53 protein-coding genes and 2 pseudogenes (1 of these 55 cut by a window edge) are annotated in these 55,675 nt (G+C 58.0%); 27 read left to right on the top strand and 28 right to left on the bottom strand.

Annotation, left to right across the window (positions count from 1 at the left end; all coding sequences use genetic code 11):
- The 6 genes in view from AC13DD_RS02545 to AC13DD_RS02520 are tightly spaced (at most 50 nt apart) and all read left to right on the top strand, a layout consistent with a single transcriptional unit that may run on beyond the window.
- Positions 1–1,454: the 3' portion of a heme lyase CcmF/NrfE family subunit gene (locus tag AC13DD_RS02545; RefSeq protein WP_058089887.1), read on the top strand. It extends 544 nt beyond the left edge of the window; 1,454 of the gene's 1,998 nt are visible here — the last part of the coding sequence; its start codon lies beyond the left edge, outside the window; the stop codon is at positions 1,452–1,454.
- The gene (locus tag AC13DD_RS02540; protein WP_011784902.1) at positions 1,451–1,975 is read left to right on the top strand and encodes a DsbE family thiol:disulfide interchange protein; all 525 of its coding nucleotides are present in this window, start codon (positions 1,451–1,453) and stop codon (positions 1,973–1,975) included. The genes AC13DD_RS02545 and AC13DD_RS02540 overlap by 4 nt, the downstream gene beginning before the upstream one ends.
- Positions 1,966–2,454, top strand: coding sequence for a cytochrome c-type biogenesis protein (locus AC13DD_RS02535; protein ID WP_011784903.1), 489 nt, complete (start codon positions 1,966–1,968; stop codon positions 2,452–2,454). Before AC13DD_RS02540 ends, AC13DD_RS02535 begins: the two co-directional genes overlap by 10 nt.
- A 2-nt stretch (positions 2,455–2,456) precedes the next feature.
- Entirely contained in the window at positions 2,457–3,341 is an 885-nt protein-coding gene (ccmI, locus tag AC13DD_RS02530) for a c-type cytochrome biogenesis protein CcmI (RefSeq protein ID WP_169054510.1), read from the top strand.
- A gap of 39 nt (positions 3,342–3,380) precedes the next feature.
- Complete coding sequence (lgt, locus tag AC13DD_RS02525) at positions 3,381–4,184, top strand: prolipoprotein diacylglyceryl transferase (protein ID WP_482930809.1); 804 nt, start codon at positions 3,381–3,383, stop codon at positions 4,182–4,184.
- Between the two features lie 50 nt (positions 4,185–4,234).
- Positions 4,235–4,696, top strand: coding sequence for a MerR family transcriptional regulator (locus AC13DD_RS02520; RefSeq protein WP_482930808.1), 462 nt, complete (start codon positions 4,235–4,237; stop codon positions 4,694–4,696).
- Positions 4,697–4,902: 206 nt separating this feature from the next.
- Here the strand turns inward: AC13DD_RS02520 and AC13DD_RS02515 are convergent.
- From AC13DD_RS02515 to AC13DD_RS02505, 3 genes and pseudogenes are all read right to left on the bottom strand, one after another.
- Positions 4,903–5,217 (bottom strand): annotated as a pseudogene (locus AC13DD_RS02515) (IS110 family transposase); the annotation flags it as partial.
- Between the two features lie 531 nt (positions 5,218–5,748).
- Entirely contained in the window at positions 5,749–6,150 is a 402-nt protein-coding gene (gene vapC, locus AC13DD_RS02510) for a type II toxin-antitoxin system VapC family toxin (protein ID WP_092033819.1), read from the bottom strand.
- Positions 6,147–6,341, bottom strand: a complete 195-nt coding sequence (locus AC13DD_RS02505; protein WP_008173767.1) for a type II toxin-antitoxin system VapB family antitoxin — start codon at positions 6,339–6,341, stop codon at positions 6,147–6,149. The genes vapC and AC13DD_RS02505 overlap by 4 nt, the downstream gene beginning before the upstream one ends.
- Positions 6,342–6,492: 151 nt before the next feature.
- On the opposite strand from AC13DD_RS02505, the gene AC13DD_RS02500 reads away from it, so the two are divergent.
- Together AC13DD_RS02500 and AC13DD_RS02495 are read left to right on the top strand one after the other, a co-directional pair.
- Positions 6,493–6,726, top strand: a complete 234-nt coding sequence (locus AC13DD_RS02500) for a hypothetical protein (RefSeq protein ID WP_008173769.1) — start codon at positions 6,493–6,495, stop codon at positions 6,724–6,726.
- 127 nt (positions 6,727–6,853) lie between these two features.
- Entirely contained in the window at positions 6,854–7,552 is a 699-nt protein-coding gene (locus AC13DD_RS02495; protein ID WP_008173771.1) for a crotonase/enoyl-CoA hydratase family protein, read from the top strand.
- Position 7,553: 1 nt separating this feature from the next.
- Here the strand turns inward: AC13DD_RS02495 and AC13DD_RS02490 are convergent, their stop codons facing one another.
- A complete protein-coding gene (locus AC13DD_RS02490; protein ID WP_227507810.1) occupies positions 7,554–9,191 on the bottom strand; it encodes a LemA family protein in 1,638 nt (545 codons plus the stop codon).
- Between the two features lie 196 nt (positions 9,192–9,387).
- On the opposite strand from AC13DD_RS02490, the gene AC13DD_RS02485 reads away from it, so the two are divergent.
- The 4 genes from AC13DD_RS02485 to AC13DD_RS02470 all read left to right on the top strand — a co-directional run bounded on the left by AC13DD_RS02485 (position 9,388) and on the right by AC13DD_RS02470 (position 12,882).
- Positions 9,388–10,473, top strand: coding sequence for a threonine aldolase family protein (locus tag AC13DD_RS02485; RefSeq protein WP_227507924.1), 1,086 nt, complete (start codon positions 9,388–9,390; stop codon positions 10,471–10,473).
- A 74-nt stretch (positions 10,474–10,547) separates the two neighbouring features.
- Positions 10,548–11,114, top strand: a complete 567-nt coding sequence (gene efpL, locus AC13DD_RS02480) for an elongation factor P-like protein EfpL (RefSeq protein ID WP_008173777.1) — start codon at positions 10,548–10,550, stop codon at positions 11,112–11,114.
- Between the two features lie 30 nt (positions 11,115–11,144).
- Complete coding sequence (locus AC13DD_RS02475) at positions 11,145–12,329, top strand: YbfB/YjiJ family MFS transporter (protein ID WP_053112795.1); 1,185 nt, start codon at positions 11,145–11,147, stop codon at positions 12,327–12,329.
- A gap of 43 nt (positions 12,330–12,372) precedes the next feature.
- On the top strand, positions 12,373–12,882 hold the full coding sequence (locus AC13DD_RS02470; protein WP_008173781.1) for an acyl-CoA thioesterase: 510 nt from the start codon (positions 12,373–12,375) through the stop codon (positions 12,880–12,882).
- Positions 12,883–12,890: 8 nt separating this feature from the next.
- Here the strand turns inward: AC13DD_RS02470 and paaX are convergent, their stop codons facing one another.
- Positions 12,891–13,859: a phenylacetic acid degradation operon negative regulatory protein PaaX gene (gene paaX / locus AC13DD_RS02465; protein ID WP_008173782.1), complete on the bottom strand. Its 969-nt coding sequence runs from the start codon at positions 13,857–13,859 to the stop codon at positions 12,891–12,893.
- A gap of 273 nt (positions 13,860–14,132) precedes the next feature.
- Here paaX and AC13DD_RS02460 point away from each other — a divergent pair, with 273 nt between their 5' ends.
- The 6 genes and pseudogenes from AC13DD_RS02460 (at position 14,133) to AC13DD_RS02435 (ending at position 19,392) form a co-directional block, all read left to right on the top strand.
- Complete coding sequence (locus AC13DD_RS02460; protein ID WP_053112794.1) at positions 14,133–15,290, top strand: ABC transporter substrate-binding protein; 1,158 nt, start codon at positions 14,133–14,135, stop codon at positions 15,288–15,290.
- An 82-nt stretch (positions 15,291–15,372) separates the two neighbouring features.
- Positions 15,373–16,248 carry a branched-chain amino acid ABC transporter permease gene (locus AC13DD_RS02455; protein ID WP_014577972.1) on the top strand — a complete coding sequence of 292 codons (876 nt, stop codon included), beginning with the start codon at positions 15,373–15,375 and terminating at the stop codon, positions 16,246–16,248.
- The gene (locus AC13DD_RS02450) at positions 16,248–17,255 is read left to right on the top strand and encodes a branched-chain amino acid ABC transporter permease (protein ID WP_008173786.1); all 1,008 of its coding nucleotides are present in this window, start codon (positions 16,248–16,250) and stop codon (positions 17,253–17,255) included. Before AC13DD_RS02455 ends, AC13DD_RS02450 begins: the two co-directional genes overlap by 1 nt.
- A complete protein-coding gene (locus AC13DD_RS02445) occupies positions 17,252–18,010 on the top strand; it encodes an ABC transporter ATP-binding protein (RefSeq protein ID WP_008173788.1) in 759 nt (252 codons plus the stop codon). The genes AC13DD_RS02450 and AC13DD_RS02445 overlap by 4 nt, the downstream gene beginning before the upstream one ends.
- 17 nt (positions 18,011–18,027) lie before the next feature.
- Positions 18,028–18,477, top strand: a pseudogene (locus tag AC13DD_RS02440) (hemerythrin domain-containing protein); the annotation flags it as partial.
- A gap of 210 nt (positions 18,478–18,687) precedes the next feature.
- Complete coding sequence (locus tag AC13DD_RS02435) at positions 18,688–19,392, top strand: ABC transporter ATP-binding protein (RefSeq protein WP_008173790.1); 705 nt, start codon at positions 18,688–18,690, stop codon at positions 19,390–19,392.
- Positions 19,393–19,513: 121 nt separating this feature from the next.
- On the opposite strand, the gene paaZ is transcribed toward AC13DD_RS02435, so the two are convergent.
- From paaZ to paaG, 11 genes are all read right to left on the bottom strand, one after another.
- Positions 19,514–21,559, bottom strand: coding sequence for a phenylacetic acid degradation bifunctional protein PaaZ (gene paaZ, locus AC13DD_RS02430; RefSeq protein ID WP_008173792.1), 2,046 nt, complete (start codon positions 21,557–21,559; stop codon positions 19,514–19,516).
- An 87-nt stretch (positions 21,560–21,646) separates the two neighbouring features.
- Positions 21,647–22,726, bottom strand: coding sequence for a 1,2-phenylacetyl-CoA epoxidase subunit PaaE (gene paaE / locus AC13DD_RS02425; protein ID WP_008173794.1), 1,080 nt, complete (start codon positions 22,724–22,726; stop codon positions 21,647–21,649).
- A 13-nt stretch (positions 22,727–22,739) separates the two neighbouring features.
- Positions 22,740–23,309, bottom strand: a complete 570-nt coding sequence (gene paaD, locus AC13DD_RS02420; RefSeq protein ID WP_008173796.1) for a 1,2-phenylacetyl-CoA epoxidase subunit PaaD — start codon at positions 23,307–23,309, stop codon at positions 22,740–22,742.
- Complete coding sequence (gene paaC / locus AC13DD_RS02415) at positions 23,293–24,057, bottom strand: 1,2-phenylacetyl-CoA epoxidase subunit PaaC (protein ID WP_008173798.1); 765 nt, start codon at positions 24,055–24,057, stop codon at positions 23,293–23,295. Before paaC ends, paaD begins: the two co-directional genes overlap by 17 nt.
- 12 nt (positions 24,058–24,069) lie before the next feature.
- The gene (paaB, locus tag AC13DD_RS02410) at positions 24,070–24,351 is read right to left on the bottom strand and encodes a 1,2-phenylacetyl-CoA epoxidase subunit PaaB (RefSeq protein ID WP_014577967.1); all 282 of its coding nucleotides are present in this window, start codon (positions 24,349–24,351) and stop codon (positions 24,070–24,072) included.
- A gap of 17 nt (positions 24,352–24,368) precedes the next feature.
- Entirely contained in the window at positions 24,369–25,361 is a 993-nt protein-coding gene (gene paaA, locus AC13DD_RS02405) for a 1,2-phenylacetyl-CoA epoxidase subunit PaaA (RefSeq protein ID WP_008173802.1), read from the bottom strand.
- A gap of 327 nt (positions 25,362–25,688) precedes the next feature.
- Entirely contained in the window at positions 25,689–26,999 is a 1,311-nt protein-coding gene (paaK, locus tag AC13DD_RS02400) for a phenylacetate--CoA ligase PaaK (protein ID WP_482930807.1), read from the bottom strand.
- Between the two features lie 60 nt (positions 27,000–27,059).
- Complete coding sequence (gene pcaF / locus AC13DD_RS02395) at positions 27,060–28,307, bottom strand: 3-oxoadipyl-CoA thiolase (RefSeq protein ID WP_482930806.1); 1,248 nt, start codon at positions 28,305–28,307, stop codon at positions 27,060–27,062.
- A complete protein-coding gene (paaI, locus tag AC13DD_RS02390) occupies positions 28,304–28,750 on the bottom strand; it encodes a hydroxyphenylacetyl-CoA thioesterase PaaI (RefSeq protein ID WP_482902610.1) in 447 nt (148 codons plus the stop codon). The genes pcaF and paaI overlap by 4 nt, the downstream gene beginning before the upstream one ends.
- On the bottom strand, positions 28,747–30,267 hold the full coding sequence (paaH, locus tag AC13DD_RS02385; protein WP_092033845.1) for a 3-hydroxyacyl-CoA dehydrogenase PaaH: 1,521 nt from the start codon (positions 30,265–30,267) through the stop codon (positions 28,747–28,749). The genes paaI and paaH overlap by 4 nt, the downstream gene beginning before the upstream one ends.
- 3 nt (positions 30,268–30,270) lie before the next feature.
- On the bottom strand, positions 30,271–31,062 hold the full coding sequence (gene paaG, locus AC13DD_RS02380; RefSeq protein WP_482930805.1) for a 2-(1,2-epoxy-1,2-dihydrophenyl)acetyl-CoA isomerase PaaG: 792 nt from the start codon (positions 31,060–31,062) through the stop codon (positions 30,271–30,273).
- Positions 31,063–31,446: 384 nt separating this feature from the next.
- Here paaG and paaY point away from each other — a divergent pair, with 384 nt between their 5' ends.
- Positions 31,447–32,046: a phenylacetic acid degradation protein PaaY gene (gene paaY, locus AC13DD_RS02375; RefSeq protein ID WP_092033866.1), complete on the top strand. Its 600-nt coding sequence runs from the start codon at positions 31,447–31,449 to the stop codon at positions 32,044–32,046.
- Between the two features lie 32 nt (positions 32,047–32,078).
- On the opposite strand, the gene AC13DD_RS02370 is transcribed toward paaY, so the two are convergent.
- Positions 32,079–32,531, bottom strand: coding sequence for an Lrp/AsnC ligand binding domain-containing protein (locus AC13DD_RS02370; protein ID WP_008173814.1), 453 nt, complete (start codon positions 32,529–32,531; stop codon positions 32,079–32,081).
- Between the two features lie 159 nt (positions 32,532–32,690).
- Here AC13DD_RS02370 and AC13DD_RS02365 point away from each other — a divergent pair, with 159 nt between their 5' ends.
- Entirely contained in the window at positions 32,691–36,185 is a 3,495-nt protein-coding gene (locus AC13DD_RS02365; protein ID WP_482930804.1) for an NAD-glutamate dehydrogenase, read from the top strand.
- A gap of 170 nt (positions 36,186–36,355) precedes the next feature.
- A complete protein-coding gene (putA, locus tag AC13DD_RS02360; RefSeq protein WP_482930803.1) occupies positions 36,356–39,985 on the top strand; it encodes a bifunctional proline dehydrogenase/L-glutamate gamma-semialdehyde dehydrogenase PutA in 3,630 nt (1,209 codons plus the stop codon).
- 32 nt (positions 39,986–40,017) lie between these two features.
- Here the strand turns inward: putA and AC13DD_RS02355 are convergent, their stop codons facing one another.
- The 9 genes from AC13DD_RS02355 to AC13DD_RS02315 all read right to left on the bottom strand — a co-directional run bounded on the left by AC13DD_RS02355 (position 40,018) and on the right by AC13DD_RS02315 (position 47,849).
- Entirely contained in the window at positions 40,018–40,962 is a 945-nt protein-coding gene (locus AC13DD_RS02355) for a 5-oxoprolinase subunit C family protein (protein WP_482930802.1), read from the bottom strand.
- On the bottom strand, positions 40,952–41,644 hold the full coding sequence (pxpB, locus tag AC13DD_RS02350) for a 5-oxoprolinase subunit PxpB (protein WP_008173822.1): 693 nt from the start codon (positions 41,642–41,644) through the stop codon (positions 40,952–40,954). Before pxpB ends, AC13DD_RS02355 begins: the two co-directional genes overlap by 11 nt.
- Positions 41,641–42,375 (bottom strand): 5-oxoprolinase subunit PxpA, encoded by a 735-nt coding sequence (locus AC13DD_RS02345; RefSeq protein ID WP_053112789.1) that lies wholly within the window; start codon positions 42,373–42,375, stop codon positions 41,641–41,643. Before AC13DD_RS02345 ends, pxpB begins: the two co-directional genes overlap by 4 nt.
- 31 nt (positions 42,376–42,406) lie before the next feature.
- On the bottom strand, positions 42,407–43,714 hold the full coding sequence (locus AC13DD_RS02340) for a TRAP transporter large permease (RefSeq protein WP_014577956.1): 1,308 nt from the start codon (positions 43,712–43,714) through the stop codon (positions 42,407–42,409).
- Positions 43,714–44,232 (bottom strand): TRAP transporter small permease, encoded by a 519-nt coding sequence (locus AC13DD_RS02335; RefSeq protein ID WP_014577955.1) that lies wholly within the window; start codon positions 44,230–44,232, stop codon positions 43,714–43,716. Before AC13DD_RS02335 ends, AC13DD_RS02340 begins: the two co-directional genes overlap by 1 nt.
- Before the next feature lie 58 nt (positions 44,233–44,290).
- The gene (locus tag AC13DD_RS02330) at positions 44,291–45,256 is read right to left on the bottom strand and encodes a TRAP transporter substrate-binding protein (protein WP_482930801.1); all 966 of its coding nucleotides are present in this window, start codon (positions 45,254–45,256) and stop codon (positions 44,291–44,293) included.
- A 51-nt stretch (positions 45,257–45,307) separates the two neighbouring features.
- Complete coding sequence (locus AC13DD_RS02325; protein WP_053112788.1) at positions 45,308–46,123, bottom strand: putative hydro-lyase; 816 nt, start codon at positions 46,121–46,123, stop codon at positions 45,308–45,310.
- A gap of 68 nt (positions 46,124–46,191) precedes the next feature.
- A complete protein-coding gene (locus tag AC13DD_RS02320; protein WP_062781561.1) occupies positions 46,192–47,124 on the bottom strand; it encodes a LysR family transcriptional regulator in 933 nt (310 codons plus the stop codon).
- Between the two features lie 23 nt (positions 47,125–47,147).
- Positions 47,148–47,849, bottom strand: coding sequence for a lytic transglycosylase domain-containing protein (locus AC13DD_RS02315; RefSeq protein ID WP_062781562.1), 702 nt, complete (start codon positions 47,847–47,849; stop codon positions 47,148–47,150).
- A gap of 179 nt (positions 47,850–48,028) precedes the next feature.
- Here AC13DD_RS02315 and AC13DD_RS02310 point away from each other — a divergent pair, with 179 nt between their 5' ends.
- Together AC13DD_RS02310 and AC13DD_RS02305 are read left to right on the top strand one after the other, a co-directional pair.
- Complete coding sequence (locus AC13DD_RS02310; RefSeq protein ID WP_482930800.1) at positions 48,029–48,550, top strand: shikimate kinase; 522 nt, start codon at positions 48,029–48,031, stop codon at positions 48,548–48,550.
- A gap of 81 nt (positions 48,551–48,631) precedes the next feature.
- Positions 48,632–49,108: a hypothetical protein gene (locus tag AC13DD_RS02305; protein ID WP_482930799.1), complete on the top strand. Its 477-nt coding sequence runs from the start codon at positions 48,632–48,634 to the stop codon at positions 49,106–49,108.
- Between the two features lie 35 nt (positions 49,109–49,143).
- Here the strand turns inward: AC13DD_RS02305 and AC13DD_RS02300 are convergent, their stop codons facing one another.
- Together AC13DD_RS02300 and AC13DD_RS02295 are read right to left on the bottom strand one after the other, a co-directional pair.
- Entirely contained in the window at positions 49,144–50,544 is a 1,401-nt protein-coding gene (locus tag AC13DD_RS02300; RefSeq protein ID WP_482930798.1) for a dicarboxylate/amino acid:cation symporter, read from the bottom strand.
- A 25-nt stretch (positions 50,545–50,569) separates the two neighbouring features.
- Positions 50,570–51,268, bottom strand: a complete 699-nt coding sequence (locus AC13DD_RS02295; protein ID WP_482930797.1) for a pseudouridine synthase — start codon at positions 51,266–51,268, stop codon at positions 50,570–50,572.
- A gap of 55 nt (positions 51,269–51,323) precedes the next feature.
- On the opposite strand from AC13DD_RS02295, the gene AC13DD_RS02290 reads away from it, so the two are divergent.
- The 4 genes from AC13DD_RS02290 to AC13DD_RS02275 all read left to right on the top strand — a co-directional run bounded on the left by AC13DD_RS02290 (position 51,324) and on the right by AC13DD_RS02275 (position 55,540).
- Complete coding sequence (locus tag AC13DD_RS02290) at positions 51,324–51,563, top strand: TIGR02647 family protein (protein WP_008173849.1); 240 nt, start codon at positions 51,324–51,326, stop codon at positions 51,561–51,563.
- Between the two features lie 59 nt (positions 51,564–51,622).
- The gene (locus AC13DD_RS02285) at positions 51,623–52,357 is read left to right on the top strand and encodes a TVP38/TMEM64 family protein (protein WP_008173851.1); all 735 of its coding nucleotides are present in this window, start codon (positions 51,623–51,625) and stop codon (positions 52,355–52,357) included.
- Positions 52,354–54,549 carry a hypothetical protein gene (locus tag AC13DD_RS02280; protein WP_482930796.1) on the top strand — a complete coding sequence of 732 codons (2,196 nt, stop codon included), beginning with the start codon at positions 52,354–52,356 and terminating at the stop codon, positions 54,547–54,549. Before AC13DD_RS02285 ends, AC13DD_RS02280 begins: the two co-directional genes overlap by 4 nt.
- 103 nt (positions 54,550–54,652) lie before the next feature.
- Complete coding sequence (locus AC13DD_RS02275) at positions 54,653–55,540, top strand: DMT family transporter (RefSeq protein WP_014577944.1); 888 nt, start codon at positions 54,653–54,655, stop codon at positions 55,538–55,540.
- Positions 55,541–55,675 lie beyond the last annotated feature (135 nt).

The following is a 55,675-nucleotide window of genomic DNA, read 5'->3' as shown; positions in this document are numbered from 1 at the left end:
ACATGGGCTATGTGGGTTTTTCAGTGGTCTTTGCTTTTGCCATCGCTGCGCTGATCGAAGGGCGTCTCGATGCGGCCTGGACGCGCTGGGTTCGGCCGTGGACCAACATTGCCTGGGCCTTTCTGACCCTCGGCATCGCTCTGGGTAGCTGGTGGGCCTACTATGAGCTGGGTTGGGGCGGCTGGTGGTTCTGGGATCCGGTGGAAAATGCATCGCTCCTGCCCTGGCTGAGCGGGACAGCGCTGATACATTCACTGGCGGTCACGGAAAAACGCGGCACGTTCAAGAGCTGGACGGCACTGCTGGCGATTTTCACGTTCTCACTCTCGTTACTGGGCACCTTCTTGGTGCGCTCAGGGGTACTGACCTCGGTTCATGCCTTTGCCAATGATCCATCTCGGGGGCTCTTCATTCTGGCGTTGCTGGGAATAACGGTCGGCGTCTCGCTTTTGATCTTTGCGCTACGGGCGCCGCGAATGAGCGCCAATGCGGGCTTTAGCTGGCTTTCCCGGGATGCTCTGTTGCTGATCAACAATATTTTGCTGGTCATCATGACGATCACGGTCCTGATGGGCACCCTGTACCCCTTGATCCTGGATGCACTCGGGCTGGGCAAGGTCAGTATCGGCGCGCCTTACTTTAATAGCCTGTTCGTGCCACTGACCGTCATGCTGTGTGCTTTTATGGGGCTGGGGCCGGTCTCACGCTGGAAGCAGATGCCCGGTCGGGAGCTGTTCCGGCGACTACTGGGGGCGGGCTTGGCCGCACTGGCGATTGCGATATCGATACCGTTTCTTTACAACGGCCAGTGGAATGTCGCCGTGGCGCTGGGGATGGTGGCGGCCCTGTGGGTAGTACTGGCGTTGGTGCGCGACCTGTTTGATAAAGTCCGCAATGCGTCCTCTGCGCTGTCCGGATTGCGTAAGTTGACCCCTTCATACTGGGGCATGGTGGTCGGCCACGTGGGCCTGGCCGTCACCATCGTGGGCGTGGTGATGGTGTCGAACTACGCCATGGAGCGTAATGTGCGGCTTGATATCGGTGAGCAGGTGAATCTGGGCGGGTACGATTTTACGCTGACCGAACTGGGCGAGCGTCGGGGGCCCAACTTCCTCGCCGATACGGCGACCATCGAGGTTGCCCGTGAAGGCCGGATTGTCACCACCCTGTACCCGGAGAAGCGCCTGTACATTGCCCGAGGGCAGCCGATGACCGATGTCGCACTCGACCCCGGCCTGTTGCGGGACCTTTACGTGGCCATGGGGGAGGAACTGGACGACGGCAGCTGGGCAATGCGCCTACAGGTCAAGCCATTTGTACGCTGGCTTTGGCTGGGTGCGCTGCTGATGGCCTCCGGGGGCGTGCTGGCCGTGGCAGACCGTCGCTACCGTCGCCGCCGTGCAGCCGCAGCTGACCGCGAATCGATGAGGCCGGCACGCGAGGTTCGCGCATGATGCGTCGCCTGTTGCTGCTGCTTCCGTTTGTGGTGTTCCTTGGCCTGGCCTTCTTTTTGTACCGGGGGCTTTCGCTGGATCCCAGTGCTCGCGAGTCAGCCCTGATAGGCCAGGCGTTTCCCGCGTTCACGCTCCCGACGCTGGAGGACCCTGATACCGAGGTGGATGAATCCCTGCTTCGCGGGCAGATATCTCTGGTCAATGTCTGGGCATCCTGGTGCCCGACCTGCAAGGAGGAAATGCCCCAGCTACTGGCGCTCTCCGAGCGCGGCATTCAGATGGTGGGCATCAACTATAAAGACGCCCGTGACCTGGGGCGACAGTTTCTCGAAGAGTTCGGAAAACCTTTCGAGGTCAACATCTTCGATCCTGCCGGTGACCTGGGTTTTGAAATTGGCGTGTATGGCGTGCCCGAAACCTTCCTGGTCGACGCAGACGGTATCGTTCGATACAAGCACGTTGGGTACATAACGCCCGCCCAGGTGGATGAAGTCATGATGGAGGTAGAGAAATGGCGCTAACCCTGAAGATCCGTTGCTGTGTGGTCATCGTGCTTTTGATGGCCTCGTTCCAGTCGATGGCGGATACGGCAATTGATGCGCGTCATTTCGAGGATCCGGTGATGGCGGAGCGTTATCGCGACCTTACGGCGTCATTGCGGTGCCCTAAATGTGATGCTCAAGCCATCGACAGCTCCGATTCGCCGGTGGCGGCGGACATGCGGGAGCGGGTAGCGCTGATGCTTCATGAGGGGCGTGCGGATAAGGAAATTCTTGATTTCATGGCTAATCGTTTTGGCGAGTTCGTTCTTTACAATCCGCGCCTTGACGGGCGCACGTGGCTGCTTTGGGCATTGCCGGCAGCGCTGGTAGCAGGAGGCGCCCTGGTTGTGATTGCCTTTGTCCGGGCACGCAGGCACCGGCGAGTGCGGCCGCTCTCCGAGGAGGAGCGTACCCGCCTGTCCTCTTTGATTCATCGTCATCGTGAGAGGTCGGAATGACTATGCTCTGGTTAAGTATCGGCACACTGTTGCTTATAGCGCTGTGGTTCCTGAGTCTACCGTTGCGAAGAGCAAGGGCGATCCATGACTGGCAGCAGCGGTTTGAGGCCGATGATCACGCTGAGGCGCAAAACCTGGCCGTCTATGAACGCCGGCTTTCAGCCCTGAAAAGCGCCCGCGATCGCGGCGAGATTGACGTCGCCCGTTTTGAAGAAGGCCGCCACGAGCTGGACCGCAATCTGCTGGAGGACACCGAGGCCCATCGCCGAATGCCTCTCAGGCGCCCCCTGTCAGGACGTTTGATGATTCCACTGGTGATAACGGCAGTCATGGCTGCCAGCATGATCGGCTATCGATGGCTGGGTGCCGATGGCGATCTGGCGCTGCATGCCGCCCAGCAGGACGTGCTCAACACGCCCGGTGCCTCAATGAAAACCCTGGTTGGTCGGCTCGAAGAGGAAGCCGGGACTCAGCCGGATAATCCCAAGGTCTGGTCCTTGCTGTTTCCGCTTTACCAGAAGATCGGTCAACCGGGTCAGGCGATTGACGCCCTGGAACGACTGATCGAACTGGAAGGCCGCAGAGTAGATCTTCTGGCCCAACTGGCTCAGATAAAATTCTTTGTGGCCGGGCGCAGCCTGACCGATGAAGTGCATGCGCTGATCGACGAAATACTCGACAAGGATCCACGTGAGCCAACGGCGCTGGGCATACTGGGGGTCGAGGCCTTTGACGACGGCCGCTATGAACAGGCGATCAATTACTGGCGCCGGGCATTGGCTGGCTTCGGCGATAACGAGTCCGCACAGGCCATGCGCAGCGGTATCGCTGTTGCCAGGCAACGATTGGAGGAGACAGCCAATGGAGCGGAACGTGTTACTGATTGAAACCCTAACGCACGTTCACACACGAAATCAGGGAAGCTTATGCTTCAGTATCCTCAAATAGACCCGGTAGCCATTGCACTGGGCCCACTGAAAATCCATTGGTACGGCCTGATGTACCTTGTCGGTTTTCTCGCGGCCTGGTGGCTGGGGCGTCGTCGGGCTCATCGACTCGGGTTGAACGCAGACGCTGTTGAAACATTGATTTTCTACTGTGCGATGGGCGTCATTCTGGGTGGCCGCGTCGGTTACGCGCTCTTCTACGGTTTTGACAAGCTGGCAGACAACCCGCTCTGGCTGCTCAAGATCTGGGAAGGGGGCATGAGTTTTCACGGCGGCTTGACCGGCGTCCTGATGGCAGCCTTGGTCTTCGCCCGCAAGCAGAACCTGCGGTTTTTCCAACTCACGGATTTTATAGCGCCACTGGTGCCAATTGGCCTGGGGGCGGGGCGCCTTGGCAACTTTATCAACCACGAGCTCCCGGGGCGGGTCAGCGACGTGCCCTGGGCCATGGTGTTCCCGAATATGGGGTCGGCGCCACGTCACCCGTCGTCATTGTACGAGTTTGCCCTGGAAGGTGTTGTGCTGTTTGTGGTGCTGTGGTGGTTCTCACGCCACCCTCGTCGGATGGGCGCAACGTCCGGCCTGTTCCTGTTGCTCTACGGAATTTTCCGTTTTGCGGTCGAGTTTGTTCGCCTCCCCGACCCGCAACTGGGGTTCATTGCCCTTGACTGGGTGACCATGGGGCAGTTGTTGACCTTGCCGATGATCCTTGGAGGCCTTGGGTTAGTCGCTTGGTCGAAAAGCCAACCGATCAATAACGTAAAGGTGGCGACGGGCGGATAAAGGTCGACTTCATTTATGCAATAACAAATTGAGAGAGTTTCAGAGTGGTCATGCTGGCGTTTTCTCCTCTGATATATCGGGATCTGTTTCATGCGAGCGATGTGGGCACGATGAAAGTCAATGAAATTGCAAACTTGGCGAAGGTCTCGCCGGACACCGTTCGGTTCTATAACCGTGAAGGACTGCTCCGGCCACGAAAAGACCCCCGGAACGGGTACTATGTGTATAGTTCGGATGACCTGCGGCGTTTACGGTTTGTTCGTGTGGCAAACAAGCTGGGATTCAACCTGCGTGAAGTCAAAGTCATGCTAAGTCATGGGACGGAGGGTGGCTTGGCAGGCAGCGACCTGAGGGAGCTATTCACAGACCGCCTTTGCAGACTGGAACAGGAGCTAACGGAGCTCAAGAGACTTCGTGACGACATGAAAGCTACAGTCCAGGTCTGGAGACAGATGCCTGATGGAGCCCCCAATGGCCAATCTGTCCAAGAATTGATTGCGAGGTGGAGCTAACCCGAAAAATTCATAAAAAAAGGCGAACCTTGCTCAACCCATTGATATAATGGGAGTTACGCCAATAACGCTTCGGAAGAAGCTAAACAAGGTTCGCCCATGTCCAATTCTATCCCAACTCAACTGCGCTTTCCTCCCTTTGCCGGCTTTACCGTAAGAGCCGATTTCGAGGGCGGGGCTTTGTCATCCGACTTTGGCCCCCTGCTGCTGCGAGCCAGGCGCGCCAGCTTCAGAGCATCGCGCCGATCGGTCTTGATTCGCTCCCCGGGCGCCTTCGGAATACGCGAGGGCGCCACCACCTGAGCATCATGGCCGCTGGCGAGCAATTGACGATACAGGCCGTAACCACAGGGACCGGCCTCATAGACAAACTGCAACAGGCCGCCGCCATAACGTCCACTGAGTCGTTGGATCTTGCGCTCCATGCGCTTGGGGGTATTAGCAATCTCGCCCTCGCAGACAGGCTCCTGCCGCCCAGGCTCAGCGATAGCAATCGCGATGGTCTCTTTGTGCACATCCAGGCCTACATAAGCGGCATAAGCCTCAGAAGCCGCCGGCTCGACAGCAGAAGCGGCGGTGTGAAATGAAACGGATTCAGCGTTAAACTCTGTCATGACCTGCCCTCCTCAATGTGGCTCTGTCTAAGGGTTGTTTACCCACTCCCCAACGATAACCCACGAACGTTGAGGGTGGGCAGGTCAAAACATCATGTCTAAATGCGTAACTAGACTCCTTGGTTCCTGGATGCCGCAGACGCTGTCAGCTCCAGTCGAGGATCACCCTGGGGTTTCGATCAGGTTTCTCCAGTCGTAAACAAAAGCGAACGTTCGAGTGAGGGATTTACGCCAGAGCCTACAAGCAAATCACAGCCATTTCATCCAGTATGATTGGCGGAGCAAATTGCAGATGCTGAATGATTACGTGGCAGAGATGACCATGCTCGGCTAAGCTCCTGTTTTATCGATTTAAGTGCAGCGTTATTGATGTTTCAAAGTCAGTAATAGTGACACAGTCAAATTTCTGCAATGATAAAGCGCGCTGCCTAATTGCTGTTATGTTTCTCTCAGAGCAGGCTCAAGTCCAAGGTGATCAACAAAGGGGATGAAGTCGCGATCCAAAAACAGCAGGGGCAACTCTTTCTCTATACAGAATGTCGCGATGATCACGTCGGCAGTTTTTCTGATCGTGATGCCTTTTTTTCGTAGTGCCCGATAGTTGTCGGCGCACTTAATTGCCATTTCTTTGCCAAACATTTCATACTGATCCAGAGTGAGCAGGCTTTGCTTGGTTTGGCGATATTGTTTGTCGTTGCGGATGCCTTGGAGGATTTCCAAAAATATGAGGTCTCCAATAGCAACCGAACCTTGAACTATCGAGGCATCCAGCAGATCAGTTTGCGGGTTGTCGACCCCATTGAAATAGTCGATCCAGACGCTGGTGTCTACCAGGATCATCGGGCAGCTCGCATTTCGCCCAAATCGCCTTCCCACTTGATCTTGCCACGTAACTTTCGAATTTCCTGCTGCTTGCTAAGCTGGACTAGAAGTCTAAGGCCTTGCTCGACGGCCTCTTTTTTGGTTTCGTAACCGGAGGCTTTGAGGGCTTCGGCCATTAACTGGTCGTCAATGACTATGTTAGTTCTCATGATGCACCTATGTGTATGCTTTTCGACTTTTATACACAATCTAGCATCTCAAGGAGAACATAACAATCGGCTGCACAGCGACCGATTTTCCGCCGCCTCCGCGGCTACAAACCGGCGCGTGAGCCGGGCGTTGTAAAGGAAATACCCGTCCATGAGAGATAGAGTAAGACTTAATCCGGGTGAAGAACTGAAACTCGAGGGCAGCAGAACTAAAGGACCTTTGGGTGAAACAGAAATCGACACATACTCCGTCATCAACAAGGCAGGAGAAGTCGTAGGTTCAGTTGTGCACTCCGATCACACAGCCATCAAAGGCTTTAAAAGAACGCAAACACTTGTCCAGAAAGATGCTGAAGGCAGTGTTTTGGTAGATAAGCGATGGTGATCTCAAATTTCGACCAGGTTTGGGCGACATGACCAATGGATATTGAATCTCTGACGCGCCTAACCCACAATCATGTCCAGCGAAGTAAACAAACGCTCACTTTAATTGCGGTAGAGAGGTAGAACAGGTGACTGAGCTGGTTAGTTATGAATTGAAAGATGGTGTAGCAACGATTGCCATCAGCAATGGCAAGGCCAACGCCCTGAGCCAGGAAGTGTTCGAGGGGCTCAACGCGGCGCTGGATCGGGCGGAGCAGGGCAAGGCGGTTGTGATTCTGACCGGCCAGCCAGGCGTGTTCTCTGCCGGGTACGACTTGAAAGAAATGCAGAAGGGGCCGAAAGAAGCAGCCGCGCTGGTAAAAACCGGCTCCAGCTTTACCCGGCGTCTGGCCGCATTCCCGTTGCCGATTATTGGTGCCTGTAGCGGCCATGCCATTGCCAAGGGCGCGTTCATTCTGCTGTCAGTGGATCACCGCATTGGTATTGAGGGGCCCTTCAAGCTTGGCTTGAACGAGGTGGCAATCGGCATGACCATGCACCACGCCGGGATTGAAATTGCCCGCCATCGACTGGCGCCCGCCCACTTTTACCGTTCGGTCGTGAACGCTGAGATATACAACCCGGAAGGGGCAGTAGAGGCGGGGTTCCTGGATGAGGTGGTTGCCCAGGACAAGCTGGTTGAGCGGGCCACCGAGCTGGCGCAGCATTTCAAAACCCTGAACATGCGCGCCCATCGTGAAACCAAGCTGAAGGCCAAAGCGGACTATCTGGCGCTGCTGGATCGTTGCATCGAGCAGGATGCCGAGCACCTTGGCCTGAACGGCTAGCTCACGTTTCCGAACTGAACTGCGGTGCTTCGCGGAAACGGAACAGTTTTGCCAGGATCACGTCAGGGAAAGACTGGATCCGGGTGTTGTAGATCATGGCGCTCTCGGTGTAGCTGTTTCGCAAGAGCGAAAGGTAGTTTTCCGTCTCTGCCATGATCGACATGAACTTCTGAATGTCCTCATTGTTCTTCAGGTCCGGATATCCCTCGATCCGGGCCTGGAGGGCATTGGTTACGTTCTGTTCAAACTGGATAAGCTTGTCGGCCTGGCCCTTCGAACTCATCTCGACAGGGTCCGCACTGCGTAGCTGGGCAATGGCTTTCAGCAGCTGTTTTTCGTGGGCCAGAGACGCCTTTACGATTTTCTCCAGGTTGGGCCACAGCTCATGGCGTTGCTGGAGAATGGTGTCGATATTGGCCGATGCCCGCAAAGCCCCTTGCCCCCGATCCAGGCCGGCAAAACCCAGGCAGTAGACGTTCACGAAGGTTTCGAGAAAGCGGACGGTGTAACGCCTGTCGCCCCGGCGCTCCGAATGGTACTGCGGGTATTCGATCTTCGCACCGTCTGGCTGGACGAGAACCTTTCCCTCGCTGTCCTCCAGCCAGAAAGGCGCTAGTTCTTCCCGATGCTCAATAACCCGCCATTTTTCGTTTTTTCCGGAACCCCGCTTTTCTTCAACCTTGTAGTCGAAGGCCACGCATTTCTCGTTTTTTAGTGGATCCCTGAGCGGGGGATGGTCTTCATCGACATCCACAATTGCCTTGAGCTCCGAGACGCCAAAACTGAGTCCCCGGGTGCTGCTGGTAGGTACCGCTTCGATCAGGCGCTTGAACTTGACGGTCCGGATCGACAACCACAAGAGCAACAGGGCAGCAATAATGCTGGCTGCGGCGAGTCGGCGGCTGGTCCAGGCGTGCTGGTATCGGCCCTCATACAAATCGGCGATGGCAGACCATTCCTGACGGAGCTTGTTGATGCCAAGCACCGAGAGCGTACCGGACACCGCAATGGCCATTACCAGAACATAGACCCAGAACCGGTGAACTTTGATCAACGGAAGGGACAGCGCGATACCCAGAGCCAGAAAGCCAGTTGCGATGGAAATGCGGATGGCTGCCTCGAAGAACCGGTCGCCACTGTCCACGGCCAGCGTGTTCCGGGAAACCATGGCCGGAAGGCTGAAGTCTTCGAGGCCATAAAAGGTAACTGCCCCGATTTCGCTGCTGTACTGGCCGATTACCCGCGCCGTGTGTCCGGGAATGAGCGCCCACTCCGAGTAGATTCTGCGGCCGGACTGATTGCGATAGGTTCGCTCCAGATTCCATTCGACCTCTTCCAGATCGCTGCCCGGAGCTACAATGACTGAGCCGGTCTGGTCCCTGAGCTGGAAGTCGCCGCCGCGGGCGCCGGAATCCAGGGTGCGGATACGCAGATCACCGTCGGAGTCGCGATATTCCTCCTCGAGTTTGTAGCGATAGTAGACCGCCTCGGTGTTGGAATAGGGCGTTTCGAGAGTTCCCAACTGATCCGTGACCTTGCCTGCGATCACATAGGGGCCTGTGGTCAAAGCGCCGACGGGCATTTCTGGTAGGCGTTCCAGTTGCCGTGCTTCGGTGAGCTGGCTGAGCCCGGTCGTCATCGCATATTAGCTGCCTGCCAGGCAGGCGACTGCGATAATGGCGGTGATAATCCGGCCGGGAATACTGGCGATATTGAAGCGCCCCATGGCGGGAGAGTCCTTGGTCTGCTGGCTTTCAGGGGCAAGAGTATAAAGTATCGGGCTTTGTCATTCCCCCGGCCTCACCCGAATTGGGATGGAACGCAAGTTGGCAATGATGGGTGGTTCCTATAACGTTAAAGGCTTTCCTTTCAGAATTCAGGAGCGCGTTGTGTCCCAGTCCGAGCAATTTGCCAGCGACAACTACAGCGGTGTGTGCCCGCAGGCCTGGAAAGCCATGGAGGCGGCCAACCGGATGGATGAACCAGCCTACGGCGAGGACAGCTGGACGCAAAAGGCGGCGGATGGCCTGAGGACGCTGTTCGATACCGACTGTGACGTTTACTTCGTGTTCAATGGCACTGCCGCCAATTCTCTGGCCCTGGCCTCGATCGGTCAGTCGTTTCACAGCGTGATCTGCCACGAGCTGGCCCATATTGAAACCGATGAATGCGGCGGCCCGGAGTACGCCTCCAACGGCGCCAAGCTGCTTCTGGGGCAGGGCGAGAACGGCAAGCTGACACCGGAGAGTATCGAGCACCTGGTAACCAAGCGGACCGATATTCACTACCCCAAGCCCAAGGCGCTCAGCCTGACCCAGGCCACAGAGGTCGGGACGGTCTATACACCCGAGGAGCTCAGGGTTATTCGGGCGGTCGCCGATCACCATAAGCTCAATATCCATATGGATGGCGCCCGCTTCGCCAATGCGGTGGCTGCGCTGGATGTACATCCGTCGGAAATTACCTGGAAAGCCGGTGTCGATGTTCTTTGTTTTTCCGGCACCAAGAACGGCCTGGCGCTTGGTGAGGCGGTGGTGTTCTTCAACAGGTCTCTGGCGGAGGACTTCGAGTGGCGGTGTAAGCAGGCCGGCCAGCTGGCCTCCAAGATGCGCTACATTTCTGCACCCTGGTGCGGGCTTCTCGAAGGCGATGTGTGGTTGGAGAATGCCCGCCATGCCAATGCCTGTGCCCAGCGTCTTGCCGAGGGGCTGGAAGGTCTTCCAGGTATCCAGCTACGCTACCCGAGACAGGTGAACGGTGTTTTCGTGGAGATGCCGGAGCCATTGCAGGCGGCACTGCGGGCCAAAGGCTGGCGCTTTTACAACTTTATCGGTGGCAGTGCCCGCTTGATGTGCTCCTGGGCAACGACCAATGAGCAGGTAGACCGCTTCCTGTCGGATGTTCGTGCCCTGGTTAGTTAAGATCTATCGATTCCGCGGCGAAGTCGTGGTATATCAGCAGCCCCAAAACCCCAATTTTTACGGAAACAGAAGACATGCCCAGAGCCAGTGAAATCAAAAAGAATTCCGCCGTTGAATATGATGGTCGGGTGTATTTTGTAAAGGACATCGAGCGTTCCGTGCCCCAGGGCCGGGCTGGCGGCAGTCTTTACCGCATGCGCATGTACGATGTGGTGACCAACCAGAAGCTGGACGAGACCTTCAAGGATTCGGACATGCTCAACCTGGCCGACCTTACCCGCCGGGAAGCCACCTTTTCCTACGCCGATGGCGATGAGTACGTGTTCATGGATACCGAGGACTTTACTCAGTACAGCCTGAACCGCGAGGCCATTGCCGAAGAGCTGCTGTTCATTTCCGAAGATACTCAGGGTGTCATGGTCATCCTGTTGAAGGATTCGCCGGTTTCGCTGGCTCTTCCGCCTACGGTGGAGCTGGTAATTGAGGAGACGGACCCGTCTGTAAAGGGTGGCTCTGCGACGGCTAGAACCAAGCCCGCCCGGTTTGCCACTGGCCTGGTTGTTCAGGTTCCCGAGCACATCTCCACCGGAGATCGTATCCGCATTAACGTGGAGGAGCGCAAGTTCCTGGGCCGCGCCTGAGTTAAAGTCGTTCCGAAGTAAGGACACCCTGTGAAGCCAATAGAAACAATAAAAGTGCTGGTCGCCAGCGTGATTGCTGTTGTGGTCATGGTGGGTATTGCCCGGTTTTCCTACACGCCGATGATCCCGGAAATGGTCGCGGCACTGGGGCTGAGCAAATCCGTTGTCGGCATGCTGGCAACCGTGAACTACGCAGGCTACCTGACCGGCGCAGTGCTGATTACCCGGATCAGCGATCTTGGTCTCAAGGTAAGGCTCTACCAGCTTGGCCTGGTGGTTGCCGTGGTTTCAACGGTTCTCATGGGGTACACCACCAATGTGTGGGTGTGGTCCATTCTGCGTTTTATCTCAGGTCTGAGCACCTCAGCGGGTATGTTGCTGGGTGCCGGTCTTTTGATGAGCTGGTTGATCAAGAACAACCAGAAGTCCGAGCTCGGCGTGTTCTTTTCCGGTATCGGGCTCGGGATTGTACTCACCGCTGTGGTGGCGGAGCTGATCAAGGATCCGTTCACCTGGGATCAGCAATGGGTGATTTACGGGCTGGTGGCCCTTGGGCTTCTGTTGCCCGCCTGGCGTTGGATGCCGGACTACCGGGCCTGTGCCTTGCCGAAAACAGGTGCGGCCAAGGCAGGTGACGAGCGAAGCCGGTTCATACGGATCCTCCAGCTGGCGTATTTCTGCGCCGGTGTGGGCTATGTGGTGACAGCCACCTTCCTCGTAGCAATTGCGGAATCCATGCCCGAGCTTCAGGGGCAGGGCTGGCTGGTCTGGCTGATTGCAGGTCTTGCTGCAACGCCGGCCTGCTGGCTGTGGGATGTGTTTTCCCGGCGTTGGGGCCAGTGGCTGGCGCTTTATCTGGCCTACACCCTGAACTCCGTGAGCATCCTGATGCTGATCGTGAACACCAGCTTCGCCAGCGTGATGCTCAGCTCCGTGATTTATGGCGCCAGCTTTATCGGTATCGTCAGCATGATGCTGGCAATGGTAGGGCGGGTTTTCCCCGAGAACCCTTCCCGGCCCATGAGCCGGTTGACCTTCAGCTACGGTATCGCCCAGATGATCGCACCCGCGGTGGTTGGCTATCTCGCGGATGTGGAAGGTAATTACACCAACGGCCTCTGGCTGACCCTGGTGGTGATGGCGTTAGGCGTTTTGATGCTTCACCTGGCAAGGCGGGCGCAGCAGCGTCAGGGCGAAGCCGCGACAGCGGGTTGAATTGATTCCGCAATCGAATGTCACTCGAAGAGGAAAGCAGATCATGCCAGGAAAGCCTTCAAAACCCGTATCAGCATCTGCGATTGAGAAGCACGTCTACAAGGTGTTTCCAAACGACATGAATTCCCACAATACCGTGTTCGGCGGCATGATCATGGCAAAATGCGACCGGCTGGCGCTGGTCGTGGCAGAGCGGCATTCCGCCCATGTTTGTGTGACGGCTGCCGTGGATTCAATCCATTTCAGGGCACCGGCGAAGGGTAACGATACGCTGCTGTTCAGCCTGTCGCTGAACCGGAGCTGGGGCTCGTCCATGGAAATCGGTGCCAGGGTAGAGGCCGAAAACAGTTACACCGGCGATACGCGGCACATTCTCTCGGCCTTTTTCACCTTTGTTGCTCTGGACGAGAATGACCGGCCGGTGGATGTCCCGGAAGTGATACCGGAAACGGACGAGCAACAGCGCCGGTACGACAATGCCGAGATTCGCCGGGAAGGGCGCCTGAAAACCCGGGAACAACTGGCATCCTCGTCCCGCTCGGCAACTGACTGAGCGGGTGCCTAGAGAACCTCTGGTTCTGTTGTCGGATCTGTCTGGATGGCAGTATCCCGCAATCCACCGAACCGCTTGTAAAACTTCTCACCCGGACCTGGAAGGGGGCCGGAGGCGTTTTCGAGGTTCTCGTCCAGCCACTGCTCGGCCCGCACATAGATTTGACGATACAGGTTCCGACACAGCTGTTTGGCGCTGCGGCCTTCCCAGTCACCGGGTAGCAGTTCATCGGGCAGCAGCGGGTCCCTCAGAAGAATTTTGCGGTACTCGTGGATCAGCAGGATCCGGAGTATCAGGCACTCCGCGGGGCTGAGAGTGTCCTCAGACTGGAGTTCACGCCACAGGGGCCGGAACTGGGTCAGGAAGCGTCGGTAGCGGCCGCCCAGTTCCTCAAGGTTCCAGCTTTCGCGAACCTGCAGTCTCAGGGCTCTTGGGCTCTTCTGCTCCATGGGCATGGTCTGCATCACGATGGTGTCTTCGAGAGCACCCCATTCCTGAAGCATTGGAATCAGTTCGCTGCGAGTGAAGCGTGGGTGTTCCATCAGCCCGGGTGCCATGCTGCCAAAACTGAGCCACTTGAGTTCCTCCCGGACTTTTTGCCTGAGTTCCGGGGAAAGCTGGTTCAGGTAGACCAGGCACCAGCTTCCACTCCATTCTTCGGCGCCCAGGTTATAGACGTGCTGAAAAGCCTGCTCGAACCGCCGCAGGCCCGGGCCGGTGAGGCTGTAATAACTGCAACGGCCCACCTTTTCGGTCTGCAGCCAGGATTCCTGAACCAGACGATACACCGAGGTGCGAACCAGTCGCTGGCTGATGCCCATGGGCTCTACCAGTTTCATCAGGCTTCCCAGCCAGACATTGCCGCCGCGGGGAACGATGGCATCGCCATAGATGGTGATGATGAGTGAGCCGGCCCGAAGGGGTCGCTTTTTCTGGAAGTTCTTGACGAGCAGTTCTAGCTGGCTTTTTGCAGTCATGGCCTGAGTTCGCAAATAAGAATCAATGAAACACGTTGTACGTATTATGCGGTTCTTACGTGTCAGGTAAAGGTTTGTCTTTCGATCAGCGGTGCTGGCGTGTTCTGCCAGTGTCGGCTTTACTGACAGAGCCGCGTTGGCACTCCCGGAAATCAGTTGACACGAGCGTTATGATACAATAACTTCATTTGATATTCGTCAATGGTATCGAATCATACCGGGAGCGAAGAAACAAAAACTCAAGCCCCTGCAAAAAACGGGAGAACAAAAACAATGTTTAAAACAGTGATTCGTCGCGCAGGCAAATGCGCAGCCGTTGCAGCCGCCGGTCTCATGATGATGAGCGCTCAGGCAGCTGAACCCATCAAGATCGGTTCGTTCCTGTCAGTGACAGGCCCGGCATCGTTCCTTGGTGATCCCGAGCTGAAAACGCTCGAGATGTACGTTGAAAAAATTAATGAAGAAGGTGGTGTCCTTGGTCGTCAACTGGAGCTGATCCACTATGACGACGTTGGCAACGCTTCCTCTGCCCGTAACTTTGCCAGTCGCCTGATCCGCTCGGACCAGGTTGATATCATCGTTGGCGGCAGTACTACCGGCGCTACCATGGCGGCGGTACCGCTGATTGAGCAGGCAGAAGTGCCGTTCATCTCCCTGGCCGGTGCTGTGGTTATCACCAACCCGGTCAAAAAGTGGGTATTCAAGACTCCTCAAACCGACCGCATGGCGGCAGAGCGTATTCTGACCGACATGAAGGATCGCGGCATTACCAAGTTTGGTCTGATTTCCGGTACCGGTGGTTTCGGAAGCTCGGGTCGTACCCAGACTCTGGAAGTGGCCGAAGCGATGGGAATGGAGGTTGTAGCCGACGTTACCTACAGCGGATCTGATACAGACATGACCGCCCAGCTGACCAATATCCGTAACACAAGTGGTGTGGAAGCGGTGCTGAACTTCGGTTTCGGTCAGGGCCCGGCCATCGTAACCCGCAACTATGCTCAGTTGGGCATGGAACTCCCGTTCTATCAGTCCCACGGTGTTGCATCCGACAGCTTCCTCGAGCTCGCCGGTTCGTCTGCAGAAGGCCTTCGCCTGCCAGCGTCTCCGCTGCTGGTGCCGGATTCCCTGCCGAACGACGATCCCCAGAAAGAAGTGGTTCAGAACTACAAGGCTGAATACGAAGCCCGTTGGGATTCCAAGGTGTCCACCTTCGGTGCCTACGCCTACGATGGCCTGATGCTGGCGGTCCGCGCTATGGAAGAAGCCGGCTCGACCGATCCGGAAGCCGTTCGTAACGCACTGGAGAATATCCAGGGCTATGTCGGCGTAACCGGTGTATTCAACATGTCACCGGAAGACCACAACGGCCTTGATCCAGACTCCTTCCGCATTCTGGAAGTCCAGAATGGCGAATGGAAACTGATCGACTGATACCCCTTTAACCTGTCTCGCGGCTGGCGACGACCCCTATTCAGGGTAAGTCGCCAGCCGATGTTCGACCGGAACCACCGCTATGCTCGCAGAATTCTTACAGTACCTGTTCACCGGGATTACTATCGGTGCGACTTACGCCCTGATAGCCCTCGGCTTTACCCTCATCTACAACGCCAGTCACGTCATCAACTTCGCCCAGGGCGAGTTTCTGATGATTGGAGGCATGGCTACGGTTTCGCTTACGGCCATGGGCGTGCCCATGATCCTGGCAGTCGTGTTGGCGGTCATTCTGGCCGGTATTCTTGGCGTCGCCCTGCAGCGGTTCGCGATTGCACCTGCCAAGCAGGCCGATGTTGTTACCCTGATCATTATCACCATCGGTGCGTCGATCTTTATCCGTGGTATTGCCCAGGTTGTCTGGGGCAAGGAATACCACGTGATGCAGAATTTCAGCACAGACCAGCCTATTGAAGTTTTCGGAGCGGTATTGAATAGCCAGAGCCTCTGGGTTCTCGGTATTGGCGCGATCCTGGTGGTCGGCCTGGTGCTGTTCTTTACCAAGACACTGATTGGCAAGGCTATCCTGGCGACATCCATGAACAAGGAGGCTGCGCGCCTTGTCGGTATCCGGACTCAGATGGTTCTGATGCTGGCATTCATGGTTTCGGCATTACTGGGCTCTGTGGCCGGTATTGTTGTTGCCCCGATCACGTTCACGTCCTACGACATCGGTATCATTCTCGGACTGAAAGGCTTTGTGGCGGCTGCCATTGGCGGCCTGGGTAGCGGCGTTGGCGCGGTGGTTGGTGGTCTCTCGCTGGGCATCGTTGAGGCCATGGCGGCCGGCTACATTTCATCGGACTACAAGGATGCCGTGGCATTCTCCATGATCCTGCTGGTGCTGTTCTTCATGCCCCGCGGATTGTTCGGTGCCAAGGTAGTGGAGCGCGTCTGATGTTGAACACGTTTATGCAGTCGCGTCTCCGGGGGCTGATTGTTCTCGCCCTGATTCTCATCATTCTTCCCGCTTTTCTCGGCAACCCGTTCCATTATGAGCTGGTTACCCAGATGGCGATCATTGCTGCCACGGTGGTTGGCCTTAATCTCCTGGTGGGTTTTGCTGGCCAGATCAGTCTTGGCCACGCTGGCTTCTTCGGTCTTGGCGCCTACTTTACCGGCATCGCGACCGGCACCTACGGCTGGCCTTCAGTGCCCGCGTTGGTGGTCGGAGCAATTGTTGTGGGCTTTATTGCCTGGATTGTCGGGCGACCGATTCTGCGCCTGAAGGGCCACTATCTGTCCATGGCGACCCTCGCCGTTGGTTTTATTATTGCCATCATCCTGAACAACGAGCGTGCACTGACCGGCGGGCCAGACGGTATGCCGGTGCCGGCCTTCGAAATATTTGGCTGGGAGCTGAGCGCGTTTGGTCGCTATTCGCTGTTCGGTATCACGATCGAAGGCTTCCAGGCCTGGTATATCTTCGCCAGCGTGGTGCTTCTGGTAGCGGTGTGGTTTGCCCTGAACCTGATTGAATCGCCGATTGGCCGGGCGCTGCGTTCGGTTCACGGCTCGGAAGTGGCTGCCAGCGTTGTCGGTGTGAACACCGCGAAATACAAAAGCCTGGTGTTCGTGATCTCGGCGATCTACGCCAGCCTGATGGGCAGTCTTTATGCCCACTTCCAGGGCTTCATTACGCCTGCGGTAGCAAGCTTCGAATTCTCCATCCTGTTCATCACCATGGTTGTTCTGGGTGGTATGGGCTCGACCTTCGGTGTCATTCTTGGCGCCGTGGTGCTGAAGCTTTTGCCCCAGGTTCTGGCAGATTTCCAGGAGCTGGAACATGTCATGTTCGGCCTGATCCTGATGCTCACCATGATTTTTATGCCAAAAGGGCTGTTGCCCACACTGACCGCGTTTGTTTCCAAGAAAATGCGCAAGAAAGCGGGAGGTGAGGCATGACAGCACTGGTCGAAGTAAAGGGGCTGGATAAAGCCTTTGGTGGTGTCCATGCGGTGGAAGGCGTCAGCTTTTCGGTTGAAGCCGGACAGGTCTATTCTGTTATCGGCCCCAATGGTGCCGGCAAGACAACGCTGTTTAACCTGATCACAGGGCTCTATACGCCGACCAAAGGCGAGATCCTGCTGAACGGTGAGAGCACCGCCAAGCTGGAGCCCAATGAGCTGGCAGAGCGGGGCATGTGCCGCACGTTCCAGCAGATGCAGATCTGCATGAACATGACCGCCATCGAAAACGTGATGCTGGGTCGGCATCTGCAGCTCAAAAGCAGCCTGTTTACGACCCTGTTCCGTTTGCCTTCTTTGCGCCGCAACGAGGCCGCGGCCCGTAAGCGCGCCGCCGAGCTGATGGAGTATGTGGGATGCGGTGACTACCTGGATGCCGAAGCATCGGCGATGTCCTATGGTGCGCTGAAGCGCCTGGAGATTGCCCGGGCATTGGCCGCTGAACCAAAGGTAATCCTCCTGGACGAGCCCGCCGCCGGTTTGAACGCGGTTGAAACCGCTGCCCTGGAGGATCTGATCCGGAAAATTGCGGATCAGGGCACCACCGTTATGCTGGTTGAGCACGACATGAAGCTGGTTATGGGTATATCCGACCGGTTGCTGGTGCTTAACTACGGCCGTGTTCTGGCAGAGGGAACCCCTGAGGAAATCCGCCAGAACCCGGATGTTATCGCCGCCTATCTGGGTGGCTGAGCAAGGAGACATTTCACATGAGCGAGCAAAACACTGAAATGGCGCCTGCCCAGTCACGCAGTGAGCAGGCCGTACGGATTATTGTTCATGAACACCAGGCACTGTGGCGGATTCTGGATCTGCTGGACCAGCTGCTTAGTGATATGAACCTCAACGATCAGCGCCCGGATGAGCGGCTGCTGAAGACCATTTTTGATTACATTCAGCACTTCTCCCAGCGGGTGCATAGCACCCCCACGGACATTGAGCTGTACAAACGGCTCAGCGAGAAGTCCCCTGAGACGGCGCCTCTTCTTGAGAAGCTGGCGAAGGGCTATGTCATCGGTCATGAAAAGCTGGTGGAGTTGCGCCGGCTCCTGGCCGAGTGCGAGGAAGGCTGGCCGGAAGGTCGCGAGGAATTCAGTCACGCCCTGGCGCGTTTCACGGAGGCCCTGCGCAAGCACATCCGCAAGGAAGAGGGCGTGGTTATTCCTCGGGCCCGGAAACTGCTGACGGAAGAAGACTGGCAGCAGATTATTGAAGCCCGGGACGTGGAAAACGATCCGCTGTTCGGTGAGCGCGTCCGGGAAGAGTTCCGGGAACTGCGGCACCAGATTGTCAGTTATACCCCCGAGAAATTCGGTGGTCTCGGCCTGAAGCACGCAGACCGGGTGACTGCGCCTCATGCCAAAGAAGAGATGCTGTCCATCAAGGGGCTGGTTACTTCCTACGGTCAGATCGAAGTTCTGCATGATGTGGATATCCATATCAACAGCGGTGAGATCGTGTCACTGGTAGGCGCCAACGGTGCCGGCAAATCCACCCTGCTGATGACCATTTCCGGTTTGCAGCCCACTGACCGGGGTGCCATAACCTTCGAAGGCAAGGATCTTTCCAAGATCAGCGCCGATCAGCGGGTGGCTAATGGCATTGTCCAGGTGCCCGAGGGCCGGCAGGTGTTCAAGGACCTCAGTGTGCACGACAACCTGCTGTTGGGCGCCTATACCCGGGGCAAAACGCCCGAGGTAATGGACGACCTGGAACGGATGTACACCAAGTTCCCGATTCTGCGTCAGAAGCGCCATAACCTGGCGGGTGAGCTCTCCGGTGGCCAGCAGCAGATGCTGGCAATGGGCCGGGCCCTGATGGCCAAGCCCAGGCTGCTGCTTATGGACGAGCCAAGTATGGGTCTGGCCCCGTTGATCATCGAAGAGATCTTCAACATCGTCAAAGAACTGAAGGAAGAGGGCATTACCATCTTCCTGGTAGAGCAGAACGCCTCTCAGGCATTGGCACTGGCTGATCGCGGCTATGTGCTGGAGACCGGCAAGGTGGTGATTGAAGGGACCGGCCGTGAACTGCTCAGCAATGAGAAGGTTCGTGAGGCCTACCTGGGCATGTAATCGCCCGGAACTTTCCTTGCGCCAATAAAAGGGGGACAGGTCTTGCGACCTGTCCCCCTTTTATTTGCCTGACGCTTTCTCCCTGGGGTCCAAGACAGGGAGAAAGCAGGGAAGCCCGGTGTTACTCGGGCTTCTTGGCAACCAGTGTCAGGATGTCGTAGCTCGCAACCATCTCGTCGTTCTGGTTGTGAACCTGAACATCCCAGACCACAACACCCTGGGGGTGTCCGTCCGGAGATGTCCGACCCTGATCGATCTTGCGCTTGCAGGTCAGGCGCGCCCGGATTGTGTCACCCGGGGCAACCGGCTCAATGAAACGCAGGGTGTCCAGACCGTAGTTCGCCAGCACCGGACCTTCACCCGGATAGACGAACAGGCCGGCCGCAGCGGAAAGCACGAAGTAGCCGTGAGCAATGCGCTTGCCGAACTGGGAGTCCCGCGCCGCGATTTCATCGAAGTGCATATAGAAGTGATCACCGGACAGGCAACCAAAGTTGACGATGTCGGCTTCGGTGACGGTGCGTCGATGCGTCAGCAGAGACTCGTTGATCTGCAGGTCTTCGAAGTGGCGACGGAACGGATGCACGTCGGTTTCGATCAGATCAGCACCGCGTACGTACTCGCGGGTAACCGCAGCCAGCATGCTCGGAGAGCCCTGGATTGCGGTGCGCTGCAGGTAGTGGTGAACCGCACGGATACCGCCCAGTTCCTCACCACCACCGGCGCGACCGGGGCCGCCATGCTTCAGCATGGGCAGAGGAGAACCGTGGCCTGTGGATTCTTTTGCGGCTTCGGCATCCAGCAGGTGCAGGCGGCCATGGAACGCGGCCAGCAGCGGGGCGACCCTGCCAGCAATGGCAGGGTCCCGGGTGGTCAGGGTAGTGACCAGGGAACCACGGCCTTTCGAGCAAAGTTCAACGGCGTCTTCAACGGTGTCGTAAGGAATGACGGTAGCAACCGGGCCGAATGCCTCGATATCGTGGGCACCACAGCCGCTTTCCGGGTTCCGGCACAGCAGCAGGTGCGGCTCGATGAACGCGCCCTTCTCGGTGCCATCGCCGGTAGCCTTGAAGTTGCCTTCGCCACCCACAACCAGCTCACTGGTCTTGAGCAATTCCTGGATGTTGGCTTTCACATCCTCCAGCTGGTCGATGGAGGCCAGTGCACCCATGCGGACGCCTTCGACAGAGGGATCACCCACGGTGATCTTGGAAAGCTGCTCTTTCAGCTTGTCGCAGACCGCGTTTACCTGATCTTTCGGAACGAAGATACGACGAATGGCGGTACATTTCTGACCGGCCTTGGCGGTCATCTCGCGCCGGATTTCCTTTACGAAGACGTCGAATTCTTCGTGCTCCGGGGTCACGTCCGGCGCCAGAATGGCACTGTTCAGTGAATCGGCCTCGGCGTTGAACGGAATCGAACGATTGATGATGTTCGGGTGGTTCCTGAGCTTCCGTGCCGTTGCGGCCGAGCCTGTGAAGGTCACCACATCCTGCTCTTCCAGATGGTCAAACAGGTCGCCGGTGCTGCCAATGATCAACTGCAGGCTGCCTTCCGGAAGCGCGCCGGATTCCTGCATCAGGCGGACGGCGAGTTCGGTCACGTAGCAGGTTGAGGTGGCCGGCTTCACGATGGACGGCATGCCTGCCAGGAAGGTGGGTGCAAACTTTTCGAGCATGCCCCATACCGGGAAGTTGTAGGCGTCAATGTGAACCGCAACGCCGCCGCGGGGCACCAGGATATGGGTGCCTGCAAAGTGGTTGTTCTTGCCCAGCGGAGTCACCGGGCCTTCGTGAACCACGTTGCCCGAGGGAAGTTCGCGGCGGCCCATGCTGGCGTAGGAAAACAGCGTACCGAAACCACCGTCGATATCGATGCCGTTGTCGCCCTTGGTGGAACCGGTATGCATCGACAGGGCGTAGAGTTCTTTTTTGTGCTCCTGGAGGTACAGGGCCATGGCCTTCAGGGCCAGGGCGCGCTCCTGGAAATCCATCGCCATGAGGTTTTTGCCGCCAACCCTGCGGCCATACTCAACAGCGTTCTTGAAATCGAGGGTGTCGTCGTGGGTATGGGCGACGATCTCGCCGTTAACGGCGCTTGGCAGAGCCTTGGCGGGCTTTTCGCCGACCCACTGGCCGGCAATGAAACTTTTCAGGACTGACATGGGAAACTCCATTCGTTTCTGAAACGCGAAGGCAAGCCCCGTTGCTGCGGGACTTGCCTTGCTCTTGTCTTGTTTTGGGGGCGGAAACTACATTTCGTCGTAGTCCAGAACCACCTTGTCGCTGATCGGGTAGCACTGGCAGGAAAGCACGTAACCGGCTTCCACCTCGTAGTCTTCCAGAGCAAAGTTCTGGTCCATCTCTACCTCGCCTTCCACGACCTTGGCTCGGCATGTGGAGCAGACGCCAGCCTTGCAGGAATAGGGCAGGTCCGCGCCTTCTTCGTTGCCGGCATCCAGAATGCTCTTGGTGTCGCGCACCAGCGGGAAAGTCAGCGAGCGGCCATCAGCGATCACCGTTACTTCACTGATTGACTGGGGATCGACGTGTGCCGGATCCCGGTCTTTCCGGGCCTGGGGAACCCCACCAGCCGGGGTAAACAGTTCGAAGTGGATCCTGCTCTTTTCCATGCCGTGGTTCCGCAGTGAGTCGCGCACGGTCTCGGTCATCATCTGCGGGCCGCAGATAAAGGCCGCCGTGAGCTCCTTGGCATTGATCCAGTGATCGAACAGCTTGTCGCACTTCTCGTGGTCGATACGACCGTTGTAAAGGTCTATGTCCTGTTCTTCACGGGTGAAGATGTACACCAGGTTAAGGCGGGACATGTACTCGTTTTTCAGGTCCTGCAGCTCGTCACGGAACATGGTGCTGCTGGTGGCCTTGTTACCGTAGAACAGGGTGACCTCGCTCTTGGGCTCGGTTTCCAGGGTGGTCTTCACGATCGAGAGGATCGGAGTAATACCACTGCCGGCCGCAACGGCCAGGTAATTGCCTTCACGTTCCGGGTCCAGATCAATGGAGAAATGGCCCTGCGGCGGCATGACTTCCAGAGTCTGGCCGGGCTTGAGTTGCTCGTTGGCAAAGGTGGAGAAGCGACCGCCCGGAACCTGTTTGACGGCGATGCGAAGCTCCTGGTCGTTGACACTACGGCAGATCGAGTAGGAGCGGCGAACTTCCTCGCCATCCAGCTTGGTGCGCACGATCAGGTGCTGGCCCTGCTGGTAGTGAAACTTGTCTGCCAGATCTTCCGGCACGTCAAAAGCAAGTGATACGGCGTTTCTTGTTTCAGGTCTGACCTCTTTGAGGGTCAGTGAGTAAAATTTGTTCATGATCGTATCGGCTCTAGATGCATTTGAAGTAGTCGAAGGGCTCGAGGCATTCCTTGCAACGATAAAGGGCTTTGCAGGCGGTGGATCCGAACTCGCTGACCCGTTCGGTGTCTTTGCTGCCGCAATGAGGGCAGGCAATGACTTCCGGTTCTCCGAGCAGGCTCATTTTGCTGGAGCTGCCCTCGGGTGGCGCGATACCGAACGCCCGAAGCTTTTCTTTGCCTTCGTCTGTGATCCAGTCGGTGGTCCAGGCAGGGGTCAGCACCTGTTTGATTTTCGGATCGCGGAAGCCAGCAGCGCGCAGCGCCTCGGCGATCAGCTCCTCAATCAGTTCGGTTGCCGGGCACCCGGAGTAGGTCGGGGTCACGTCAATGGACAGTTCTTTACCGTCCCAGTGAACCGCCCGGACAATGCCGAGCTCCACGACACTGACTGCCGGCACTTCAGGGTCTTTGACCTCTTCAAGAAGTGCCCAGATGTCGTCCTCTGTCAGCAGATCGGGGCGGGCGTTGGCCGGCACCCGATCACTGGCAATCAGAATGTCGACAGCTGACCGGCTGTCTGAATCACCATGTTGTGGCATCGGGATAGGCCCTCTGCAGGAACTGCATTTCTGCCAGGATGAAACCGAGGTGTTCGGTGTGCTCGCCGTGCTTGCCACCCATGTACATCCAGGCGTCTTCCGCGCCAGGAGTCAGGGTTGCCTGGGTGAGCACCTCGTTGACCATGCCGCGCCAGTCTTTGGCCAGCTGGTCAGTATCCGGGCCAATGCCCGCCTCGGCCATCACACGATCGGTGTCGTCCGGCGTGATAAGCTCGCCGGTAAAACGCCAGAGGATGTCGACGGCGTCCTGCATGCGGCGGTGGCTTTCTTCAGTGCCATCACCAAAACGCTTCACCCACTCCGAGGAGCGGCGCAGGTGGTAGGTCACCTCTTTCAGCGCCTTGGCAGCGATGCCGGCAATGCGCTCGTCGCTGGATTCGGTCAGGCTCTTGAGCGTGAAGTAGTGGTACACGTCGAAGAAGAACTGACGACCCATGGTGACGGCGTAATCCTCGTTGGGCTGCTCGGTCATCAGCAGGTTGCGATACTCGTGAGCGTCCCGGCGGAAGGCCAGCTTGTCAGCATCGCGGCCATCGTCGATCAGCTCGGCTGCATACTCGTACCAGTTGCGAGCCTGGCCGACGAGGTCGAGGGCAACGTTCATCAGTGCCATCTCTTCCTCAAGCGCCGGGGCCTTGCCACACAGCTCGCAAAGGCGCTGGCCGAGGATCATGTCGGAATCTGCCAGGCGCAGCAGGTATTCCTTTAATGCTTCTGTTTGTGTCATGGGTACCGCTCCTTACATGTGTCCGACTTCATCGGGCAGCTTGTAGAAGGAAGCGTGCCGGTAAACCTTGTCTTCCGACGGATCGAAAAGCACTTCCTTCTCGTCGGACGCGGACGCCGTGATCGCGTCGGAGGGAACCACCCAGATGCTTACGCCTTCGTTACGGCGTGTGTAAAGGTCACGGGCGTTTTCCATGGCCATCTCGGCGTCTGCGGCATGCACGCTGCCCACGTGTTTGTGGTTCAGGCCGTGCTTGGACCGTACAAAGACTTCGTAAAGGCGCCATTCAGACATGTTGTATTCCTCCGGTATCAGGCGGCTTGTGCGCGCTGTTTTTGTTTTTCGGCGTAGGCGACGGCCGCTTCACGGACCCAGGCACCTTCGTCAATAGCGTTCTTGCGAGTCTTGATGCGCTCGCGGTTGCAGGGACCGTTGCCCTTGAGGACGTCGTAGAACTCCTGCCAGTTGATTTCGCCGAAATCGTAATGGCCGGTTTCTTCGTTCCACTTCAGGTCCGGATCCGGTGCAGTGCAGCCAAGGAATTCGAGCTGCGGCACGGTCTGGTCAATAAACATCTGGCGCAGTTCGTCGTTGCTCTTGCGCTTGATCTTCCAGGCCATGGACTGCTGGGAGTTCGGGGACTCGTCGTCATGCGGTCCGAACATCATCAGTGCCGGCCACCACAGACGGTTAATGGCGTCCTGCACCATGGCTTTCTGTTCCTCGGTGCCTTCGCGCATCATGTCCAGCAGGATCTGGTAACCCTGACGCTGGTGGAAGCTTTCTTCCTTGCAGATGCGGATCATGGCGCGGGAATAGGGGCCATAGGAGGTACGCTGCAGCACCACCTGATTAACGATGGCGGCGCCGTCTACCAGCCAGCCAACGGCACCCATGTCCGCCCAGTTCAGGGTCGGGTAGTTGAAGATGCTGGAATACTTGGCTTTTCCCTGGTGCAGCTTTTCGATTTCTTCGTCACGGTCAGCACCCAGGGTTTCCATGGCGCTGTACAGGTACAGGCCGTGGCCCGCTTCGTCCTGAATCTTGGCCATCAGCTGGAGCTTACGCTTGAGCGTAGGCGCGCGGGTAACCCAGTTGCCTTCCGGCAGCATGCCGACCACTTCGGAGTGGGCGTGCTGGGAAATCTGGCGAATCAGGGTCTTCCGGTAGCCTTCCGGCATCCAGTTTTTGGGTTCGATTTTGGTTTCGGCGTCGACCTTTTCCTGAAAGTCGCGCTCTTCGGGCGACATCTCTTCTTTGGTCTTAAGGCGCTTGGCGCCGGTTTCAACGAGCTGGGCGTACATAAACAAATACCTCCGGATCGGGCTTGTTGTTCTGTTGTCCGTGAACAGAGAACCCTCAATAACAACTGAGGGTCAATGACTCCATATTATATGATACTGAATAAATATCAAGAACAGTCTTTGTGTGTCATGTTATATCTAAAAGCTTCCTTATGAGATCTTATAGTGCTGATTTGCATAATAAAAAAAGTGATACGTGAGCAAATGCTATTGAGATCAGCAAACGGAAAGCAATTTTAAATCGGTGATTGCGGGGCCTGGTGGTGGGAAAAGCAGCGAGAGTCAGCGGCATCCGCTGCGTGCTGACTCTCTGCTGGTCGGTCGGATTTACTGGTTACGGCGATCAAATACGCGCTTGGCCTTGCCTTCCGAGCGTGCCAGACGGTTGGTTTCCACCACCTCGACACGGGTGCTGATGCCGATGTAGGACTTGATGTGGTGCGCCAGTTCCTTGGCCGCCGCAGCACGACTCTCGGGGGTGTCGGTTACGCCGGGTTTCAGTTCGGTCCGGATATCCACGCAGTCCAGGTTGCCTTCCTTGTAAACCTCGATCTCGTAGTGCGGTGCCAGAGCCTCGCACTTGAGCACCTGCTCCTCGATCTGGCTCGGGAACACGTTGACGCCGCGAATGATCAGCATGTCGTCGCTGCGGCCGGTAATTTTGTCAATCCGGCGCATCGGGCGCGCTGTACCCGGAAGCAGGCGGGTGAGGTCTCGGGTGCGGTAACGCAGAATCGGCAGGGCCACCTTGGTCAATGACGTGAAGACCAGCTCACCGTATTCACCATCAGGCAGCACTTCACCGGTTTCCGGGTTGATGATTTCCGGATAGAAGTGATCCTCCCAGATGGTCGGGCCGTCTTTGGTTTCAATACATTCCATGCCCACGCCCGGCCCCATGACTTCCGACAGACCATAGATATCAAGAGCCTCGATGCCGAGGCGCTCCTCGATCTCGGATCGCATGGCGTTGGTCCAGGGCTCCGCGCCGAAGATGCCCAGGCGCAGCGGCAGCTTGTGGGGATCGATGCCCTGCCGTTCCATCTCGTCGGCGATGTTCAGCATGTAGGACGGTGTGACCATGATGATGTCCGGCTCGAAGTCCTTGATCAGCTGGACCTGCTTCTCGGTCTGGCCTCCCGACATGGGGATAACGGTACATCCCAGGCGCTCGGCACCGTAGTGGGCGCCAAGACCACCAGTGAACAGGCCGTAGCCGTAGGCCACATGGACCTTGTCGCCACGGGAGCCGCCACCGGCCCGGATGGAGCGAGCCACAATGTCGGCCCAGGTGTGAATGTCACTCTGGGTGTAGCCCACAACGGTGGGTTTGCCGGTGGTACCACTGGACGCATGAACCCGGACCACGTCGGACATCGGCGTAGCGAACATGCCAAACGGATAGTTGTCGCGCAGATCCGCCTTGGTGGTGAACGGAACCTTGGCCAGATCATCCAGGGAGTTGATGTCCATTGGCTTCAGGCCAATATCATCGAACGCTTTGCGATAGAAAGGCACGTTGGTATAGGCATGGACAACACTCCAGCGCAGGCGCTGCAGCTGTTCGTGACGCAGCTCATCGATGCTGGCGGTTTCCATGCGGTCAAGTTTGCCAAGTTTTTGCAGTGGTAAGGTCATGGTTCTGTCCTGCGTTGTTCTTGTCGAGTAATGGTCTTTATTCTGTTCCGGTCGGTGGCCTCAGGCCACCGAATCCGTCCGTTCAATAATCAGCGCGATCCCCTGGCCAACGCCGATGCACATGGTGCACAGGGCATACTGGGCCTTTTGGCCCGCGGCATGGCGGCGCTCCAGTTCGTTCAGGGCAGTGGTCACCAGCCGGGCACCGCTCATGCCCAGAGGGTGGCCCAGGGCGATGGCGCCACCGTTCGGGTTCACGTGCTCGGCGTCATCTGGCAGACCCAGGTCCCGGGTTACGGCGAGGGCCTGGGCTGCGAAGGCTTCATTCAGCTCAATCACATCCATATCGGCCAGCTCCAGGCCGGCCGTGGCCAGAACCTTGCGGGTCGCCGGTGCCGGGCCAAAGCCCATGATCCGTGGCTCCACACCGGCAGTTGACATGGCAACAATCCGGGCACGGGGCTTGAGGTTGTAATGTTTGAGGGCGTCAGCTCCGGCCAGCAGCAGGGCACAGGCCCCGTCATTGACACCGGACGCATTGCCCGCAGTGACCGTACCGCCTTCACGGAACGGGGTCGGCAGCGAGGCCAGCTTTTCAAGGCTGGTTTCACGGGGGTGCTCATCGGTATCCACCACCAGCGGGTCCTGCTTGCGACGGGGAATGGTCACCGGTGTGATTTCAGCGGCCAGGCGGCCTTCTTTCTGCGCTGCCGCGGTGCGTTGCTGACTGCGCAGGGCAAACGCATCCTGGTCTTCCCGGGAGACGTTGAAATCCGCTGCCACGTTCTCGGCCGTCTCGGGCATGGAATCAATGCCGTACTGCTTTTTCAGTACCGGGTTTACAAAGCGCCAGCCGATGGTGGTGTCAAAAATCTCCGCCTTGCGGCTGAATGCAGACTCGGCCTTGCCCATAACGAAGGGCGCCCGTGACATGGATTCGACGCCGCCGGCAATCATCAGCTGGGTCTCTCCAGTGCGAATTGCCCGGGCTGCGCTGCCAATTGCATCCATACCGGAACCGCACAGACGGTTGATGGTGCTGCCCGGGACGTCTACCGGCAGGCCTGCCAGCAGCAGGGACATGCGGGCAACGTCGCGATTGTCTTCACCGGCCTGATTGGCGCAGCCGTAGAGCACGTCATCAACTTTCGACCAGTCCAGATCCGGATGGCGTTCGGTCAGCGCTTTGATGGGAATGGCGCCCAGGTCATCTGCACGCACGGCGGAAAGGGCACCGCCGTAACGACCGATGGGGGTGCGGATGGCATCGACGATGTAAGCGTCTTTAAGGGTGTTGTCGGTGCTCATGCAGTTTCCTCCGAATTGCGTACGGTGCCACGAACCTCGTAGGAACGGCCCCGGAACAGGGCAACCTTGCGGCCATCCTGATTGGTTAATGTGATGTCGTAAACGCCGGTGCGGCCGCCGCGGGCCTGCTCTTCGGCGGTGGCGGTCAGCTGGTCGCCTTCTTTGGCGCCGTACATGTAATCAATGCTGCAACCGGAGGCAACGGTGGCCCGGTCATAGCTGTTACAGGCAAAGGCAAAGGCCGAATCGGCCAGGGTGAACAGGTAGCCGCCGTGGCAGGAGCCGTGGCCCTGGATCATGTCGCAGGTGACCGTCATGGTGAGCACTGCCTTGCCCGGGGCAACGGACTCGATGTTCATGCCCAGTTTCTGGCTGGCGCGGTCCCGCGCGAACATGGCCTTGGCGCATTCTTCGGCGAGTACTTGCGGATCCATCTCGCTCATGAATAAAACCCCTTCTGTGCAAATGCGTTCTTCCGGAGCAGCAGGGCAGGGCGATAGCGGTCCTCTGCGTAGCTGGTCTGGATGTTGGTGAGCACCTTGAACACGTGGCCCGCGCCCAGGCGGTCGCTCCAGCTCAGGGGGCCGTCGGGATAGTTCAGGCCCGCTTTCATTGCCAGATCGATATCCGCGACCGTTGCAACACCGTGAAGAGCCGCATCGGCCGCTTCATTCGCCAGCATGGCGACGGTACGCATGATGACCAGCCCCGGCCGGTCCGCGATCAGGCTGACTTCGATACCCGCTTTTTGCAGTAAAGCACAGGCACAGGAAACCGCTGCGTCGGACGCCTGATCGGCAGGCGCCAGGGCAAGCCGGCTTGCTTTGCTGTAGTCAAAGGCAAGGTCAAACAGCACCAGATTGGCGAGGCCCTCACAGGCGGCACGCTCGGTAGCCATCCGGCCGTCGGTAAGTGCCAGTACCGCATCGCCGAAGCGAATCTGGCCCGGGCCGTCGCGCTCGATAATGGTCAGGCCGGCTGCCTTCAGTCGCTCCAGCAACGGTGCGGCTACGCCGGGATTGCCTTCGGCAATGACCACGGACTCATCGGATTGATGTGCCGGCTCGGTCTTTGGCTGCGGCTTTTCCGCACTCTCGCCATAGGGATAGAACCCCTGGCCGCTCTTGCGTCCCAGGCGACCGGCTTCCACCAGTTCTTTCTGGATCAGCGACGGTAGAAAGCGGGGGTCCTGATAATAGGAATTAAAGACAGAGCTGGTAACCGCATAATTGACGTCGTGTCCGATCAGGTCGGTCAGCTCGAATGCGCCCATGCGGAACTGGCCAGCTTCGCGGATAATCGCATCCAGGGTGGCGGCATCGGTGGCCTGCTCCTGAAGGAGGCGAAGGCTCTCCGCGTAAAACGGACGGGCCACGCGGTTCACGATGAAGCCCGGAGTCGACGTTGCATACACCGGCTTCTTGCCCCAGGCGGTGGCCGTGGCATGGACGGTATCGGCAACGGTCTTGCTGGTCGCCAGCCCCATGACCACTTCGACCAGCGCCATCAGCGGTGCCGGGTTGAAGAAGTGCATGCCCACCAGACGCTCCGGTTTGCTCATGTCAGCACCGAGGGCGGTAACAGAGATGGAGGAGGTGTTGGTGGCGAGGATCGTATCGGCGGTACACAGGTCTTCAAGGCTCGCCAGCAGCTGACGTTTGATCTGGAGGTCTTCGATGATGGCCTCGATCACCAGCCCGGCGTCTGCGACGTCATCAAGCTTTGCAACCGGGTGAATCCGGCCGATCACATCGTCCAGCTCCTGCTGCTGCATCTTGCCTTTGTCGACACGACGCTGAAGCTGCTTCGCGATACCGTCACGGCCCGCCTCGGCGGCACCCTCTCTCTGGTCGTGCAGGTAAACCTGGTGGCCTGCCTGGGCGGCCACCTGGGCAATGCCGGAGCCCATGGCGCCGGCGCCGACGACGGCAACTTTGGTTTGAGTATCCAGTGCCGGCATGGCTTATTTCCCCTTGAAGTTCGGCGTGCGTTTTTCCATGAAGGCGGCAACGCCCTCACGGTAGTCTTCGGTCTGTCCCGCCATGCGCTGCAGATCGCGCTCCAGATTGATCTGCTCTTCAAAGGTGTTGCTGGCGCTGGCGTGCAGTGCCCGCTTGATCAGTGCAAGGCCCTTGGTCGGTTGGGTCGCGAAATGGTGGGCAAGTTTCATGGTCTCTTCCATGAGTTGCTCGTTATCAACGCAACGCCAGATCATGCCCCAGTTCTCGGCCTGCTCGGCGCTGATCTTGTCGCCCAGAAGTGCCATGCCTTTGGCTCTGGCCATGCCCGCTACCCGGGGCAGAGTCCAGGTGCCGCCGGAATCAGGTACCAGCCCCAGTTTGCAGAAGGCCTGAACGAAATTGGCTGAGCGGGCCGCGAGGGTAATGTCGCAGGCCAGGGCAATGTTGGCGCCGGCGCCAGCGGCCACCCCGTTAACCGCGCAGAGCACGGGCATCGGCAGATCCCGGAGGCTCCGCATCAGCGGGTTGTAATAGTTCTCCAGAGAGGCGCCCAGGTCCGGCATTTCCTGATCTGGCGAGACGCTGCGGTCGGAAAGATCCTGCCCCGCACAAAAACCCCGGCCGGAGCCGGTGATGACCAGTACACGGACAGACTCATCCTTGCGCACGGTGCTGATGGCATCGCGCATACGCTCATGCATTTCAACGTTGAAACTGTTCAGGTTGTCCGGACGGTTCAGGGTAAGCAGAGCCACGCCCTGATCGATTTCAAGAAGAATGCTCGGCTGAGTCATGGCGGTATGTCCTGTTGTTTGTTGTAGGGGGGATAGCGCGAAAGGTGTGTTAAATCGGCACACTGCTATCGAATGTGGAAAATGAGTATATCTTAGAATTGATACTCGTCAAGGATTGTTCTGGCTTGGTTCTGTATCACTTTGGTCGGAGGTAATCGCCTGCTTTGTCTATATTGCTGAATATCCGGTAAAAATTCATCAGCGCTCTCAGGTTTGAGCCATTGCAGGGGTGGATTCTCGTCTCAAAACAGGCGCCAAGGTATGAAAAATCTCCCGGAAAAGGATAATGTGATACAGAAAATGAATCACAATGACTTTTCGGGTCCCACGTTCAGCCTGTCGTTTGGCGGAGCGCTGCCAGGCCCGTCCGCGAAGGAGACCGTTATGCCCAGCTACAGTATAGAAGGCGTTGTTCCTGTTGTTCATCCGTCCGCCTATGTGCATCCAACCGCCGTTCTCATTGGGGATGTCTGGATCGGACCGGATTGCTACGTGGGGCCTGCGGCTTCGCTGCGTGCAGATTTCGGGCGGATCATTCTGAAACAGGGGTCGAATGTTCAGGACACGTGTGTCATGCATGCCTTTCCCGGGATGGATACGGTTGTCGAGAAAAACGGACACGTCGGCCATGGCGCAATCCTGCACGGCTGCGTTGTCGGAGAAGATGCCATGGTGGGCATGAATGCGGTGGTGATGGATGAGGCGCACATTGCGCCCCGCTCCATTGTTGGCGCATGCGCGTTCGTTAAAGCGAAGTTTACCTGTGAGCCGGGATCGCTGATCGTTGGCTCACCGGCCAAGGTTATGCGCATGCTGAGCGACAAGGAAATCGCCTGGAAGAGAAAGGGTACAGAAGAGTACCAGCGACTCACGCTTCGTTCTCTGGCAAGCCTCGAGGAGGTCCAGCCACTGTCAGAAGCCGAGACGGATCGGCCCCGTTTGGACGCCAGCGGTTACAAGCCCAAATACGAGCAGTCCGAATAGATGGTTTGGCGCCGGCTAAGGGGAGGTTGCTCTCAGAGCCCGGCGTCCTTGACGTTCTCCATAACCACAAACGTGCTGGTTTGCAGCACGTGGGGCAGAGCCGAGATTTCCTCCCCAAGAACCTGCCGGTATTCCTGCATGTTGCGGGTTCGGACTTTTAACAGGTAGTCGAAGTTGCCGGCAATCATGTGGCACTGCTCCACCGCCGAGACGCTCTGAACCGCTTTGTTAAAGGCGGTCAGGGCGCCGCTGCTGGTGTCGTTCAGGGTGACCTGGGCGAAAGCAATGTGGCTGAGACCAAGTTTGGTCTGGTTAACCAGGGCCGTATAACCGGTGATATAACCGTGCTCCTCAAGCCGGCGCATCCGCACTTGGCACGGAGTTTTGGAAAGGCCCACCCGGGACGCAAGCTCGGTTACCGTGATTCGGGAGTTCTTCTGTAGCTCGCGAATAATGGATTGGTCTATTCGATCCAATTCGGCCATGTTGTCTGTTCCAGGTTAAATTAACGGCTAAATCATATGGCAAATATAATCGAAACTCCTCTAATCCGAAACTATATGGTCTAAGTGACTTTCCGGCCTTGCGTATACTGGTAGGTTCATCAGCCCAGTAAGAACGTTTACCAAGTCCGGAGAGTTTCGATGACCGATTCCCGCGCATTACAAAAACAAACCCTGCTGGAACAGCTTGCCGATGTCCTCCAGAACCAGGCGTCCGATAACGACGACTCCCTTGAACTCCGGGAGATCGTGGCCCGGATGGTGGAGGAGTCCCGATCCTGGGATGACGACCTCCACGGCGAGCTGGTCCGGAGTTTCGGCGACTCGATTGGCGGGCGCTATGCCCAGGTGTTCAGTGGCGGGTTCCCTTCGGCCTACCGGGCGAGGTTTCCGGTGTCAGAGGCACTTGCCGATATTGAGCAGATCCAGTCCATTGCCGTCAGCACCGATGTGCCCATGCGGTTCTACCAACCCAGAGATCCTTCCGAAACCGGATTCCACTTCAAGCTCTACAGCGAAGGCCAGCCGGTTATCCTGTCAGATGTGATTCCGATTCTGGAGAACCTGGGTATGCGGGTTCTGGGCGAGCACCCATACCGGGTTCGTCGACGGGATGGCGAAAATTTCGGCGTCAGTGATTTTACCGTCGAACTCCACGACCGGTGCCGGCAGGCCGACCTGAGTACTGCAAGGCCGCTGATCCAGTCGGCGTTCCGGGAGATCTGGAACGGCTTTGCAGAAAACGACGATTTCAACCAGCTGATCATGCTCTGCGGCCTGAGCTGGCGGGAAGTGGCGCTGATCAGAGCCTATGCCCGCTACGTGAAACAACTGCGATTCGGATTCAGCCAGCCGTTCATTGCAGAAACCCTGGCCCGGCATCCGGATATCACGTCGCGGCTTGTGGCGTTCTTTTTCAATCGGTTCGAGCCCGGGGTAAAAGGACGTAAGTCCAGGACAGAAAAGCTTGAGGCAGAGCTGCGGGATTCGCTGGAAGCGGTGGCGAGCCTCGATGACGACCGCATTCTGCGGCGTTTCTTCATGCTCATTCGGGCAACGCTGAGAACCAACTATTTCCAGGTCCGGGAGGATGGCGGGTTTCCGTCCTATCTGTCGCTCAAGCTGGATCCGTCGTCGATTCCTGACATACCGCGCCCAAGGCCAAAGTTCGAGATTTTTGTGTATTCGCCCCGAATCGAAGGCGTGCATCTGCGTGCCGGGCCAGTCGCGCGGGGTGGCCTCCGCTGGTCCGACCGGATTGAGGATTACCGTACGGAGATCCTTGGCCTGGTGAAGGCCCAGCAGGTCAAGAACTCGGTGATCGTGCCTGCAGGCGCGAAGGGTGGCTTCGTGGTGAAGCAGCCGCCCAGGGATGGCTCTCGGGAGGCCGTTCGCGAAGAAGGGGTTGCCTGCTATCAGACCTTCATAAGGGGGCTGCTGGATATCACTGATAACCTTGAAGACGGCCAGGTAGTCCCTCCTGCCAATGTCGTTCGCTATGACAGTGATGACACCTATCTGGTGGTCGCCGCCGACAAGGGCACAGCCACGTTTTCCGATATCGCCAACGCACTGGCGGCAGAGTACAACTTCTGGCTGGGCGATGCCTTTGCCTCCGGGGGCAGTGAGGGCTACGACCACAAGAAAATGGGTATCACCGCCCGGGGCGCCTGGGAGTCGGTGAAACGGCACTTCCTGGAAAAAGGCACCGATACCCAGAGCGATGAGTTCACCGTGGTCGGTATTGGCGATATGGGTGGCGATGTATTCGGCAACGGCATGCTCCTATCCGACCGAATTCGACTTATCGGTGCATTCAATCACCAGCATATTTTTGTCGACCCGGATCCGGATGCTGCGGCCTCGTTTCGCGAGCGAGAGCGGCTTTTCAAACTGTCCGGCTCATCCTGGGCCGATTACGATACCCAGCTGATCAGCGACGGGGGTGGTGTTTTCTCCCGGTCCATGAAGTCTATTCCTGTGTCGTCGCAGATGCGCAAGGTGTTGGGCATCAAGGCACGCAGCCTGTCGCCTGCGGATCTGATCAGCGCTTTGTTGAAAGCGCCGGTAGACATGCTCTGGAACGGTGGTATCGGGACCTATGTGAAGGCGCCTTCAGAGTCCCATGAGGATGTGGGCGACAAAACCAACGATGCGCTTCGAATCGACAGTAACGAACTGCGATGCAAGGCATTGGGAGAAGGCGGGAACCTGGGTGTTACCCAGAAGGCCCGCATCGACTTCGCCCGTCGTGGCGGCTCCGTAAACAGTGATTTTATCGATAACGCCGGTGGCGTCGACTGCTCGGACCATGAGGTGAACATCAAGATTCTGCTGAATGACCTGGTGCACCGACAGCTGATGTCGCTTCCGGAGCGAAACCGGATGCTCAGGGCCATGACGTCTGAGGTGGCCGAACTGGTGCTGCGCAACAATTACCGGCAGGCGATGGCGCTGAGTCTTGCCCAGAACCCCGCAGTTGCCACCGCAGACCAGTACGAACGGCTGATGCGCAGGCTGGAGACAGAAGGCAAACTGGACCGCAGTCTCGAATTTCTTCCGTCGGATGAAGAATTGCAGGCTCGCCGTGAGCACGGCGGCGGCCTGACACGCCCTGAACTGGCGGTACTGGTTTCCTACGCAAAAATTGAACTCAAGCAGGCCCTGGTCGCATCACCGATCGTCCATGACCCGCGATTCAATTCTGCACTGCACTCGGCTTTCCGGGCCTCTCTGCTGGCCGCCTTCCCGGAAGCGGTGGGGGCCCATCCCCTGCGTGCAGAAATCTCGGCCACCCAGATTGCCAACGACATGGTAAATCGCATGGGGATCACCTGGTTTGACCGGATACGCAGCGCTACCGGGGCTGATGCTGGACGGATTGCCTCGGCCTACCTGATCTCCCTGCGAATACATGACGTAGACGCCCATTGGGAGAGTATGGAATCACTGGATGGAAAAATTGACGCCGGCGTTCAGGCAGACCTGTTCGCCGATGCCATCCGGTTGGTGACCCGAAGCACCAGCTGGCTCTTGCAGAACCGCCGGCAGGCGCTGGACCCGGTTTCCTGTATCGACCATTACCGGGCTCCCATGGCGGATGTGCTGGCTTCGAAAAGCCGACTTGAATCGGTGATTCCTGCAAGTCGCTGGTATGAACGCTATGCTGAATACTGTGAGCGGATGGTTCCGGAAGATCTTTCCGCCTGGTGCGCTTCCGCGGAAAGCCGCTACTGGCTGATGGACATGGTCGAGATCGCCCGTCAGCTGGACGAAAAGCTGGAGTCGGTGGCCTGGGTGTATTTCACCCTCGGTGAAAGCCTGAATCTGACCTGGTTGGACCGGCAAATGCGGGCCTTCCGGGCAAATGGCCACTGGCAAGTGTTGGCGACCATTCATTTCAGGGACGAGCTGGACCATCAGTTACGGAATCTCACGCTCAGCGTGTTTTCCGAGCCCGTTGATGGCGACGGAACGCCGGAGAAGCGGATTGAGGCGTGGCGGGGGAACAAGCGGATGTTACTCGCCCGCTGGGAGCGGATGCTGAACGACATGCAGGCCGCCAATGATGTGGATTGTGCCGTTTTCTCGGTGGCTCATGGAGTGCTCAGAGAGCTGGCATTGAAAGCCGCATAGCAGGACTACGACAGGCAAAGTGACCGAAAATCACGTTTTTTGGAGAAAATTATTAATTTTTTGTGATGTATTAAAGACGTAATGGCACGCTTGCCTTGAATTTATAGCGAAATAGTCTTTGTCGATCTCGGTAGAATGCCGGAGAGACAAACAACTAAGAGGGTACAACTATGAGACCGCAGCAATCACAGACGCCCGAGCTTGTCGATAGCCGGCAGGCGATTCGTGATTATTATCTCGCTGACGAACACAAGGTTATCCACGAGATGATTGCCGGTGCCCAGTTGTCCCAGGCCGAGCGCGACGCCATTTCGGCTCGTGCGGCTGAACTGGTACGCGGCGTTCGCAAGAATGCCAAGTCCACCATCATGGAGAAGTTCCTGGCGGAGTATGGCCTGACCACCAAAGAGGGTGTGGCCCTGATGTGTCTGGCCGAGGCGCTGTTGCGCGTGCCTGACAACACCACCATCCACGAGCTGATCGAAGACAAGATCACGTCAGGCGCCTGGGGCACCCACGTGGGCAAGGCGTCGTCTTCACTGATCAACACTGCTACGGTTGCTTTGCTGATGACCAGCAACCTGCTCAAGGATTCCGAGCGCAACACCGTGGGTGAAACCCTGCGCAAGCTGCTCAAGCGCTTCGGCGAGCCGGTAATCCGTACGGTGGCCGGTCAGGCGATGAAAGAGATGGGTCGACAGTTCGTTCTGGGTCGCGATATCGATGAAGCCCAGGATGAGGCCAAGGAATACATGGCCAAGGGTTACACCTATTCCTACGACATGCTGGGCGAAGCTGCCCGCACCGATGATGACGCCAAGCGTTATTACGACTCCTATTCCAACGCCATCGACAGCATTGCCAAGGCGAGCAAGGGCGATGTCCGCAAGAACCCGGGCATCTCGGTCAAGCTCTCCGCCCTGCTGGCCCGTTACGAGTACGGCAACAAAGAGCGGGTCATGAACGAGTTGCTGCCGCGGGCCCGCGAACTGGTCAAAAAGGCCGCGGCTGCGAATATGGGCTTCAATATCGATGCCGAGGAGCAGGATCGTCTGGATCTGTCTCTCGATGTGATTGAGGAGCTGGTGGCGGATCCCGAGCTTGCAGGCTGGGATGGCTTTGGCGTGGTTGTTCAGGCGTATGGCAAGCGCTCCTCTTTCGTACTCGACTGGCTCTACGGGCTGTCCGAGAAGTACGACCGCAAGTTCATGGTGCGTCTGGTGAAAGGTGCCTACTGGGATGCTGAAATCAAGCGTGCCCAGGTTATGGGTCTGAACGGGTTCCCCGTGTTTACCCGCAAGGCCTGCAGTGACGTCTCGTTCCTGTCCTGCGCCACCAAGCTGTTGAACATGACGAACCGGATTTACCCACAGTTCGCCACCCACAACGCGCATTCGGTATCTGCCATTCTCGAAATGGCCAAGACCAAGGGTGTGGACAACTACGAATTCCAGCGCCTCCACGGCATGGGCGAATCCCTGCACAATGAGGTTCTGAAGGTCAGTGGCGTGCCCTGTCGCATTTATGCGCCGGTTGGCCCGCACAAGGATCTTCTGGCGTACCTGGTGCGTCGTTTGTTGGAGAACGGTGCCAACAGCTCCTTCGTGAACCAGATTGTGGACAAGCGCATCACACCGGAAGAGATCGCCAAGGACCCGATTGTAAGTGTTGAGGAGATGGGCAATAACATTTCCAGCAAGGCGATCGTGCACCCGTTCAAGCTGTTTGGCGATCAGCGTCGCAACTCCAAAGGCTGGGATATTACCGATCCGGTCACGGTTAACGAGATCGAGAAAGGTCGCGGAGCCTACAAAGACCATCGCTGGAAAGGTGGTCCGCTGATTGCGGGCGAGGTGGCCGGTACCGAAATCCAGGTGGTACGTAACCCGGCCGATCCGGACGATCTGGTTGGCCACGTCACCCAGGCCTCCGATGCTGATGTAGACACCGCGATTACCTCAGCGGCGGCCGCGTTCGAGAGTTGGTCCGCCAAATCGGCTGAAGAGCGTGCTGCCTGCGTTCGCAAGGTGGGCGACCTGTACGAGGAGAACTACGCCGAGTTGTTCGCGCTCACTACCCGTGAAGCAGGCAAATCCCTGCTGGATGCGGTTGCTGAGATCCGTGAAGCGGTCGATTTCTCACAGTACTACGCCAACGAGGCCATCCGCTATAAAGACAGCGGCGATGCCCGCGGCGTGATGTGTTGTATTTCGCCCTGGAACTTCCCGCTGGCGATCTTCACCGGGCAGATTCTGGCCAACCTCGCGGCAGGTAACACTGTGGTGGCGAAGCCGGCTGAGCAGACATCCCTGCTGGCTATTCGCGCCGTGGAACTGATGCATCAGGCGGGTATCCCGAAGGATGCCATCCAGTTGGTGCCGGGTACCGGCGCAACCGTGGGTGCAGCCCTGACCTCCGATTCGCGGGTGAGCGGCGTGTGCTTTACCGGTTCTACCGCTACTGCCCAGCGCATTAACAAGGTCATGACCGAGAACATGGCGCCAGACGCGCCGCTGGTGGCAGAGACCGGCGGCCTGAACGCGATGATCGTGGACTCCACGGCATTGCCGGAGCAGGTTGTCCGTGACGTGCTGGCGTCTTCGTTCCAGAGTGCCGGTCAGCGGTGTTCCGCCCTGCGTATGCTTTATGTGCAGAGAGACATTGCCGATGGCCTTCTGGAAATGCTCTACGGTGCAATGGAAGAGCTCGGCATCGGCGATCCCTGGCTGCTGTCCACGGATGTGGGCCCGGTGATCGACGAGAACGCCCGCAAGAAGATCGTGGACCACTGCGAGAAGTTCGAGCGCAACGGCAAGTTGCTGAAGAAAATGAAAGTCCCCGAGAAAGGCCTGTTCGTTTCGCCGGCAGTTCTCAGCGTCAGTGGTATTGAGGAGCTGGAAGAAGAAATCTTCGGGCCAGTCCTGCACGTGGCCACGTTCGAGGCGAAGAACATCGACAAGGTGGTGGACGACATCAACGCCAAGGGCTACGGCCTGACGTTTGGCATCCACAGCCGTGTTGATCGCCGCGTCGAGCGTATTACCAGCCGGATCAAGGTGGGTAACACCTATGTGAACCGCAACCAGATCGGTGCCATCGTGGGCTCCCAGCCATTCGGTGGTGAAGGCCTGTCTGGCACCGGTCCAAAGGCCGGTGGTCCGCAGTACGTCCGTCGTTTCCTGAAAGGTGAAACGGTCGAGCGCGAGGCGGATTCGAACGCCAGGAAGGTGGATGCCAAGCAGTTGCAGAAGCTCATCGGGCAGCTGGACAAACTGAAGGCGTCCAGGCCTGAAGCTCGTATGGACGCAATCCGGCCCATCTTTGGCAATGTTCCGGAGCCACTGGACGCTCACGTGGAAGCGCTACCCGGGCCAACGGGTGAGACCAACCGCCTGTCCAACCATGCCCGTGGCGTGGTGCTGTGTCTGGGACCGGACAAGGAAACTGCTCTGGAGCAGGCGGGTACCGCGTTGTCACAGGGCAACAAGGTGGTGGTGATTGCACCGGGCACCCAGGATGTGGTCGATCAAGCGAACAAGGCCGGGATGCCGATTGTTGGCGCCGAGGGCCTGTTGGAGCCGGAAGCACTGGCAACCATCGATGGCTTCGAGGCGGTAGTCAGCTGTGGCGATCAGCCCCTGCTGAAAGCCTATCGCGAGGCACTGGCCAAGCGTGATGGTGCGTTGCTACCGCTGATCACTGAGCACACGCTGGATCAGCGATTTGTGATCGAACGCCACCTGTGTGTCGACACAACGGCCGCGGGCGGTAACGCCAGTCTGATTGCCGCCTCGGAATAAGCGGCGACAATCGGTGCCAAACGCGCCCGGCGTCAGGTATACCTGACGCCGGGCGCGCCTGTTTTCAGCCTCTGGTTAAACAGCATTCGGCGGCCTTCGGCCTCGGCAACGTCCGAGAGGAAGAAGCTCACCGATGATCCCGGCCCACGCTGGGCCAGAAGACCCGCATCCAGCGCGCTCAGGCAGCCGATTTTCGGGTAGCCGCCGATGGTTTGCCGGTCTTTCATCAGAACGATTGGCTGGCCATCTTTGGGCACCTGAATAGCTCCGTAGGCGATCCCTTCCGAAATAATCCCGTCCAGATCCGAATGAATCGCATCGCCCTTCAGGCGATAGCCCATGCGATCAATATTCTGGCTGATTTCGTAATCGCACGAGAAAAACTTCTCCCGCTGAACTATAGAGAAGCTCCGATACTGATAGCCGGGAATAACCCCCAGGCGCAGGTGTTGTTGATAATCGGGGACTTCCGGCTCGGGAAGAAAAGCTTCAACAAACGATGCGTTTTTCTCAAACTCCAGCGTATCGCCCTTGGCCAGTTTCGCGCCTTTGCCATCCAGGCCGCCCAGGCCCTCGCGTGCCACGGTGGCGCAACTGCCAAGCTTCATGGCTGGCTTGAATCCGCCGCTGACCGCCAGGTAGGCCCGCAAGCCGCTCACAGGCGTGGTGAAGTCCAGTCTGTCGCCCTTATTGATGTGATGGGTGCGCCAGGGCGCAATGGCCTGATCGTTGATACGGGCGCCCAGATCGCCGCCGGTAATGGCAATGCAGGCCTCATGGTTCGCCTTCAGGCTGAACCTGCCAAAGGTGATTTCGATCTGTGGGGCATCGAGATCATTGCCCAGCAGGCGGTTCGCCCAGAAAAATGCAAACTCGTCCATGGGGCCGCCGGTGGTCACGCCCATATGCTGGTAGCCGTGGCGGCCGGCATCCTGAACAAGGGCCAGCATTCCGGGTTCGAGGACTTCAAAGCTCATCGAGGTTGCCTCCCAGCTCCAGGAATTCGTCCCGGCTTATGGCGCGAAAGCGCACCTGATCGCCGACCTGTACCAGGGCCAGAGAGTCGCTGTCCCAATCCACCATTTTCTGCGGCGTGCGGCCAATGATTTGCCAGCCACCCGGTGTGCAGCTCGGGTATATCGCGGTTTGAGTGCCTGCGATGCCGACGGAGCCGGTAGGCACTTTCAGTCGGGGCGTGGATTTCCGCGGAATGGCAATCCGTTCGTCGGTACTTCCCAGGTAGGCAAACCCCGGAGCGAAGCCGATGGCGTAGACCTGATAAAGCTGTTCACTGTGAATGCGAACGACCTCGTCCCGGGACAGGCCGGCATGCTCGCAGACATCCTCCAGGTCCAGACCCACTTCGCGATCATAGTAGACGGGCAGCTCGACGATGCGGGCAGAGTCGCCCTCGGTGGAACCATCATCCTCGGAGTCGATCGCTGCGCGTACTCTGCGAACGATGGCAAACCGGTCAGCCTGTTCCAGATCCCAGGTCACCAGAATTGAGGTGTATGAGGGAACCAGGTCAACAATGAGGTCGGACATGTCGCGCCGCAGCCGGTCTGTGGCCCGCTTGACCAGGCCTGCGGATTCCGCACCGATCTGGTCGCCAAAATACACCATGCAGGTGTTTTCGTTGACCGACTCGATCCTCATAGCGCTTCCACGACCTGTCGCATATGCCGTGCAGCGTCGACGGCATGGTAGCTGTCGCCGTGAATACAGATGGTATCGGCCTTGATCGGAATATGTTTGCCCGAGATCGAGGTGACCGTTCCTTCGCGGATAATCTGGGTGACCTGCGCCTCAATGGCTTCGGTTGTCTCGTGCACGGCACCACGAACCGACCGTTTTACCAGTCTGCCCTCGTCGCTGTAGGCGCGATCAGAGAACGCCTCGAACCAGACCTCGATGCCATATTCGTCCGCGCGATCCTTGACCTGTTGCCAGTCCGGCGTTGCCATGACCACCAGGGGGCACTTTGGTGCGTAGGAGCGAACGGCGGACATAACCACGGACAAGGTGGTGTTATCGACCATCATCCGGTTATACAGGGCGCCGTGGGGCTTCACGTAGGAGATGGAAGTGCCATGTACCTGGCAGATGCCGTTGAGCGCCGCCATCTGGTAAACCAGGATAGCCTTGAGCTCGTCCGGGCGGCAGTCCATGTCCCGACGGCCAAACCCCAGCAGGTCCGGGTAGCCCGGGTGGGCGCCAATGGTCACGTTCTGGGCCAGAGCCAGTTTGACCGTGTGGTCCATGGTCAGCGGGTCGGATGCATGAAACCCGCAGGCAATACTGGCCATATCAATGTAGGGCATGACTTCGGCATCCATGCCCTTGGTCCAGGTGCCAAAGCTCTCGCCCATGTCGCAGTTGAGTTTCATTGTGTACCTCCGAAAAACGTTGTGTCCTGCATTACCCCTGGCTCATGGTCTGGGGCAGGTAGGTGACAATCTCCGGGAACCAGCCGATCAGGAAAAGTGCTGCCATGATCAGCAGGAAGAACGGCAAGGCTGCCCGGGCCACATAGAGTATGTCTTTACCTGTCAGAGCCTGGATGACAAACAGGTTGAAGCCCACCGGGGGCGTAATCTGTGCCATCTCTACCACCAGCACAATAAAGATCCCGAACCAGAGCAAGTCGATGCCGGCCTGCTGAACCATCGGCATGACAACCGCCACGGTCAGAACCACAACCGAAATCCCGTCCAGGAAACAGCCGAGGAGGACGAACAGCACTGTCAGGCCAACCAGAAGTTCGAACGGTGACAGGGACATGCTGCCGATCCAGGCGGCCAGTTCCCGCGGAATACCCAGGAAGCCCATGGCCAGGGTCAGAAAGTGGGCACCGACGAGAATCAGGCCGATCATGCAGGAGCTTTTCACAGCGCCCAACAGGCTGTCCTTGAAACTCTGGATGCTGAGTGAACCGGTTGCGGCCGCGATGATCAGCGCGCCGAACACGCCCAGCGCAGCGGCTTCGGTTGGTGTGGCAAAACCGGTATAGATAGAACCGAGTACGAAAATGATCAGGCCAACGATCGGGAGCAGCATCTTCAGGGCCTTGATCTTGACCGAGAACGCCAGGTTTTCCTTTTTGGTGGTTGGCAGCTGATCTTTGTTGAGCTTGGCCCAGATCATGGTGTAGCCCATGAACATGGCAACCAGCATCAGGCCGGGCAGAGCACCGGCAATAAACAGGCGGCCAATGGAAACTTCCGCGGCCACGCCATAAACAATCAGAATAATGGAGGGTGGAATCAACAGCCCCAGCGTGCCGGAGCCGGCCAGGGTGCCTACCGCCATCTTGTCGCTGTAACCCTGGGCCTTCAGTTCCGGCAGGGTCATTCGGCCAATGGTTGCGGCCGTGGCAGCTGAGGAGCCGGAAACTGCCGCAAAAATGCCACAGCTCAGAATATTCACATGGAGGAGCTTGCCGGGCAGTCCGCCCATCCAGGGCGCCAGACCCTTGAACAGATCCTCGGAAAGTCGGGTACGAAACAGAACCTCGCCCATCCAGATGAACATGGGCAGGGCCGTCAGGGACCAACTGGTGCTTGCGCCCCAGCTCGACGTGGCGAACAACAGGCCGATCTGATCATTGCCGGAGAGCAGCAGGCCCAGAACGCCAATGCCAACCAGCGTCAGAGACACCCACACGCCCACCGCGAGCATCAGGATCATAGCCACGGCCAGTACAATGGAGAGAAACGCGATATCCATTACACGTCCTCCAGGTTCAGCTCGTCTTCATGCTGCTGATAGGACGGTGTTCGCTTGCGAATCACAGCAACCAGATCGTCCAGGATGGCAATGTTGAGTGCGGTCATCCCCAGTGCAACCGGAACCTGCGGGATCCAGATGGGAACGGGAATATAGCCGTGGGAGACCTCCTCGAAAATGTAGGATTCCCAGACCATGTGCCAGCAATAGAATGTCATATAGCAGGCGAGTGCGAACCCGAAAATAAGTACGACCAGCTCCTGCCAGAATCTCGGCCGTGCCGACCACTTCTGGATAACCAGGGTGACCCGGATATGGCCGCCGTTATGAAAGGTGTAGGCAAGACCGAAGAAGGTGGAGGCTGCAAGCGCCCAGCCGGACACGTCTTCCGCTGATGGAATGATAAAGCCGAACAGGCGGCCCACGATCTGCGCCAGGATGACGACCATGATCAGGGCGATGCAGAAACCAGCAGCGTAGCCGGATGCCAGATAAAATTTCTCTCGAAGAGAGTTCATAACGGATGCCTCCCGGAACAGCCTCCCGATATTCGGGAGGCTTCCGTTGAGTGAACTTTTAGCGGTAGTTGGAGAGGATAGCGCCGACTTCTTCCGGTGCTTCCTGTTTCCACTCTTCCACCATGATGTCGCCGATCTTCTGGAGTTCGGCCATCAGTTCATCAGACGGTTCGGAGACCGTGATGCCATTTTCCGCCAGAGTGGCGGTGTCTTCAGCGGCGGTCTTGCGAACGCCTTCCCAGCCTTTGGCCTCGGCCGCAGCGGCCGCATCCAGGATCACCTGGCGCTGTTCATCGCTCAGGCGACGGAAAGCACGCTTGTTGACGACCACAACGTTCTTGGGAATCCAGGCCTTGATATCGGTGTAGTGGGAAAGGTAATCCCAGGCCTGCCCGTTGGCGCCTGTCGACGGTGAGGTGATCATGGCATCAATAATGCCGGTGCTGAACGCCTGCGGGATCTCGGGCACCTGAACCGTTGTCGGGGTTGTGCTCATCAGGTCAGCGAGACGCGAAGTGGAAGGGCTGTAAGCCCGCATCTTCAGGCCTTGCAGGTCTTCCAGGGTGTTGACCGGGGCTTTGGTATACAGGCTCTGGGCGGGCCATGGCACGGTGTAAAGCAGGGTCATGCCTTCCTTGTCCAGCTGCTTTTCGATCTGGGGCTTGGCGGCTTCCCAGAGTCTTTTGGCATCTTCGAAGCTGGTTGCCAGGAACGGAATGTTGTCGTGTTTGAACACCGGATGGGTGTTGCCCATGATGCCGATGAAGATTTCACCCAGCTGCACCTGACCGGTTCTTACTGCCCGGGGAATTTCCGGGTGCTTGACCAGGGAGGCACCGGAATGAACGGTGATGGTGAGGTCACCATCGGTGCCGTTTTTAATGTCCTCGGCAAAACCGTAGGCAATCTGGGTAGGCAGGTTGGCATCGCCGTAAGGCGTTGGCATGTGCCATTGCTGAGCCTGAACGGATGAAGTCAGCAGCGCCCCGGTAACCAGGGTGGCTGTGGCGAGTTTTTTGAACATAACGAATCTCCCGTGTTTCTGTTTTTTTATCGTTTCAGTTGAACGGCGGCTTCAGAGTACCGCCAGTTCTTCATTCAGCCGCTCGGTAAGCAGCATTTTTCCCGGTACATGGGTTATTGCGAAAGGCAGGCGAGCGTTCTCGAGGGCCAGTTGCGGGGTAACCCCGCAGGCCCAGAACAGCGGAAGTTCGCCCGGCCTGATCGTTACCGGATCTCCAAAATCAGGCTGGTTAACGTCCTCAATGCCAATGAGCGCCGGATCGCCGATATGAACCGGTGCACCGTGGGCCTTTGGCAGGCGGGTCGTAATCTGTATCGCGCGGATTGCATCCGCACCATTGAACGGGCGCATGGAGACCACCATGTTGCCACTGAACGGGCCGGCGGGCCGGGTAGCGATATTCGAGCGGAACATTGAAACGTTCCGTCCCTCGTCCACGTTCCGCACCGAGAGCCCGGCCCTGATCAAGGCATCCTCAAACGAGAATGAACAGCCCAGGACAAAGGTCACCAGGTCGTCCCGCCAGAGGCTCTTGAGGTCTGTGGCTGTCTCTGCTCGCTCGCCATTCCGGAAAACCTGGTATTCAGGCACATCGGTCCGGATATCCAGATCGTGTCCAAGGTCGGGGAGGGTCGGGTCCCCGGGTTGAGACATGCCGATCAGGGGACAGGAAACCGGGTTATTCTGACAGTATAGGAGAAAATCCCCGGCCCATTCGGACGGCAGGATGACCACGTTCCCCTGCAAGAGGCTGTTGGCCAGGCCACTTGTGGGCGCTGTGTGGGCGCCCGAACGAATGCGAGCGCGTAATTCTGAGGCCTGATCAAGCAGGTTGTTCTTGAAATCGGAATACGCACCGGTGTGCATGACGGTAACCCCTGATTGAAATTGTTTTTTACAACTAAATTTCAGGGTATACCGGCTGGTGAAAAAGTCTAATTATCGTTTTTTAGGTCTGGCGATAAGTTTTCGTGATGTGTTGTCCGGTCGTATTCGTCAGAAACCATCACACCAAGGTTTGCTGCGAGTTCGGCAATCGGGTTGAAAGGGGCACCGGAATAAGACGCGGTGAAGGCGAGCTCGGAGGGCGACCACGAGGTGTTGAGCTGGACCAGACGACCGCTTTCCAGTTCATGCTTAATCACGCTCAGCGGAAGCGTAGAGATACCAATGCCATCCAGGGTCAATTGCCGGCAGGCTGCCAGCGAACTTGAGGAATAGAAACGGGCAGGGAGTTCATCCATCTCGCTGAATTTCTGGCTGATTTCAGCAAAGGGTTTGGTGTTCCTGGCATAAGTAATGATGGGCCATTCGGCCAGCTCCTTGAGAGCCAGGAGCCGATCCGGGAGGTTGAGCTCGGGACTGGCGACCCAGATCAGTGGGAAACTGCAAAGCGCGCGGTTTTCAATTTTCGGCTCAGATACGGGCCCCATCAGGAAGGCCAGATCGAGGCTCCGGTCCAGCAAACCGGATCGGAGGTTGCCGGAGACATCCACGGTAATTTCCACATCCAGATTGGGGGCCGTTTCGTGCAGTTCCCGGAAAAAACGCGGCAGCCAGGAGTGCACAATTGTTTCGGAGACCCCGAGCCTGAGAATGCCGGAGAGCGACGCCCCCCGGTCTGCGCGCTTGCGCAGCTGCTGGGCCATGAAGACAATTTTCTCGGCATAGGGCAGCAGCTCCTGCCCCTTGCTCGTAAGCTTGCTGTGCCCGGATTCCCGCTCGAACAGCCTGACGCCAAGCTCGTCTTCAAGCGCGGCAATTCGGTTTGAAATGGCTGGCTGGGTGGTGTGCTGGTGCTCGGCGGCCTTGCGGAAGCTGCCAAGCGTTGCAACCCAGATGAAGGTCTCCAGACGCTTGAAATTCATTGGTTATCGGACCTCTGAGGGGCCTACAGAGCGGCGTAGCGCTCGTGAAGGATGCCAACCCTTTCGACATAGGCCTTTGTTTCGGCGTAGGGCGGTACCCCCTGGTATCGACTGACGGCGCCAGGCCCCGCGTTGTAGGCGGCGGTGGCCAGCCGGATGTCACCATTGAACCGGTCGAGCATCTTGGCCAGATAATGCACCCCGCCACGGATATTCTCGGCAGCCGCCAACGCGTTCCGTACACCCAGTTCTTCAGCCGTGCCGGGCATGAGTTGCATCAGCCCCTGGGCTCCCACCGGGGAGAGGGCTTTTTCATTGAAGGCCGATTCGGCGTGAATCACAGCGCGGACCAGCGCGGGATCAACTCCGAACTCCTGTGCCGCGGTCTGGATTTCTGAATTGAAGGGTTTGGTGAACAGCGGCGTTTTGCGCCAGTCGACGCTGGATTCCGGGTCGCAGGCGTAGCAGTGGAAACGGATAACGTCGAACTCGGCCGCAGCCGGCTGAATACTGCTGTAGGCAACCACGCCGTTGTCATCCGTATAGCGGTAGACGGTGTCGTTACCGCTGGAGGCTCTGGGCTGGCCGGCACTTTTTACGTTGGTGAATTCGACGGTGCCATCCGGGTGCACGATACGCTTGATGCCGTCCGCCAGGGCGGATGCGGACAGGGCAAGCACAAGAGCTGCGATGGATGGGATCAGAAGAGATCTGCCGATGTTCATTACTCACTCGCGAAAGATGCCGTCTGTGGCCGGCTTCAGGTATTCTTTGAATACCGCCGTTGGCTGAATTATACGGGCTTGCGGGTCGGAATAAAGCGCGCGCTGTGTCGTAAAAATGTTACGTTCTGCGTTTAATGCCGGCCAGTTCTCATTCTATGGAGAGGTCCCTCCAGAGCATCATGGTTAACCCGACCGACACAGGCAACCTCGTTCTCATCGGCATGCCCGGCAGCGGCAAGAGCACGGTGGGTGTGCTGCTGGCCAAACGTCTGGGTTTCGGGTTTGTCGATACCGATTTGCTCATTCAGGAAGAAGCCGGTCGTACTCTCCAGGCAATTGTAGACCAGGATGGCTACATAGCCCTGCGTCGAATAGAAGAACAGGTGCTTCTCAAGCTGGATGTCCGGCACAAGGTTATCAGCACGGGAGGCAGCGCCGTCTACAGTGAACGTGCCATGGAACATCTCAAAAGCAACGGCACCGTGGTGTTTCTCGACATCCCGCTTGAACTGGTTATCGAGCGAATCGGCGATCACAGCATGCGGGGCATTTCCCGGAGGCCGGATCAATCTTTGGACGCCCTGTTCGAAGAGCGTTTTGAACTGTATTCCCGGTATGCGGACGTGACGGTGAAAGGGGAGGGTCTCAATCAGGATCAGGTCTGTGAGGCGGTGGTCGAGAGCCTTATTTCGCCGCAATAGTGAACTTCAGTATTAGCTCAAGTTAAGGTGCATCCAGACAGACCTCGCTGCTACAGTCCCATGATGGGTTGGGAGGACTTAATGATGAAGAACTGGACTTACGCACTTGCGATCGTTTTTGCTGGACTGTTTTCAGGAACGGCTCTGGCTGAAACATCACCCGAGGATTCTTCCGTGGAGTCGCTTAAGCAGGAAACCCGTGAGTTGGGTGAGGCGCTTCAGGAGTATGGTTCTGATCAGAAAGAGCAGGCCGAGGATTCGATCAACAAAACATTGTCGGCCCTGGATAAACGCATCCAGGAGCTTGAGCAACAACTCTTGAAAAACTGGGACGATATGAGCGATACCGCCCGAGAGCGGTCCCAGAAGAGCCTCGAGTCGTTGCGGGAACAGAGAGCTCGTGTCCAAAACTGGTATCAGGAACTGAAAGACAGCTCGGCATCTGCCTGGGAGAAGGCTCGAAAGGGATTCTCCGATGCCTATGAAGCGCTTTCAGAGCAATGGAACAACACCGAGGAGGAGTTGCAGGACTCGGAAAAACGCTCCGACAGCATCTGACCTGGCTCCGCGCTGGTCAAGTCACCTCCGCCCGATCAAGACGTTTCTTCCGGTACTGGGTCGGGTGGCAGTCTCTTTCCCGCCAGATTCTCCATCAGTCTGCAGGTCACCAGATCGCCCGTCACGTTGATGGCCGTCCGGCACATATCCAGGATTCGATCCACGCCCATGATCAGTGCGATGCCGCTGGGAGGAATGCCCACGGTTTGCAGCACCATGGCAAGGATCACGATGCCTACCCCGGGTGTGGCGGGAGAGCCGATGGACGCGCCCACAGCCATGGCGACCACGAGCGCCATACTGCCCATGCTGAGATCAATGCCGTAGACCTGTGCCAGAAAGATGGTAGCAACGGCCTGGTAGAGTGCCGTGCCGTTCATGTTGATGGTGGCGCCCAGGGGAATCACGAACTGGGAAACCGACGGCCGGACACCGAGCTTGTCTTCGGCGGTTCTAATGGAAAGCGGCATGACGGCCGCCGAGCTGGATGTGGAAAAGGCCAGCAACAGCACATCCCGGGTGTCTTTCAGGAACCGGACGGGGGATTGGCCGGCGAGCAGCTTCAGGATCAGCATGTAAACGCCCAGAAGTACCAGCAAGCCCGCAATGACGGTTGCAACGTAGGATGCCATGCCCAGCATTGCCCGGAATCCCAGGGTGGTTGTGAGTTGGGCCATCAGGCCGAACACGGCAATGGGGGCAAGGCGCATTGCCCAGCGTACGACCGTCATGCAGATTTGCTGGAGGGAATCGAGCAGGTCCAGCATGGGCCTGGATTTTTCCGGGGCCATGCTCACCAGGGCAATGCCGACAATGATGGAGAAGATCACCACCTGGAGCATCTGGCCTTCAACCATGGCATCGAGCGGGTTGCCCGGTAGCAGCCCGATCAGGGTCTTGGGCAGCTCATCCACACCCGGCATGGAGGCAACAGGCACACTGTTTTCCCCGGCCTCAACGGGAGTGCCGAGCCCTGCCATCATTCTGCCGGGGTTGATCAGGTCGCCGATCCAGAGACCTATCGATGCTGCCATGGCCGTCGTGATTACGAAAAAGCCGGTTACCCTCAGGCCCAGCTTTCGCAACTGTTCAAGGTCTTCGCTGGCGGCGAGCCCGCGAACCACCGAGGCAATTACCAGGGGGATTACGATCATCTGGATGGTGGCCAGAAACAGTTGCCCCGGGAAAGCCAGCCAGTTACCGATCAACGTCCCGGTTTCCGGTTCCACGAGTCCCACCGACGGTCCCAGGAGCGTGCCTGTAATCAACCCGAGGAACATGCCAATGAGCACCTTCAGCCAGAGCTTTCCCTGCACCAGCCCCGAGAGGTAGCTGCTGAGATGACGCAGTGGCCGTGGGTAAAATCGCTCGTCTGGTTTGGCATTGCCTTGAATCTTCCCTGTTTCTGTTGGAGCTACCCTGAAAGCATAGCCCATGCTGGCTCTGCGTTTGTGAGGCAGATCAATCCGGCATCAGGTTGATTTCTTCGGCAGTCAGTGAGCGGTATTCGCCGGCCGCCAGGTCATCGTCCAACAGGATATTTCCCATCCGTTCCCGATGCAGGGCCGTTACGCGATTACCGACGGCATGGAACATGCGCTTCACCTGATGGTAACGGCCTTCGTAAATGGTCACTCTGGCTTCACAGGGGCTCAGAAGATCCAGGTCAGCAGGTGAGGTGGTGAGTTGCTCGAACTCAAACCAGATGCCCTCCGCGAATCGATGAGGGGTCTCTGGAGAAATCGGATAGGCGGTGCTGACCCGGTAGACTTTCGGGATCTTGATTCGGGGCTCGGTAAGCTGGCGTGACCAGCGGCCATCATTGGTGAGAATCAGCAGGCCCGTGCTGGCGCGGTCGAGTCGTCCGGCAATGTGCAGATCCTCGCGCAGTTCTGGCGAGATCAGCTCCATCACGGTCCGATGGGTGTCGTCGAGCGTTGCACTCAGAAAACCTGCAGGTTTGTGGAGCATGAGGTAATGGCAGGCTTCAGCCTCTTGAATGATATCGCCGTCCATCCGTACGCATGAAAACCGATCCACCTCGGCAGCAGCATCGCGCCAGGTGACGTCATTTACGGCCACCCGACCGGAAGCAATCAGAAAATTGGCCTGACGGCGACTGATGTCATTCCGGTTGCTGAGAATTCGTGAAAGCTTCATGGTGTGAATCGGCTATGCTGAATGTAAACCCCCGATAATAATACGAGGAAATGCCATGCCATTCTCTGTTGATCACCTTGCCGAACTCAATTTGCTGGGCCAATTTCCTTCCACCTCGACTCAGGAAGGGCTCAAGGTTCATGCCCATTCGGCGGCTCCGGAAACTGTGAAGGCCGCCGAAAACCTGCATGCCAAGGGGCTGATCAGCCAGAAAGATGGCGGCTACCTCACGCCGTTGGGGGCAGAGGCAGTGGATCTGACCCAGAAGCTCCAGTCGATTCTCAGTAGCTCATAAAGCGCGGATGACCTGTCCGGCCTTTGAGACCCGGTGCCCTCCCGCGTTAGGGTGAGGCCATGAGCAACTGGAAGAAGTCGCCCGTCCTCTGGATGGGCGGGAGCATTGCCGCCGTTGGGCTGATAGTCGGTCTGCTTTACGCCTTCGGTGTGCATCAACAGGTCGTTGAGCTTCTGCGCTGGTTTGATACCCAGGGGGCCTGGGCGGCTCTCCTCTTTGTCGGCATCATGGTGCTGGCCATGGTGCTGCTTCTGCCCGGGGTGTTGTTGACCACCGGAGCGGGTTTCGTGTTCGGCGTGTTGGAAGGCACAGCCTACGTGGTGGTGGGCACTACGTTGGGCTCGGCCATTGCCTTTCTGGTTGCCCGGCATTTTCTGGGTGAGCACGCCCGTGTGTACATTCGCAGCCGCGCGCGATTGTCTGTCGTCAGCAACGAAATGGCGCCTCACGGCTGGAAAATCGTACTCCTGACCCGTCTGATCCCTTTCTTCCCCGGCAAGCTGTCCAATTTTCTGTTCGGTCTCACCAACTTCTCGTTTGGCGGTTTCGTTGTCGGCACCTTTTTCGGTGTGATTCCCTTTTCCCTGCATAACGTGTATCTCGGCTCGCTTGCCGCCGACCTGTCAACTCTGGGTGTGCGGGAAACCGGCCGTTCACCCCTGGAGTGGGCCATTTACGGTGCCGGTTTCGTAGGCACGGTAATGGCCGTGGTGTTTCTCAATCGTCTCGCCCGGCGGGCACTCGCCCGTTACAAGGTCGAGACTGAGCCAACAGAACAGGAGGCAAACGAATGAGCTGGATGAAGTGGCTGCCCTGGCGTTACCTGGTAAAACGCGTGGCCCACCGCCATGGTTTCCTCGATCCGATCGCGCTGCTCGGGAAACTTCACAGTTTTGCCCAGCCTTCGGAAGTCGGCGAGCCCATCGAACTGCTCCGGGCCGGCGTGGTTTTCCATGCGCGGGGGCTGATCAACAGTCGGGTCATCCAGCACAACCTCGATTGGGTCTGGCCTTACTGGGTGGAGCGCCAGTTCGACCCCGAAGACATTGCCTTCATTCCCCGGGCATTCTCGATTACCCACATCAATCTCAGTAACCGTAACTGGACGGCCATCGGCCAGCCGGATGTGGATGAGTTGCCCGTGGTGGATCCCCGGGGGTTGCTGACACCGCTCCATGACGGCTGGTCACTGGATGCGTGGCTGCTGGCGGACGATGGCCGGTGCCTTCTGCCCTCTCGTTGCAAAACGGCCCGGCAACGCCAGGAACTTGAGGGTGGTCCCTGCGTGGTCACAGAGTCCGAACTGGACGGGCTGGCCCTGACCAGTCGTTCCCGGGTGGTAGTCGAAAACGGCCGGGCGGTTTGCGAAATGGTCGTGAAGGCCCGGGCCGAGACTTCCGGCTCTCTGGTCATATCCTTGCGCCCCGCCAATCCTGAAGGAATCAGCTTTATCAACAAGGTCCGGCTGTCCGAGCAGAGAGACGCCTGGACCATAGATGGCAAGCAGGCGGTGTTTTTCAGTCGCCCGGCAGAGCGTCATCATGTGTCGAACTATCGCGAGGGTGATGTTCGGATTCATCTGCAGGACAAGGAAGACCAGTGCGAAGGGCAGTGCGACGTCGGCATGGTCACCGCAGCGGCCCTGTTCCGGGTCGAAGCAGGTGAGGAGTCGGAGCTCAGGCTCAGGGTGCCGCTGCAGGATGAGTCGGCGCCAGTTATTCGCTCTGACGGCTGGGCGGCCGCCCTTCATGGCCATGCCCGCCTGGAGTGCCCCGACGAAAACTGGCAGTTCCTCTATGACGCCGCCCTGAATTCCCTGGTGCTGCACTCTCCGGAAGATGTGTACCCCGGGCCCTATACCTACAAGCGCTTCTGGTTTCGAGATGCCGCGTTCATCATCCACGCACTGCTCTGCGCCGGACTTACCGACCGGGCCGAACGGGCGCTGTACCAGTTTCCGGCGCGGCAGCTGAAGAATGGCTATTTCCGTTCCCAGGAAGGGGAATGGGATGCCAACGGTGAAGTGCTCTGGATTCTCCGGCGATTCCATGAAATTACGGGCCGGCCCCTGCCCGGTGAATGGCAGGAGCCTGTGCGCAAGGGCGCTCGCTGGATCGAGAACAAGCGCCTGAGTGACACCACTGACCAGCCCCATGCCGGCCTGCTGCCCGCCGGCTTCAGTGCTGAGCACCTGGGGCCCAATGACTATTACTACTGGGACGATTTCTGGGGCATCGCCGGCCTGAAGGCCGCCGAATCACTGTTTGCCCCGATTGACCGGGAAACCAGCGAGCATTTTGGCGCCGGTGCCCGGGAGTTCAGCCAGACCGTTGATCGCAGTCTGGCAACCTGCGAGCAGCGACTCAAGCGACCGGGAATGCCGGCCTCGCCCTATCGCCGTCTGGATGCGGGCGCCATTGGCTCACTGGCGATGGGTTATCCGACCCAGCTGTGTGAGCCGGATGATCCCAGGTTGCTGGACTGTGCCGAATTCCTCCTCGAAAAATGCTTTGTAAAAGGGGCGTTCTATCAGGACATGATTCACTCGGGTCTTAACGCCTACCTCACCCTGCATGTGGCTCAGGTTCTCCTGCGTGCGGGCGATGCTCGATTCCTGGATCTGGTGGATGCGGTGGCTGGCCTGGCATCGCCCACCGGGCAATGGCCGGAAGCCATTCATCCGGCGACCGAGGGCGGCTGTATGGGCGATGGTCACCATGTCTGGGCGTCGGCCGAGTGGGTGTTGATGGTCCGCAACTGCTTTGTCCGGGAGGAGGGAGATCGTCTCATTCTCGGAGCTGGTATCCCTCCACGGTGGCTGGAGCAGGACAAACCAATCCGCTTCGGGCCGGCACCGACCAGTTTCGGATCCGTGTCCGTCACCATTACGCCCCAGCCGGGCGCAGCACCCGAAGTCACCTGGAAGGGTAACTGGCACGATTCCGAGCCGGCTATCGAAGTAAGGCTGCCGGAGACCCGTGCCTGACAAACTGTACCGGTCACGAAACCGGATTTCTGTATCTGTTTTGTTTGCCTGCTAACTTATAAAGTAAGCTGACTGACAAATACATCGAATCCGGTTGAGTTTCATGCGCTCACTGTTTTACTCGTTTTTTGTGCCCGCGCTGTTCGTCTGGCTGTGGAGTACTGGTTTTATCGGCGCCAAGTACGGTTTGCCCTTTGCGGAGCCGTTTACGCTGCTGCTGATCCGCATGCTGCTGACACTGGTGGTGCTTGGAGCCCTGGCCTGGGTCATGAAAACCCGCTGGCCGGGCTGGCGAGGTGCTGGGCACCTTGCGGTCACCGGGATGTTGGTGCATGGCTGCTATCTGGGCGGCGTCTACTACGCGATTCAGGACGGAATGGCATCCGGAATTGTTTCCCTGATTGTGGGGCTGCAACCCCTGGTGACGGCTGCGGCGGCGGTGGCAATCCTCAAGGAAACAGTCAGCGGACGTCAGTGGATTGGACTTATTTTGGGGCTGGTCGGTGTGGCGCTTGTCCTCCTCGAGAAGTTCGGTATGAGTGGTCAGGCCTCCGGCTTTTCTCCCTGGAGCCTGCTTTGGGCGGGTTTTGCCCTCGCTGGAATTTCCATGGGCACGGTCTACCAGAAGCGCTTCGGCGCCAGCGCGGATCTGGTGGCCGGCACGCTGATCCAATTTGCGGCAGCGGCCGCCCTGTTTGCCATTGGAGCCTTCGCCCTCGAAACCCGCGAGGTTGAGTGGAGCCTGCAGTTGCAGTTGTCCATGGCCTGGCTTGTGATTGGGTTATCCACCGGCGCCGTCCTTCTTCTGATGTGGCTGATACGCCAGGGTGCTGCTTCCCAGGTGGCCAGCCTGTTCTACCTGGTGCCTCCGGTTACCGCGCTGGAAGCGTATCTGCTGTTCGATGAGCGCCTTGGAGGACTGGCAATGACAGGCGGGCTCATCGCTATCGTTGGTGTGGCTCTGGTTGCCACCCAGAAAAAACCAGCCTAGGAGTCTGCGCGGCAGAAGCTACATTCTGGCACAATAGATCAAAATTCTTCAGCAACAGGATGACTGATGGGAACCACTTTCCGCCCGTATTCGCCTGGCCAGGAACTGCTTCTTCCCCCGAGCCTGAACGAGTGG

This window comes from Marinobacter sp. L-13, assembly GCF_056857715.1.
Note: the sequence above shows the minus strand (reverse complement) of the source record. Positions and strands in the feature narration are given on the sequence as shown.

What these genes read in the sequence shown, in the direction of transcription:
- AC13DD_RS02300 (WP_482930798.1), bottom strand. Translation starts at nt 50,544, where the DNA reads ATGGGCTATGCTTTCAGGGTAGCTCCAACAGAAACAGGGAAGATTCAA.
- efpL (WP_008173777.1), top strand. Translation starts at nt 10,548, where the DNA reads ATGCCCAGAGCCAGTGAAATCAAAAAGAATTCCGCCGTTGAATATGAT.
- AC13DD_RS02490 (WP_227507810.1), bottom strand. Translation starts at nt 9,191, where the DNA reads ATGACGACCGGGCTCAGCCAGCTCACCGAAGCACGGCAACTGGAACGC.
- AC13DD_RS02505 (WP_008173767.1), bottom strand. Translation starts at nt 6,341, where the DNA reads ATGAGAACTAACATAGTCATTGACGACCAGTTAATGGCCGAAGCCCTC.
- lgt (WP_482930809.1), top strand. Translation starts at nt 3,381, where the DNA reads ATGCTTCAGTATCCTCAAATAGACCCGGTAGCCATTGCACTGGGCCCA.
- AC13DD_RS02330 (WP_482930801.1), bottom strand. Translation starts at nt 45,256, where the DNA reads ATGTTCAAAAAACTCGCCACAGCCACCCTGGTTACCGGGGCGCTGCTG.
- paaX (WP_008173782.1), bottom strand. Translation starts at nt 13,859, where the DNA reads ATGACTGCAAAAAGCCAGCTAGAACTGCTCGTCAAGAACTTCCAGAAA.
- AC13DD_RS02540 (WP_011784902.1), top strand. Translation starts at nt 1,451, where the DNA reads ATGATGCGTCGCCTGTTGCTGCTGCTTCCGTTTGTGGTGTTCCTTGGC.
- AC13DD_RS02335 (WP_014577955.1), bottom strand. Translation starts at nt 44,232, where the DNA reads ATGAACTCTCTTCGAGAGAAATTTTATCTGGCATCCGGCTACGCTGCT.
- paaA (WP_008173802.1), bottom strand. Translation starts at nt 25,361, where the DNA reads ATGTACGCCCAGCTCGTTGAAACCGGCGCCAAGCGCCTTAAGACCAAA.
- AC13DD_RS02470 (WP_008173781.1), top strand. Translation starts at nt 12,373, where the DNA reads ATGCCAGGAAAGCCTTCAAAACCCGTATCAGCATCTGCGATTGAGAAG.
- pxpB (WP_008173822.1), bottom strand. Translation starts at nt 41,644, where the DNA reads ATGAGGATCGAGTCGGTCAACGAAAACACCTGCATGGTGTATTTTGGC.
- AC13DD_RS02485 (WP_227507924.1), top strand. Translation starts at nt 9,388, where the DNA reads ATGGGTGGTTCCTATAACGTTAAAGGCTTTCCTTTCAGAATTCAGGAG.
- AC13DD_RS02295 (WP_482930797.1), bottom strand. Translation starts at nt 51,268, where the DNA reads ATGAAGCTTTCACGAATTCTCAGCAACCGGAATGACATCAGTCGCCGT.
- AC13DD_RS02345 (WP_053112789.1), bottom strand. Translation starts at nt 42,375, where the DNA reads ATGAAACTCAACTGCGACATGGGCGAGAGCTTTGGCACCTGGACCAAG.
- AC13DD_RS02280 (WP_482930796.1), top strand. Translation starts at nt 52,354, where the DNA reads ATGAGCTGGATGAAGTGGCTGCCCTGGCGTTACCTGGTAAAACGCGTG.
- AC13DD_RS02305 (WP_482930799.1), top strand. Translation starts at nt 48,632, where the DNA reads ATGATGAAGAACTGGACTTACGCACTTGCGATCGTTTTTGCTGGACTG.
- paaG (WP_482930805.1), bottom strand. Translation starts at nt 31,062, where the DNA reads ATGACTCAGCCGAGCATTCTTCTTGAAATCGATCAGGGCGTGGCTCTG.
- AC13DD_RS02435 (WP_008173790.1), top strand. Translation starts at nt 18,688, where the DNA reads ATGCTGTCCATCAAGGGGCTGGTTACTTCCTACGGTCAGATCGAAGTT.
- vapC (WP_092033819.1), bottom strand. Translation starts at nt 6,150, where the DNA reads ATGATCCTGGTAGACACCAGCGTCTGGATCGACTATTTCAATGGGGTC.
- AC13DD_RS02340 (WP_014577956.1), bottom strand. Translation starts at nt 43,714, where the DNA reads ATGGATATCGCGTTTCTCTCCATTGTACTGGCCGTGGCTATGATCCTG.
- AC13DD_RS02455 (WP_014577972.1), top strand. Translation starts at nt 15,373, where the DNA reads ATGCTCGCAGAATTCTTACAGTACCTGTTCACCGGGATTACTATCGGT.
- paaK (WP_482930807.1), bottom strand. Translation starts at nt 26,999, where the DNA reads ATGACCTTACCACTGCAAAAACTTGGCAAACTTGACCGCATGGAAACC.
- AC13DD_RS02535 (WP_011784903.1), top strand. Translation starts at nt 1,966, where the DNA reads ATGGCGCTAACCCTGAAGATCCGTTGCTGTGTGGTCATCGTGCTTTTG.
- paaE (WP_008173794.1), bottom strand. Translation starts at nt 22,726, where the DNA reads ATGAACAAATTTTACTCACTGACCCTCAAAGAGGTCAGACCTGAAACA.
- AC13DD_RS02290 (WP_008173849.1), top strand. Translation starts at nt 51,324, where the DNA reads ATGCCATTCTCTGTTGATCACCTTGCCGAACTCAATTTGCTGGGCCAA.
- AC13DD_RS02500 (WP_008173769.1), top strand. Translation starts at nt 6,493, where the DNA reads ATGAGAGATAGAGTAAGACTTAATCCGGGTGAAGAACTGAAACTCGAG.
- paaD (WP_008173796.1), bottom strand. Translation starts at nt 23,309, where the DNA reads ATGCCACAACATGGTGATTCAGACAGCCGGTCAGCTGTCGACATTCTG.
- AC13DD_RS02355 (WP_482930802.1), bottom strand. Translation starts at nt 40,962, where the DNA reads ATGAGCTTTGAAGTCCTCGAACCCGGAATGCTGGCCCTTGTTCAGGAT.
- paaZ (WP_008173792.1), bottom strand. Translation starts at nt 21,559, where the DNA reads ATGTCAGTCCTGAAAAGTTTCATTGCCGGCCAGTGGGTCGGCGAAAAG.
- paaC (WP_008173798.1), bottom strand. Translation starts at nt 24,057, where the DNA reads ATGACACAAACAGAAGCATTAAAGGAATACCTGCTGCGCCTGGCAGAT.
- AC13DD_RS02310 (WP_482930800.1), top strand. Translation starts at nt 48,029, where the DNA reads ATGGTTAACCCGACCGACACAGGCAACCTCGTTCTCATCGGCATGCCC.
- AC13DD_RS02365 (WP_482930804.1), top strand. Translation starts at nt 32,691, where the DNA reads ATGACCGATTCCCGCGCATTACAAAAACAAACCCTGCTGGAACAGCTT.
- AC13DD_RS02285 (WP_008173851.1), top strand. Translation starts at nt 51,623, where the DNA reads ATGAGCAACTGGAAGAAGTCGCCCGTCCTCTGGATGGGCGGGAGCATT.
- AC13DD_RS02325 (WP_053112788.1), bottom strand. Translation starts at nt 46,123, where the DNA reads ATGCACACCGGTGCGTATTCCGATTTCAAGAACAACCTGCTTGATCAG.
- paaB (WP_014577967.1), bottom strand. Translation starts at nt 24,351, where the DNA reads ATGTCTGAATGGCGCCTTTACGAAGTCTTTGTACGGTCCAAGCACGGC.
- paaH (WP_092033845.1), bottom strand. Translation starts at nt 30,267, where the DNA reads ATGCCGGCACTGGATACTCAAACCAAAGTTGCCGTCGTCGGCGCCGGC.
- paaI (WP_482902610.1), bottom strand. Translation starts at nt 28,750, where the DNA reads ATGAGCGAGATGGATCCGCAAGTACTCGCCGAAGAATGCGCCAAGGCC.
- AC13DD_RS02315 (WP_062781562.1), bottom strand. Translation starts at nt 47,849, where the DNA reads ATGAACATCGGCAGATCTCTTCTGATCCCATCCATCGCAGCTCTTGTG.
- AC13DD_RS02460 (WP_053112794.1), top strand. Translation starts at nt 14,133, where the DNA reads ATGTTTAAAACAGTGATTCGTCGCGCAGGCAAATGCGCAGCCGTTGCA.
- pcaF (WP_482930806.1), bottom strand. Translation starts at nt 28,307, where the DNA reads ATGAGCACCGACAACACCCTTAAAGACGCTTACATCGTCGATGCCATC.
- AC13DD_RS02275 (WP_014577944.1), top strand. Translation starts at nt 54,653, where the DNA reads ATGCGCTCACTGTTTTACTCGTTTTTTGTGCCCGCGCTGTTCGTCTGG.
- paaY (WP_092033866.1), top strand. Translation starts at nt 31,447, where the DNA reads ATGCCCAGCTACAGTATAGAAGGCGTTGTTCCTGTTGTTCATCCGTCC.
- ccmI (WP_169054510.1), top strand. Translation starts at nt 2,457, where the DNA reads ATGCTCTGGTTAAGTATCGGCACACTGTTGCTTATAGCGCTGTGGTTC.
- AC13DD_RS02370 (WP_008173814.1), bottom strand. Translation starts at nt 32,531, where the DNA reads ATGGCCGAATTGGATCGAATAGACCAATCCATTATTCGCGAGCTACAG.
- putA (WP_482930803.1), top strand. Translation starts at nt 36,356, where the DNA reads ATGAGACCGCAGCAATCACAGACGCCCGAGCTTGTCGATAGCCGGCAG.
- AC13DD_RS02520 (WP_482930808.1), top strand. Translation starts at nt 4,235, where the DNA reads ATGCTGGCGTTTTCTCCTCTGATATATCGGGATCTGTTTCATGCGAGC.
- AC13DD_RS02445 (WP_008173788.1), top strand. Translation starts at nt 17,252, where the DNA reads ATGACAGCACTGGTCGAAGTAAAGGGGCTGGATAAAGCCTTTGGTGGT.
- AC13DD_RS02320 (WP_062781561.1), bottom strand. Translation starts at nt 47,124, where the DNA reads ATGAATTTCAAGCGTCTGGAGACCTTCATCTGGGTTGCAACGCTTGGC.
- AC13DD_RS02450 (WP_008173786.1), top strand. Translation starts at nt 16,248, where the DNA reads ATGTTGAACACGTTTATGCAGTCGCGTCTCCGGGGGCTGATTGTTCTC.